Genomic DNA, 57,671 nt, shown 5'->3' with positions numbered 1-57,671 from the left:
TCGAGCACCGGATCGGGACCCTCGACTCCCAAGCTCTCCGGCGCCAAATCCGCCGTTGCGATGTTGCCGTCATAGGCGCTGAGAACATTGCCCTTTGCCCGTGCAAACTCCTTGGCGAACAGCCCTATGGGAATGCGTGCAAAGTGCCGCTGGACGAGATCGAGCGGCAGACCGGTGATTGCGGCGACACGCTGGCTCGCCAGGCGTCCACCCTGCTCCAGCCCACCTGCCAGCGCGGCCAGATAATCGCCGAGCGCATAGCGTTCGACTTCCGCCAGCCGCTCCTGCAGGGCCGGACCGGAAACGCCTTCGCTGTGCAGGCGCACTGCCGCCAGCGACGGCAGTTCCAGCGCCCAGTGGAGCGGCTGGAACTCGTCCGGACGCACCAGCGTGAATTCGAGCGCCGGCGAGATCAGCACGACGCCACTCGGGCTGATGCCGATGTCTTCCTGAAGCTTCCTGGCGAGCAATGCTGCTCGAAAGCCGCCATAGCTTTCACCAGCCAGGAAGACAGGCGATGCCGTACGGCTGGTCTGCGCCAGATAGAGCCGGATAAACGCGCCTATCGACGCGGCGTCCTGGCTGACGCCCCAGAAGCTGTGTGCTTCCGTGCCGGGCGCTTCACGGCTGTAACCGGTTCCGACAGGGTCCACAAAGACCAGGTCGGTCATGTCGAGCCAAGTGTTGGGGTTGTCGAACAGCCTCTGCGGCGGCGGCAGGAAACTTCCATCGGCCGCTGTCGCCAGAACCCGCGGACCGAGCGCGCCCAAATGAAGATAGGCGGAAGCTGCTCCCGGACCGCCATTGAAAACGAAGGTGATCGGGCGACGCGGATCCGGTCCCGTTTCTTTCCCGGCGTGCAGAGCATAGGCGACATAGAAAATCTCGGCGGTGATATCGCCTTTGCCGGACGGTAATGACAGCGTGCCGGCCCTGGCCTCGTAATCGAGCGTGCGTCCGGCAATGACGATCGAATGATCGGAAGTCTGCGGCGGTGGCAGGAGCGAGAGAACCCCGCCGGTGGGCGGCGGCCGCTGGGCCGTCTCCGCGTGACCGACCCCAGTTCCGGCAACCAACAGCAGAAGAGCGAGGGCGATTTCTTGCAGCTTGATAGGCATGACGTCTCCGGAGCAATCGGCAGAAACTAGCACACCGTCGGCCGAACCAAAGTCACAGCACCGTGCGCCAGTACGTCTGACAAGAAGGGGTCGGTTTGGGAAATCCGATGCCCAGGCGGAAGATAGGGCGCGAGGGTCACGGCGGCAGCCTCAACCTCTTGCAGCGGATGCGCGCGGCGGAATGACCTACCAAACGACTTCGTGAATTTTCTGCCGGTTGACTCGATTGGCCCACTTCCTAGGTTGGCATTCGGGGCTCCCGTGCAATCCGAAGTCGGTATGACATCATTCCACACCCGAAAGCTTGCCCTTCTCCTTCTATCGGCAGGCGCCGCCATCCTGTCTTCCTGCGTCATGCCCGACGACACCTCGAGCACCGCGAGGGAAGACGCCACGGCGGCGGCAGCCCGCAAGGAGATGGTCGGCCTTAGCGAGGCGGACGTTCGAATGTGCGCCGGCTTTCCGACCGCCACTGCCGATGTCGGCAAATCCGGCCAGATCTGGACCTATCAGCGCGTCGTTCAACGCGGCAATCTCAACATTGTGGTTCCGACCGTGGCCATTGGCCCGGTCCCGGCGCTCGGAGGTTCCGTCAACGTCGCCCCCGGCGGCTATTGCAACACGCAAATTCGAATGGTTGACGGCCGTGTTGCGGAGGTTGCCTACGCCGGCGACAACAACCTGCCGAACAACCGCGATGCGCTCTGTGTCAGCACGGTCGACGCCTGTGTCGCCTATGCCCGTCAATATCGTCCAGGCAAGGCGATGGGCCGTACCAGATAGCGGGATGAGTGGCATTGCCGCCGACCTAAACGTCTGGGGTTTCTGGTTTGCCGGCTAATGACTATCCCCGATCTCGATCGAGCATCACCGATTTGAACAGATATTCCCCGCTCTCAACCGCCGACCCCATCGCGAATAGCGGAGAAATAGCTGTCGGTTCCGACCTGCCCGCCCTTGAGGGCAATTTCCAGCCCGTCGATCGCCTTTACGCGCGAATGCGCCACACAAAGCGGCGAGCCCGGCGATGCCGGCAGCGGCATTCGCACCGTCAGCGCGTCGACGCCCATCTGGCCAAGTGCATGGCTCGACGTGTCGCCGCCGGCGATGACCACGCGCGGCAGGTTCTCTTGAAGCGTCAGTTCGCGGAGAAGCTCGCCAAGGCCGCGGCCGAGCTTATGGCGGGCGCCCTCCCTGAGATCGATTTCAGCACCGCGCTCGGCCGCAGGTCCGAGCGCGGTGTAGAGGATGACGCTCCGCCCGGCCCGTAGGCTGGAGCGGCCGGTTGCGACCGCGCGCGCAATAGCGTCGTTCGAAGCCTCAGAAACCAGTTCGACCGGGTCGAGCTCGATCCCGTCGAAGCCTTCGGCCAGGGCATACCGGATCTGTCGTTCCGTCGTCGGCGAGCAGCTCCCCGAGACCACGGCGATCCTGTCGGCAGCGCCCGGCGGCGAAAAGGCGGGTTTGGCATCCACGATTCGGTTCGATGTCCATTCGACCAGCAAGGCATATTCGATGCCCGAAGAGCCGACGACGAAATAACCGCCCGGCTTGTGAGCGCGCCAAATCTCCTTGCCGGCAAGCGCCTGGGTTTCCAGGCTGTCGACATCGACAAGCACGATACCTGTGCCATCCTCCACAAGCCGGTCGAATGCTTCCGACCGCGACGCAGACTGCAGCGTCGCCAGGTCGATCAGGCCCGAGCTAAGGTCTGTCTGGCGCGACAGATGGATCAGCAGGTCGGATTCGTCCATCGGCGTGATCGGATGGCGGCTCATCACGGGATGGCGGTCGATACGGAAATATTTTTCGCGATAGGCCGCGAACAGATGACCGAAGGCGGTGTAGCGCTTCAGCTGCGGCGCGCCGACCACCAGCGGCACGCCGTCTTGCCGGAAAACCGAGCGGCCGATCTCGATCGCCCGGCCGATGCTGCCGATCGCCGGGCTGGAATCGAAGGTCGAGCAGACCTTGTAGTGGCAGATCTCGGCGTTGACGGTCTTCAGCCAGGCGAAGGCATCTCGCAGATGCGTGTCCATCCACTGCGGCGTCTCGCTGCGGCTGGTGCCGGCCAGTCCAAGGGCGCGGCAATGCGCAAATTGCGAAAGCAACGCCGCGTCCGGCTGGCGCATGAACAGGACGGTCGGCACGCCGCCGAGCTCGAGCGCTTCCATAACGTCGGTCGAGCCGGTCAGGTCGTCGCCATAGTAACTCAGAAGCAGGTTTTGCATGGCGTCAGGCCGCCTCGCCGCCGCCGAACTTCTCGATCGACCGCGCCAGCTCGACATGGCTCAAGGCATAATCCGCCAACGGAATATCCTGGACCGCCGCCTGCCAGGCCTGCTGCACGGCGCGCACGCCGGCGCCCGGCCCGTCCGGGTGGCTGACGATGCCACCGCCGCACAGATAGAGAAGATCGACCGTCCGGCCGGTTCGCTGGAAGGTTTCAGGCGCCTGCCCGCCCCACTGGCCGGAACCGGCGACCGGCAATGCGCAATCGGCCGGCGAAAAGATCGGCGTGGTCACCGCCTTGAAGGATTCGACGAAGGACCAGTCGGGTTCCCAGTATTTCGAGGCGATGCCGTTGATCTGGAACTGGTCGACGCCAAGCAGGCGCCAGAACTGCTGCCAGACCTTGAAATCCATGCCGAGACCGGGATGACGGGTGAGAATGTCCCAGCCATTGCGGTGGGCATGGAGCACAAGGCTGGAGCGTTTTCGAAGGTAAGCCATGCCGCCGAAACCGATCGAATTGATGTTGACCACGGCGCAATTGCCGCCGGCCTTTGCCACCAGGTCGTGGTTTCGCATCATCTCGTCGGGATCGGCATGTGAGATGCCGAAGGCATACATGACCTTCTTGCCGGTCTTCTGCTCGTGGTCGAGGATCAGCGGCATGATTGCCCTCACCCGCTCCGACAGCGGTGAATAGGCCGGGCTCATCAGCTTCTCGTCGTCCTTGATGAAATCGACGCCGGCGGCAATCAGCTCTTGCACCATTGCGGCCGTCTCGGGCGGGCGGAGCCCCAGCGCCGGCTTGACGATGGTCCCGATGATCGGACGATCCGCGACACCGGTCAGCCTGCGGCTGCCCGTGACGCCGAATTGCGGGCCCGGATGCGCGCCCCGGTACTCCTCGGGTAGCCTCATGTCGACGATCCGGATACCGGACAGGCCCTTGATCGAAAATGTGCCGCCGATGGCGATGGTCATCAACGCCGACAGATCGGTGCCGATGGCGTCTAGCGGAAACGCGATGTCGACGTCGGCGCGCTTGACCGGGCCATTGCGCGCTTCGGGACCGGTTTCGGGAAGAGACGGCCGATCCGCATCGGGCAGATGCCGTATCGCCAGGACTCGCGCCGCGACCCTGGCCTTGAGCTCTTCGGTCTCGCCGGCCAGCGCGACGAAGGTTCCAGTCGACTGGTCGCTTGCGATCTTGGCCGCCAGCGCCTCGATATTGCCGGGCGTTTCGATGCGATAGGTGAGAACAATCATATTCGCGCGGCCTGCCGGGGTGGTTCGAAAAAGGTTCCTTGGCCCTTGAAATCTGGTATAATGAGTACATAAGCTTTGCAAGCCCTCTCCGGCTGGGCAGAGCCGGGCGAGCCGGCAGCAGGCGTTCCGGAATTCGCGCCGGAAATGCTAGATAGGGGCCGGTCAAAGGAGTGATTCGCGACGATGAACCGTTCGGAGCCGATCGTCCGGCGCAAGCTTTCCGACGAAGTATTCTTGAGACTGAAGCGCCTGATCACCAGCGGCGAATTGCTGCCGGGTGACGACATGCCATCGGAGCGCGAATTGATGGAGCGCTTCGAGGTCGGCAGGCCGGCGATCCGCGAGGCAATGCAGGCATTGAGCAATATGGGCCTCGTCGCGATCTCGCATGGCGAGCGGGCGAAAGTGCTGCAGCTGACCGCCAAGTCGATCATCAAACAGGTTGACGGCGCCGCCAAGATCATCCTGTCGTCGTCGAAGGACACGCTGGAGCACCTCAAGAACGCGCGTATCTTCTTCGAGCGCGGCATGGTCAGGGAAGCCGCGGAGAGGGCAACCGCCGAGGACGTGCAGCGGTTGCGCGCAACGGTTGCAGAGCAGCGCAGCCATCGTGGCGACTCGGAAGCCTTCATATCCGCCGACATGAAATTCCACACCCAGATCTCGGCAATATCCGGCAACCCGATCTATGTCGCCGTCAGCGAGGCAATGCTTGGCTGGCTAAAGGAATACCACACCGAAATGCTGATCTGGACCGGCAAGGAAAAGTTCACGCTGACCGAGCACGAAGAGATCATCGGACGCATCGAAGCCAAGGATGCGGATGGCGCCGAGAAGGCGATGATCAAGCACCTCGAACGCTCGCGTGCGCTTTACGTGATGAACTCCGGCAGCTGAAAATCAAGAGCAAGGTCCGGACCGGCGTAGCGGCCGGCACCTTGCTCTCGGCCTACTGACTGACCACAGATCAGCCTGAGCCCGGACCGACGCAGTTTTCTGTTGCCCTCTGAATCCGATGTATTTGCCGCGTGTTTTCATTCAACGATTTCAGCATTTGCATCTTCGCAGCCATGGATTTCCGCGGCCCTGCCTTCATCAGCAAGCCCGCATAGGCCCTCCTGGAGCCCGCGCGCTTGTTCTGGAATTGGCAATTCTTGCAAAGACTATGCTAGGCTTGCCATCCACGAGAACGACACTGGAGTACCGCAATGGCTGTCAGGAGCCTCCACGTTGTGATCTGGCTGCCGTCGAATTTCTATTCGGCCGTCGTCTCGACGCTCGTGGAAATGTTTCAGCTTGTGAATGACGTCTGCCGTTCGCAGGTTCTCTCCTGTGAGTTTGTTTCAAGGGGCGCGCCGTCGACGTCAAGCACCGGAATTTCCTTCCCGACAAAGGCTCAACCATCCCGAAAAATGGATGTCCTGATCCTCATTGCCATGCCGGGTGTAGAGATTCCGGAGCTCCTGCGCTCGCTCGACGAGGAGAGCGAACATTCAAAACCGCTGATCGCGCTCGCGCAGCAGCAGGACGCAATCATCGCAGCACATTGCGGCGCATGTTATCTGCTCGCCAATTCGGGATTATTGGACGGTAAACGCGCGACGATATCCTGGTGGCTGAGAGCCGAGGCAAGCCGCCGGTTTCCGCAAGTGCGATGGGACGCTTCCCGCCTCCTCATTCGCCAGGACCGCCTCTACACATGCGGAGGCGGGTTTTCCGGACTCGAACTCGCCAGGGCTTTGCTGATCGATCTGGGCTTCTCGAAGGAAGAGCGGATCATTCGAAAACTTCTGGTTCTCCCGCCGCCGCGCACATTCCAGAGTCCCTACGAATTTTCCCTCGATGGAATTTCGAACGGAGCCAGCCCATTCGAGGACAAGTTGCGTGAGCTCTCGAAAGACAAGATGTCGGAAATCGATCTGAAATTTCTGGCAACCGAATTGGGCATGTCTTCGCGAACCCTGTCTCGCAGGTTTTTCGACGAACTCCAGACAACGCCGGGAAAATGGATCCAGGAAAGGCGGCTGGAGTTAGCAAGGTCCATGCTTGAGGAAACGAAACTGAGCGTTTCAGAAATTTGCTATCGGGTGGGTTATCAGGACGTCGCCTCGTTCAGCCGTCTTTTTTCCAAGACAACTGGAATGGCACCGGGCGAGTTTCGAAAGCAAATCCGGTGACAACTCGGCAGCGGAGTGCTGCGGCTACACGCAACCACTACGGAAGGCTACCCATGAGCCTCGGCAAATGACTTCAGCCGATCCTGACGATTGCGTAGGGTGTCATCACAAGATGGTCTCGGCCCGACGTATCGCGCGGAATCTGGCGTGACAGTCGTCCATTCCAAATCATGAGAGGACCCTGATCGGAGCCGAGCCCGGAAACATCGACCGGAACGTCGACCGGGGTAAGGTTCGCCAGCCAGATGATGATCTTGCCTGTCTCGGAGCGGCCGGCAAGTGCCAGCACCCGCCTCTCATCGGTCGTTGTCGCCGCCACATGCGCATGGCCGGCCAGATCGCAAAGTCCTTTCACCGCGTGGAAAATCGGCCGGGGTGTACCTTCTTCGACAGGTTCGCCCGACGAGGCCAGCACGCCGAATGGTCCGGTGAAGCTGCAGAGCGTCAGCATTTCGAGTCCAGCCGGCGCAACACGTGCGGCATAGCCGATCGTCCATGCGGCTCCGAACAGCCCGGTATGGCGAGGGTCGCGGTCGGCCATGGCAATGCGCTGACTGTCGGGATTGGCCTTGGTCGCACCGCCATAGGGGTTCTGGCGCATGGCAATGGTCGACGGCCCGATCCGATAGGGTTTTGGCCCGAAGATCGCCCTCGCCGAGCCTGTGATGGAAGGCAGCGCCTCCAACGATTGCATGACGCTGAGATCGTCGGCGGCGTGCACGATCGGGCAGGTGCAATGCGTGACGAAATCGAGCGGATCGGTCGGCACACGCTTGCGATTGAGTTCGGTGAAATAGCTGAACATGCCGCCGCCGAGGCGGCTGTCGGGAAAGGCGCGCCGCGTCGCGGCATAGACGTCCTCGAGCGGCGGGCAGTGCGGCCACGCGCTGCCCGGTGGCGTCGACTGCCGGTCGACCGAGGGCGAGACGGCAATGGCCGAAAGCTTGAGCCCGGCCTGCCGCACCCTGTCGGCGACGCCTGAAAGCTCGGCGTCGAGATCGCCGTCGCCGGCAATGACGCATTCGAGCGTTGTCCGGACCGGATAGGCGGCGGCGAGCCGGGCGTAGGATCGCAAGGCATCGAGCTCGTGGCCGCGCGTCAGGTCATAGTGGAACATCAATTGCTGCGGGCCAAGCTCGGACAGCACCGACAGCTTGCCCAGCGCCGCCTCGACCTCATCCGGGTAGATGATCATGCCGATATCCGGCAGCACCGGTCCGGCTTGGCCGAGCGTGATACGAATCGGTTCGGCGCTTGCCGCGACAGCCGCCACTTTCCCGCCACCCTCCATCCGCAAGCTGATGGTCTGGCTGAAGGTCTCGCCGGCAGGCAGCATGTATGGCCATGGCAGCGCGAGCGGCCGGACATAGGTCTTGTAGGAGGCATCCGACCAGTTGCGCTGGTCCTCCATCTCGAAAATGTCGCCTTCCATCAGGCATTCAGCGGTGACACCCGGCCGGACCTCATGGGTGATCGCCCGCAGATCCTTGAAAGGCTGCCAGGGATCGATCAGCTCTGGAAGCCTGGTCGCGACCACGCTGCCATCGGTATGCTCGACCGTGACCGGGCTGCCGGCCAAGCCGGCAATCGGATGCAGGATGCAGAAGCCACAGCGATTGGTTTCGAAATCGCTGTCGGGAAGAGCGCTCACGTCGAAGACCAGCTGGCCATCGGCGGAGCCCTTGATGGTCGCACGAAAGCCGAGCCGGCTGCCGTCCGGTGCTTGGCAACTTGCCGTATAGCTGACGGAAAAAGCCTCGGCATTTTGTTTGATGGCAAGATCGGCCAGTCTCGGCTCGTAGGTGCCCCAGTCGCGATCCCTGACGATGTAGGCGATAGGGCGCAGAACTTCGGTGCCGCCATGCCGAATGGTGCGCAGATTGCCGTTGACGAAGTCCGCCGTCAGCGCGCCGGCTTGCAGCCTGACCGGTTCGGCTTCAACGGCACGTGTGCCGTAGAGGAGGAAGGCGTCGGCTGTCATTTCAGCAAGGCGTCGAGTTGCACCGGCTCCCGGCTTGCGGCGCCTGCGTACGCTGCCTCGACCAGCGCTAATGTCTTGAGGTTGTCCGCGCCCGAGGTCGCGGGCTCGGTTCCGTTGGTCAGGCAATCGACCCAATGTTTTTGAATGGCGACGACGCTTTCCTGGATGTTGTGCCACGGCCGCGATGCCCAGGCCAGCAGCGGCGGCGAGACGTCGCTACCGACCGTCCCGCTCCTGCCGGTGACGGTGAGGCGGTAGCCCTGCGCCAGCCGGATCGTGCCGTCCTTGCCATCGATCTCGATCAGCGTCTCGGGGAACGGCTCTGTCGCGAGCTTGCTGGCGTAGCTACAGTCGACCACGGAAGTGGCGCCGCCCGTGTGGTCCATCAGCATCGTCGCAACGTCCTCGCCGGTTATGCCGGGATTGACGCGCGCCGTTCGCGCGGTGACCGTCGAGACGTCGCCCAGCAGAAAGCGGGCGACGTCGAGGATATGGATGCCGAGATCCTCGATAATGAAGCGCCTTCCGGTCGCCAGATAGGGCTGGCCGGAAAACACGTCATAAGCCGATCGGAACGAGATCCGTCCGAAGAAGGGGGTGCCGATTTCGCCACTGTCGAGCACCGCACGCACCGCCCGGATCGGCGACTGCCAGCGAAAATTTTCATGCACCATCAACGGCACGCCGGCGTCGGCGCAGGCTTTCACCATGGCCTTGGCGTCGGCAAGCGACGGCGCGAACGGCTTTTGGCAGATTACCGGAACGCCATACTGCGCCGCCATCTCCACCAGCGTTCTGTGGCTTGGTACGGTGGTAGCGATGTCGACGAAATCCAACCTTTCGCCGGCAAACAGCGCAGCAGCGTCGGTATAGCGCCGCGCGATGCCGAACTGGTCGCCGACCACCCTTAACCGGTCCGGATCGCGGTCGCAGATGGCGGCAATCGAAGCGCTCTCTATGTCGCGCCAGGCATGCATCTGGTTGACGGCAAAGAAGCCGCAGCCGATCAGCGCGCCACGCAGCTCCGCCATGTCAGCCGGCCTTTGCCATCTGCATCAGCGTGACACGGCTCTGCAGCCGGCGCTGGGCTTGGTCGACGACAACGGCTACGATGATGACGAGGCCCTTGATTACCATTTGCCAGAACGAGCTCACCCCCATCATCACCAGCCCGTCCGAAAGGATGCCGATTACGAAGGCGCCGACAATGGTGCCGCCGATGGCGCCGCGTCCGCCCGACATCGAGGTGCCACCGAGCACTGCCGCGGCAATGGCGTTGAGTTCGAAGCTCTCTCCGGTCGCCGGATGCGAGGCCATCAGTTCGGACGAGATGATCAGCCCGACGATCGCCGCGCAGAACCCGGAAAACATGTAGACGAACATCTTCACCATGTTGACGCGGACGCCCGAAATCCGCGCCGCCCGCTCATTGCCGCCAACGGCGAAGATATGGCGGCCGAGCGGAGTGTATCTGGCGAGATAGGCCGCCCCCAGTGCGACGACGACCAATATCCATATCGAAACCGGCAAGCCAAGCAGCCGGCCGGCGCCGAGGAAGCCGAACCCCGTGGTGCCGAGCTCCGGCTTGCCGACGAGATTGGGGAAGGTGCGCCCGTCGGACGACAGCAGTGCCAGGCCGCGTGCGACATAGAGCACGCCGAGCGTGGCTATGAATGGCGCAACGTTAAGCCTGGTGATCAGCAAGCCGTTGACGGCGCCGATCAATATGCCGACGGCAAGCGTGATCAGCGCGATCTCGAAGACGTTGAAATAGATGGTGTAGCCGACCTGCAGGTCGACGCCGTTCAGCACGAGATAGCCGGCCACCATGCCGCACAGGCCGACGATCGAGCCGACCGACAGGTCGATGCCGCCGGTGATGATGACGAAGGTCATGCCCATTGCGAGGAATGCGTTCAACGCCACGTGCTTCGACATCAGGATAAGATTGGCGGCCGATAGGAAATTAGGGGCAGCTATCGAGAAGAATAACAGCACGGCGATCAGCGCGATGAACGTCCTCGCCTTCATCAGCGTCAGCAGGACCGAGCCGCTCGAAATGGAGTTGACCACCGCCTTGGCTGGAATGTCAGTCATGCGCCTTGCTCTCCGTGCGGGACCGGGCCGTGGCCGAGGGCCGAGGCAGCGACGAGCGCGGCCTCAGTCGCCTCCGCGCGATCGAAGATACCGGTCAATTTTCCATTGCTCATCACCGCGATACGGTCGGACAACGCCATCACTTCGTCGAGATCGGAGGTGGCAAACAGGATCCCCAGACCGTCGCGCGACAGCTTGCGCATGGTGCGGAAAACGTCGGCCTTGGCGCCGACGTCGATGCCGCGACTCGGCTCGTCCATCAGCAGCACCTTCGGTCCGGTGAGCAGCGCCTTGCCGATCACCACCTTCTGCTGGTTGCCGCCCGACAGCGACGAGACTTCCTGCGTCGGATCGGCGACCTTGATGGCCAGTTCGCGTATCGTCTGGGTCACCGCCTGTCGTTCGGCGGCACCACGAATGTGGAACAGGCGCACGAACCGCGACAGGCTGGCCAGAGTCAGATTGCTGGCGACGGAGAGGATCGACACCAGCCCTTCGCGTTGGCGGTCTTCGGGGATCAGCGCCAGCCCGCGCCGGATGCGCCGTGTCGTGTCGCGCTCGTGCACCTTTTTGCCGGCAATGAATATCGCGCCGGTCGAATGGCCGTGGCGGCCCATGATGCAATCGAACAGCTCGCTGCGTCCGGCGCCCATCAGGCCGTAGATGCCGAGGATCTCGCCAGCGCGCAGCGACAGCGAGACGTGGTCGACCGCAAGCCCGCCGGTGACGCGCGGTAGGCAAATGTCCTCGGCGCGGAATATCTCGTCGCCCGGCACATGGCCGTCGGCCTTGGCGAAGTCCTTGGCGTCCGAGCCGATCATCTGCCGCACGACCCACTGGGTGTCGACGTCTTTCATCTTCGCCTGGCCGGTGATGCGCCCGTCGCGCAGCACCGTGATGGTGTCGCCGATGCGGATCAATTCCTCGAGCCGATGCGAGATGTAGACGATTGCCACGCCGCCCGCCTTGAGGTCGGCAATCACCTTGAACAGGATCTCGACTTCCGCCGCGCTGAGCGCCGAGGTCGGCTCGTCCATGATCAGGATGCGCGCATCGAGCGAAACCGCCTTGGCGATCTCGACCAGCTGCTGCTGGCCGATGCGCAGATCCTCGACCAGCATGTCCGGCCGGATGCCGGCTTCCAGCCGTTCCAGGAACTCCGCCGCGCGGCGCTCCTGCTCTTTGCGGTCGATCTTGCGGAAGCGGTTGGTGATCTCGCGGGTGGCGAAAATGTTTTCGGCGACGGTCAGGTTGCCGAACAGGTTCAACTCCTGGAACACCATGCCGATTCCGCGATTTACCGCGTCCCCGGATGACGAGAAGGAGACCTCCTCGCCGTCCAGCAGAATGCGCCCGAGCGTCGGCCGCTCGACGCCGGCGATGATCTTCATCAGCGTCGATTTGCCGGCCCCGTTTTCGCCGACCAGCACGTTGACCGCACCCTTGCGCACCTCAAAATTCGCACGTTTGACCGCGACGGTGCCCGAATAGACTTTCGAGACATCCTCCAGCTTCAGGATGACGTCTTGATCGCCGGTCATGGCTTCGGCCCGATCTCTGCCTCCGCCGGCGTCACCAGCGGCAGGTCCTGGCCGCTGCCTGGCGTATAGGCGCCGAGGATCTTGACGCTTCGGCCCTCGAGTGCCTCGCGCGGCAGCTTGGAAAGCACGGTCTTGTCGGCGTAGGCGTTGAAGGCCTTGCCGAACTGGGCGAAGTCGATCTGGTTGGTGAAATCGTTGAATTGAATGAAGTCAAGGCTGTCGCGCAGCGCTGTACCGCGAGTGGCGGGTCCGATCTGCACTCGCGCATCCGCCTTGCCGTCGCCGTCGGCATCGACGTCCATTGTCGACGCGCGTGACTGTGTATTGGCTGCAACGACCTTGCCCTCGAGCCGGACGGCGAAGGTCCACGGCGAGTTCGCCTGCTTTTTCGGATTGCCGTACTTGGCGCCGGCAGCGGCGGGATCGGTCTTCGCCAAAGCATGAACCTCGGCAAACGGGCCGGCCTTCTGCTGCAGATAGGGTATCGCTTTCGTCGCCCAAATGTCCTCGACCATCTTGTCGGGATTGAAGGCCGAGCCAGTGCCGCCGTTTTCCGCTGACGGCGTCGGCAGGATCTTGCAGGCGGTCAGGCTGACTATAGCTGCAAGGAACGACACGACAAGGATTGGCCGGGTCAGCGTGTTGAACATGTCGGCTCGTTCGGCATGGCGGTCAGGAGCACCCAGAAATGGAAGCAAGGGCGAAATGGAAGCAAGGGACGAACCGGAGCTCGTCCCTTGCGCTTGATGTTACGCCGGCTCAGTTGGTGAGCGCGAATGTCTCCAGCTTGGCGGCATTGTCGCCATTGACCAGGACGCAATCCATCAATTGCTTTTCCTCGGCCGGAGACTTCTTGTTCTTGATGAAGTCGTTGGCCTGCTCGACCGCCATCTGTGCCTGCGCGAAGGCCGGCTGCAGGACCGTCGCCTTGATGCCGCCGGAAGTTATCGAGTCGCGCACGTCGTTCGACCCGTCGAAGCCGACGACGATGACGTCCTTGCGACCGGCAGCGGCAAGTGCCGCATAGGCGCCCATCGCCATCGTGTCGTTGCCGGAGATCACGCCCTTAATATCGGGATTGGCCTGGAGGATCGATTCCATCTTTGAATAGGCCTCGGTCTGGCTCCAGTTGGCCGATTGCTGCGCCACCATCTTCAGGTCCGGATAGTCGTCGATGACGTCGTGGTAACCCTTGGAGCGGATGCCGGCATTGGTGTCGGATTCTTTGCCGACGAGCTCGACGAAATTACCCTTCTCGCCCATCAGCTTGACGAATTCCTGCGCGCCGAGCTGGGCGCCCTGATAATTGTTGGAGACGATCTGCGCGACGGCAACGCCGGTGGCATTGATCTCGCGATCGATCAGGAAGGAAGGAACGCCTGCGTCCTTGGCCTTCTGCACCGCAGCGACTGTGGCGTCGGCGCCGGCATTGTCGAGGATGATCGCCTTGGCGCCGCGGCCGATCGCCGTATCGATCAATTCGGACTGCTTGTTGGCGTCGTCGTCATGGACGAGCACCAACGCCTCGTAGCCGAGTTCCTTGGCCTTGGCCTCCGCGCCGACAGCTTCCGCCTTGAAGAACGGATTGTCATGCGAGGGCGTGATGATGGCGATCAAATCCGCCGCATAGGCGGGTGCGGCGGTGCCAAGCGCCAGCATGCCGGCGAAAGCCGCAAGCGTCATTCTGCGTGTCAGTTTCATGTATTCCTCCCGTTGAAAATCCGCGCCTTGTCCCAAGGCTATATGCATTCGATTTCGCCAGCCGGCCGTAGGTGGCGGGTCGCGTCAGATTCACAAGCCTTTGCCGGCTTCACTTCGACGGATCGCTTCCCACTACCCTCCACTCATCTGGCCCCTGAGCCTGCTGCGAAGCTTGACGGTCCGATCCATCGAACAGCTAAGGCAACTGGTATAATGAGTCAATGACAATTTCAGGTGACATGTTCCGAAAACGCGTCGCTGCCCTCAAGTGATGCGCTGAATGCTCGCGGCAATCTCCTCCGGCTCGAACACCCGTTTCCAGTCGTCGCGCATCAGAACCGGCTTGCCGAACTCTATCGCCTTGTTGCAGGCGTCGGAGAACACGCCTTTGGTCTCGCCGAAGATGACGGCGCCAAGCACGTTCATATGACCAAGCAGGAAGTCGAGCGCCGCCTGCTTGTCGACCCCGCGCGCCACCACCTCATCGACCGCCTCTTTCATGACGACGAGCAGCGAAGCGCATACCGTTTCCGAAAGGCCGGGCTCGAGCAGGGCCATCTGATCGACAGTGACGCGATGGGAGCGCATGACCGGCGCCCAGATGATCTTTGCGATCGCCTCACCCTTGGCGAAATCCTCCTCCGGTCCCTGCATCAAGGCGCTGACCATATGCTGCTTGGCCTTGACGCCGCCGAAATAGTCCTTCTTGGCCGCCATGTCGGTCTCGTCGTTGAAGATCGGCGGATGGCAGGGGTGGGTGACGAAATACGTCAGATCCGGCCGCTTCGGCAAATGCCCGGCGAAAGGTGCCGCGGCGTCGAGCACGACGACCATCGTGCCTGACGCAAGCTTGCTCTCGATACTCGCCGCGACCTTGCCGATGTGCGTGTCCGGCACCGCCAGGATCACCACATCGGCGCCATCAAGCGCCTCATCGGCGCTGACGGCATCGATGCCGAGGCCCGACTTCAGCCGCTCGCGGCCGGCGTCGCTGACCTCGACATGGCGTATCGTATACGAAGATCCGCGAAAATTGGTTGCCAGACGGTAACCCATTTTGCCGCCTGCACCAAACAGCGCAATCGTTGTCATATGTCGTTACTCCTGAATTCCAACGACGGCCCTACCGATCGTCATCTCATTGACTTGTATGCACATTGCCGCCGGCTGGCGGGTAAAAACGCGGGGAGCCGTCGCTCAAATGACGATGCCTGGACGTGTCTCGGGCGCCCGGATGTCCAGCGCAGCTACGCGGAGCATGCTACCTCAGGTACACATTATACCAGCATACCAAATTCGCAAGCGGCCGCGGCACTGCTCTGACCATTTGTTTGCCCGTCGTTTACCTCTGTTCAACGGCAAAGAGCGATCATCGCGCTGACCCGCCGATCGGCGGGATGATTCGCAGCCAACAAAGGCCCATGCTCGAAACGTCACTCTACAGCCCGGTCAAGGCCTTCCTCGAAGGCCTGGGATTTATGGTCAAGGGCGAGATCGGCGGCTGCGACCTGCTGGCGCTGAGTGCCGACTCTCCACCGATCGTCGTCATCTGCGAGCTGAAGCTGAAGTTCAATCTCGAGCTCATCCTCCAGGGCGTCGACCGTATGGCGACGAGCGACGAGGTCTGGCTCGCGGCATGCATGTCGGCCCGTGGCAAGGGCCGCGAGAGCGATGTGAGATACCGCAATCTCTGCCGTCGGCTCGGCTTTGGCCTGCTTGGCGTGCGACCGAACGGCGAGGTTCAGGTGCTGCTCAGCCCGACGGCATTGGCCCCGCGTCGGGATCCCCGGCGCCGCTCGAAACTAATCGACGAACATCGGCGTCGGCAGGGCGATCCTGTCGCCGGCGGCGGCTCACGTGCGCCGATCATGACCGCTTATCGCCAGCAGGCACTGGCATGCGCCGCAGCACTCGCCGACGGCCCAAAACGGCCGCGTGACTTGAAGCCCAACCTGCCGAACGCACCCAAGATTCTGCTGCACAACGTGTATCGCTGGTTCGCGCGCACCGATCGCGGGATCTACGAACTGACCGCTCAGGGCCGTGAAGCCTTGCAGCGCTGGCCGCAGCCCGATCGCAGCCACGCCGCTGCCTGAGACAGGCAACGCCGGATTTCGCGCCCTGCTCTCCGCGACAATCACGGCTTTCGGCCAGACAGCACTCAGTACAAGACAGCACCTCAGTCACGGAACCATATTTCGACACGATGGTTTTGTCGTCACCGAATTGATCGTCCGCTGAGCAAACGGAAGGAACGGCCATGCGCCTATCGACGACAATTGCCACACTTTCGGCACTGGCCCTTGCCTCGCCGGTCTATGCGCAATCCGTGGGACCAGAGCTTGCCCCTGTGCCGCCGACGGCGCCGCAAACCTTGCCAGAGCAAGCCACGCCCCAAGGGACCACTCCCGACCAGGCTACACCGGAGGATGCGTTCTCCGCCCAGAATTTCACCGCAGTGACAATCGTGGCGATGGAGGATCTGCCTCCTGACATCAAGGCACAGGCGGAGGCCGTCGTCACCCAGACCAGCGCCGAGGATTTGCGCATCCTGCAAAGTTCGATCGACGCATCGCCGCAGGCGGCATCGGCACTGGCGGCGAATGGGCTTAATTCCACGCAGGTCGTGGCGGCCAATATCGACGGCGACGGCACGCTGACGCTGATCATCCAGACGACGACGTGAGCGGCTGAAAGCGGACAAGCCGGCTCCGGCACGGAACCAAAGCCCGCCTGATCGCGGAGGACTGTCATGGTCGAGGCTGCAGTTCGCAACTTCACCATCAATTTCGGGCCACAACATCCCTCCGCTCACGGCGTCCTGCGGCTGGTGCTCGAACTCGACGGCGAGATCGTGGAACGCGCCGATCCCCATATCGGCCTGCTGCATCGCGGCACCGAAAAGCTCATCGAGTACAAGAACTACCTGCAGGCCTTGCCCTATTTCGACCGGCTCGACTACGTCGCGCCGATGAACCAGGAGCATGCATTCTGTCTCGCCGCCGAGAAGCTCCTCGAAATATCGGTTCCGAAACGCGGACAGCTCATTCGCGTGCTTTTCTGCGAAATAGGCCGGCTGCTATCGCACCTCCTCAACGTCACCACGCAAGCCATGGACATCGGCGCGCTGACGCCGCCGCTCTGGGGTTTCGCCGAGCGCGAGAAGCTGATGGTCTTTTATGAGCGCGCGTCCGGCGCCCGCATGCACGCGAATTATTTCAGGGTCGGCGGCGTGCATCAGGATCTGCCGCCGGAACTCCTCGACGACATCTGGAGGTTCTGCGATCCCTTCCTCAAGGTCTGCGACAATCTCGAAGAGCTGTTGACCGAGAACCGCATCTTCAAGCAGCGCAATGTCGATGTCGGCGTGATCGGCCTCGATGATGCCTGGGCCTGGGGCTTTTCCGGCGTGATGGTGCGCGGATCGGGGGCATCCTGGGATCTGCGCAAGGCGCAGCCATACGAATGCTATTCGGAGATGGATTTCGATATTCCGGTCGGCAAGCATGGCGACTGCTACGACCGCTATCTTGTACGCATGGAGGAAATGCGCCAGTCGGTCCGGATCATGCGGCAATGCCTGGAAAAGTTGCGCTCACCCGAAGGCCAGGGACCGGTCGCGATCCCGAACCACAAGATCACGCCGCCGCCGCGTGCCACGATGAAGCGCTCGATGGAAGCGACGATCCACCATTTCAAACTCTACACCGAAGGCATTCGCGTGCCGAGCGGTGAAGTCTACGCCGCCGTCGAGGCGCCGAAGGGCGAGTTCGGCGTCTACCTCGTTTCGGACGGAGGCAATGTTCCCTACCGATGCAAGATCCGCGCACCTTCGTTCGCCCACCTGCAGGCGATGGATTTCCTGTCCCGAGGCCATATGATCGCCGATGTCGCCGCGATCATCGGCTCGCTCGACATCGTGTTCGGAGAAATCGATCGTTAGCCACGTCAAAGGGTCGCGGGTCCATCCTAGCCAGATCGCACCTGCCTCGACTGCGCTCGGACGCCGGTCGGACGACGGCTCTCACTTGCGGCGGGCCAACTCAAATTCTCGCATCAAAACGGACGCATGGCCGCGACAAGGCGCAGCCAAGCGTCGAGGACTTTCACAATCTGCGCGGCCCGACGTGGCACGTGCCCTTCCAAGTTCGGAAGCGCTCTCCACGGCGCGGAAAGAACGCGTGTTCCGCCGTTCCTCGTACCGCGTCAATGCGCGATCAATCCCTTCAACCAGGCAACAAATCTGTTGCCGCGGACTATCCCGCGCACCCTGGCAGCGGCCCATCGCGCTTGCATCGTAGCACCGACATGGCAATGGCAAACGATTTGGTGCAACTGCCGATCGCTCAGTTCGAAGAAGCGCTTTGCCTCACCGTAGGTATCGTCCTTCAGCCCCATGGCACGCAGAACCGGATCCTCGAAGGCGACGGTGAGCGGCGTTCCAGCACCACGCGATCTGTCGCGCGCTTCCCTGTTCATATATTCGGTGCCTGGAAGCGCCCCAAGGCATCGCGTCGGGTTTTGTTCGAGAAGTTCCGCCCAACGTTCAATCCGTTGGTTTCGAGTCATCGCCGGATACGCCGCGAAGGACTCAACTTCCGCGACGGCTTGCAGTTGGTCGAGTGTTTGATGTTTCATGGTCGGCTCCTGTCGACAGGTGAATTTGCCCACGCCTTTATGAGCAATTATCGCGCCGTGGAGCGCTGACAAGGCCGGACCGCCGCAACATGAAGCATATGAATCACCTGCCCGGTGAAACGGCGCTCTAGTTCGAACGCGCCGGCACCGCTCGGTGGGTTCGATGTCGACCCGTTAACCCGACCACCCCGTTCCGGACAGGAACTTTTGCGGAAGCTTGCCGTTTGGCTTTGCGTCCGCTTCGGCGGCTGCAATATCAGTCTTGAAAGCAATTCCGTTGGACACGAAGCCTCAAAGCGTCGAACAAGACGTCGAGCCTGTAAATGAAACTCGGGAGCAACCGGCCCGGGTGCGAGAATCTCGTGGGCGATCGGCAGAGCCCCGGCAGGAACAGCCCGACGGGAATGCCTCGCAACGAAAGGCCGGTCTGCTCGGCTTTCCCAGGCGCCATCCCTATGCGGCCGCAGCGATAGCACTTGCGCTGTTGCTCGTCGCGGCAGGCATCGCGATCTGGTGGCTGAACGCTCGCCAGTACGAATCGACCGACGACGCCTTCATAGACGCGCGCACGGTGACGATCGGCGCGCAAATAGCCGGCCGCGTTACCGAGCTGGCGGTTACCGACAATCAGCATGTACAGGCCGGCGATGTCCTCCTGCGTATCGATGACAGCGACTATCAGGCAAACCTGAAGCAGGCCGATGCCGGCGTCGCTGCGGCCGAGGCCGCAATCGTCAATGTCACCGCCCAGGTCGAGGCTCAAAACGCAAAGGTGAACGCTGCCCAGAGGCAGGTTGCCCAGGCCAAGGCGGCGCTGGATTTCGCCAAGGCCGAGGATCAACGCAACCGCGAACTCCTGGCCAGGGGCACGGCAACGCAGCAGCAGGCGCAGCAGGCGGCATCGACGTTGCGTCAGGACCAGGCCGCGCTGGACAGCGCCGAGGCCAATGTCGCCTCGGCAAAAAGCCAGGTTTCGGTCTTGCAGGCACAGGCCAGGAGCGCCGAGGCGCAGCTCGAGCAGGCCAAGGCCAGCCAGGAGCAAGCTCGCACGACGCTGTCGCGCACGACTATCACAGCACCCGCAGCCGGGCGCGCAACGAGCATTTCCGCCGCGAACGGCACCTACGCCCAACCCGGCCAGGTATTGATGATGTTCGTTCCCGACGAGGTCTGGGTGAAGGCCAACTTCAAGGAGACGCAGCTCGATCTGATGCGGCAGGGACAGCCGGTCGACATCGACATCGACGCCTACCCGGACAAGTCCTTCCATGGCCGCGTCGACAGCATCCAGGCCGGCAGCGGCACCGCCTTCAGCCTCCTGCCGGCTGAAAATGCCACCGGCAATTACGTCAAGGTGGTGCAGCGCGTGCCGGTCAAGATCGTCTTCGACAAGCCGCCGGATGTGCTTCTCGGTCCCGGCCTGTCGGTGGTGCCGACGGTCAAGGTGCGATGAACGGCGAAACCGCCAGAAATCAGGGCGAAAGCCGATCCGCCGCCGGGACGCACAATCCCTGGCTTATCGCCGTCGTCGTCTCCATCGCCACTTTCATGCTGGTGCTGGACACCTCGATCGCCAATGTCGCCCTGCGCAATATCGCCGGCAGCCTGGCGGCCGGAATGGACGAAAGCACCTGGGTGATTACCACCTATCTCGTTGCCAACTCGGTGATCATCCCGGTCAGCGGCTGGCTGGCAAACGTCATCGGCCGCAAGCGCTACTACATGCTCTGCGTTGCGACCTTCACCGTCGCGTCGCTGCTGTGCGGACTGGCGCCCAACCTGGAACTGCTCATCCTGTTCAGGGTCCTTCAGGGACTCGGCGGCGGCGGCATGGCGCCAAGCGAGCAATCGATCCTTGCCGATACGTTCCCGCCAGAAAAGCGCTCGCAGGCCTTCGCGCTTTACGGCATTGCGGTCATCGTCGCACCGACGGTCGGGCCGACGATCGGCGGCTGGCTGACGGACCATTTCTCCTGGCACTGGATCTTCTTCATCAACGTGCCGTTCGGCATCCTGTCGCTGGCGCTGGTGCAGTGGCTCTTGGTCGAACCGGACGTACTCGAACGCGAACGCAAGGAACGGCTGAAAGGCGGCCTGAAGATCGATGGGGTCGGTTTCGTCCTGGTGGCGATAGCCTTGGGGTGCCTGGAGATCTTTCTCGACCGGGGCCAGCGCTACGATTGGTTCGCCTCGAATTTCATCACCACTTTCGCAGTGATTTCCGCGATCGCGTTCCTGCTGCTTATCCCATGGGAAATCAGTCGCAGCGATCCGGTCGTCGACATGCACCTATTGTTCACGCGCCAGTTCGGCACGGCGTTCCTGGTCATGATGGCAGTCGGTGCTATCCTGTTCAGCACCACCCAGATCGTGCCGCAGCTGCAGCAGACGACATTTGCCTACACCGCGACGCTCTCGGGCCTTTCGATGATGCCGGGCGGCATCGCCATGCTGATCTTGATGCCGGTGTCCGGATTTGTAGGCAGCATCGTGCAGCCCAAATATCTGATCATGATGGGCATGTCGGTGGTCGCAGTGGCCCTTTGGCACATGACCTCGCTTACTCCGGACGCCAGCTTCCGCTTCTTTGCCTTTGCCCGTGTTTTCCTGATGGTCGGGCTGCCGTTCCTGTTCATTCCCATTTCAACCGCGGCCTATGTCGGCCTGCCCCCGCAGAAGACCAACCAGGCGTCGGCGCTGATCAACGTTGCACGCAATATCGGCGGCAGCATCGGCGTCTCGCTGTCCAACACCGTCATTTCGCAAAGCTCCCAGATCCATCAATCGAATCTGGTCGGCCACACCGCGCAATCGTCGCCCGCCTATCAGCAGGCGCTTCGGCAGGCGACTGAGCATTTCGTCGCCCAGGGTTCGCCGATGGTCGAGGCGAAGCAGCATGCGATCGGCTGGCTTGGTCAGTTGATCGCCCGCCAGGCCACGCTGCTCGCCTATGTCGATGTCTTCCGCTACTGCGCGGTGGCAACCGCCCCTGCTGGTTCCGCTGGCGCTGCTGCTGCGGTCAAGCAAGTCGGGTGGCAGCCAGCCGAATCCCGAAATGGGCTGACCGGCAAGTGCGACGGTGTGGTTTTCCAAAAACGGGCAAGCCGGGAACCAGCCGACCTGTTGCGTTGTTCTGCGCCAAGAGGAGATGATTACGATGGCCACTATCCCCACACCCGAGCCGACACCGACGCCGGTGCCACCGCCTCCTATTCCCGATCCCAAGCCCGTGCGTGAGCCGGACCCCGACAGGCTCCCCGACGAGGACCCCGTTCCCAACCCGGATGAAAACGACATTCCACCGAAGCGGACGGCTTTTTAGCCGGCAATTGCCGTGATCGTTCTGCAGTGTGTACTGCGATTGCCTGCGCCAGTGGCGCCGCCTGTCAGATTTCGAGCATGGCGTAGGGGCGGCCGGTCGGCTTGGCGACATGCATGGCAACGTTATAGACCGACGCCCCGCCCGGCGTGCGGCCCTCGTAAGCGCCGCGATGCGCATGACCATGCACAACTGCGCTGACCTGGAACCGGTCTATCGTCTCGGCCAGACGTGACGAACCGAGAAACGGGAAGATCTCCAGCGGCTCGCCTTCGACCGTCTCGACGACAGGCGCGTAGTGCAGGACGACAAGCGTGCGTTTGGCGCGGACCTGCCGCATAGCGTTTTCAAGCCGCATCGCTTCGTTCACGCTTTCCGCCACCATCGACTTGATGGCCGGTTCGCCGAAGGAGCCGAGCATGCGCGATCCAAAACCGCCAACGAAACCCTTGACCCCCACGAACCCGACCTCATGAATCTCCGTCGCCTCGCCGTCGAGGAGGTGAACGCCCGCCTGGCGCAGAATATCGGTAACCTGCTCGACGGCGCCTGACTCATAGTCGTGGTTGCCAAGTACGGCGACGACCGGGATCGTGCAGGCACGCAGTTCCTCGGCAAGGATTTCGGCCTCCCTAGGCTTGCCGAGATTGGTAAGGTCGCCCGTCAGCACGAGAACCTGGGCTTCACGCGACATCTCGCCGAAAAGGTCGCGGTACGAGGCCTGGTCCTCCTTGCCGACATGCAGATCGCCGATTGCGGCGACCTTGAGAGTGCCGCCATTTTCCGCCTTTGCCGAAGCAGATTCGAGCCCGTCAGCCATCGCTATATTCTCCTTCACCGCCGACGTCGGCAAAGCCCCATTGCTTGACGTCGATCTCATAGTCGGTTCGTGAAAGCATGCGCCCGCGGCAGATCCGCATCCGGGAAGGCGGCAATTCGCGCTGCTTGGCCAGCCGGTCAAGCAGTTCGTCGAGCAGCCACGCGGGCACCCGGTCGCGCTCCGTCGGATAGATCCATCGGAAGTTCAAGAGATGCATCAGCAGAACTTCCCAATGGACTTCCATGTAGGAAAGCAGCCTTTGCCAGTCGATCTGGTCGTGCGCTTTGAGGATGGTATGCGCGACGTCGGCCCCATCGTGGCGGCCGCGATCCTGGATGAAGCATTTGGACCAGATAAGCTCGGTTGGGCCGATGATCCGCACCTGGCTGCCCAGCAATTCGGCCTGGCGAGCATGCTCCAGCCACTGGTCGTCGACAGGCATTGTGCCGTTCATCGAGGTGAAGATGACGTCGAAAAAATGCGTGCCCTTGAACACTTTGCCCAGCCACCGGTCGTCCTCGACCACGACGGCGTAGCCGATCTGCTTGAAATGGGCGAGGATGCGCGCGCAGTCGCCGGCCTTGCAGAAAATGTCCAGATCCTTGGTCGGGCGGGTGATCCCGGTATAGGCGCTTACGGCATAGGTGCCGGCGACGAGAAAGGGGATGCCGGTCGCGACAAGCTCGCGGATCGCTTCGATATAAAAGACCTCCGCTTCGGCATTGCGAGGCGTCGGGGCGGCTTTTGGATCGACCGACGGAACTGATGCCGGGATGGCGCTTTTCGGTGGGGGATCGATGATCATAAGCAATGGCTCCTGGCTCGGCAGACCAGCAGCCGCCTGTATCTAATAGCCAAGCATGCCCGATGGTTCCCGCCTGCTGCATCAGGCCGACACGCCGCCGTGGCCGGCCTTCGAAGCGGCTATGGGCGAGGTTGCGGCGGCGGCCATAAAAAGAAAAAATATGTGAGCGGCTACTTTTGGAGTCAAAATCGCAGCGCGGTCGGCCTCAAACGCGTCGAGATCGGCTCAAACGCGTCGAGGCGGAGTGGACCCCGCCATCCTCCGGTCCAGCAAGGATTGGCTTCAACATGGTTCCGGAGCTGTCGGAGGCGCTGCGCACCCGGCTTAACAGCCACTTGAGCGCCCGTAGCCAAACCGACTCTGTTTTTCGGAACGCTGCAGGCGGCGTGGCGAAAAGCCCATTCTCCATTTTGTAATTCCTCACTGTCTCAGTCCAATCAGCGTTCTTCAACGAGCAAAACTGGTGGTGGTTCCGCCTCGCCGTCGGGGAATGCGGGCTGGCCAGGCGAAGCCACCATTATGGGTTCAAGCAGGCTAGTCTCGCGCGGCAAGATCAGCGCCTCGCGAGATCGCATCCTCGGCGACCAAGTCGCGTAATTGCTAGCCGGCGGGATTCAGCTCGTATCCTGATGTGCCGGCTCTGGACACGGTCCGCGAAGGCTGAAATTGTGACCGGTATTTCCAGTTGCAAATTTGGTTGGGCTCGGCGGGATGGCGCTGGTTTCTGAAGATATTGCCAGCCATCCGGCATTGCGTCGGCACGTCCAGGCTCAGTCGCGGGCGCTGCTCCAGACCTATGAAGCGAACCCGCGGCTGGCTTCGGTGTTCGCCACGCAACAACGCTGGCTGATGGCCCATATCGGCCTTGCCTTGTATTTCGATCGAGAGCCGGACGACCATCGCAAGGGACTTACGTCCGCACGGTTCATGGACGGAATCCGCCGGCATTCGGTGGCCAGCCGCAACACCGCCGATGCCTTCCTGAAGGAGATGCTGCATTACGGTTTCATCCGGCATCTGCCGATTAAATACGGGCGCATCCGCCCCTTTGAGCCGGTCGCGGGCACTCTGGAGACGGTTGCCGGCTGGGTCATGGCTCATCTGAAAACGCTGGACAGCCTGGACGGTGGATCTCGACTGGCTGCATTCGTCGCACAACCGGACGTGCTCGCCAAACTGCAGCCGCTGGTGGCCGACGGCCTGCTTTCGTCGCATGCCGTGCGCGAGCCAAGACAGACTTTTTCCTTGTTCACCTGGCTCGATAATGGCGGCATCGTGATGGATTGGCTGATGTCCGGCGTCGATCCCGATCATGCCGACCTGGACCGAATTCCGACCGGTGTCGTCTCAATCGGAGATTTCGCGAACTGGCTCAAGCTTTCCCGGACCCACCTTTCACGCAAATTGCGCGATGCGGAGGAACTCGGCAGCATCGGCTGGCTGGGCCAGCGCGGTCATTCGGTCATGTGGGTGTCGAGCGAGTTCTATCAGGAATACATGACCGCCCAGGCGGTCAAGCTCGCCATCATCGATTCAGCCTTCGACAATTGTGTTGTAACTCCCGACGCCAGCTGAACCGCAAGCCGAACGCCGTCGTGGCGGCCTTGGCGCCGCCGCGACGGAGGTCTGGCATTTCAATCGATGTCGAACGACACGCCCTGCGCAAGCGGCAGCGCCTTGGAATAGTTCACCGTATTGGTAGCGCGCCGCATATAGGCCTTCCAGGCATCGGAACCGCTCTCGCGGCCGCCGCCGGTTTCCTTCTCGCCACCGAAGGCGCCGCCGATCTCGGCCCCTGACGTGCCTATATTGACGTTGGCGATGCCGCAGTCCGATCCGTCGACGCTAAGAAAGCGCTCGGATTCCTGCAGGTCGCGGGTAAAGATCGACGATGACAGCCCCGCTCCCACCGCATTGTGTTCTTCTAGCACGGCGTCGAAGTCCGAATATTTCATCACGTAGAGGATGGGCGCGAAGGTCTCCTCCGTCACTGGCGAAACCTGCCGCGGCATTTCGACCAGCGCCGGACGCACATAGTAGGCCTCGGGATGGCCGTTCTCGACCCGCATTCCGCCGGTTATCTTACCGCCATGCGAAGCCGCCTCCTCCAGCGCCTTCTGCATATTCTTGTAGGCAGCCTTATCGATCAGCGGGCCGACCAGAGCGCTTGTCTCCAGCGGATTGCCGACCGAGACGCTTCCATAGGCCTTCTTCAGGCGCGGAACGAGCTGGTCGTAGACGCTCTCATGCACGAACAGGCGCCTGAGCGTCGTGCAGCGCTGGCCGGCCGTGCCCATGGCGCCGAAGGCGATTGCGCGGAGCGCCATGTCGAGATCGGCCGTCGGGCAGACGATGCCGGCATTGTTGCCGCCGAGCTCCAGCACGGCACGGGCAAAGCGCTTCGCCAGCCGTGGTCCGACGTCCCTGCCCATGCGCGTCGAGCCGGTCGCCGAGACCAGCGGCACCTTGGGATGATCGACCAGGATCTCGCCGACGGCGCGATCGCCGATCAGAACCGGCGCCAGCCCCTTCGGCGCATCGCCGAAACGCTCTGCTGCACGCTTGAAGATCGCTTCGCAGGCGAGCGCCGTCAGCGGTGTCTTCTCGGACGGCTTCCACACCACCGCGTCGCCGCAGACCAGCGCAAGTGCTGCGTTCCACGACCATACCGCGACCGGAAAGTTGAAGGCCGAGATGACCCCGACGACGCCGAGCGGATGCCAGGTTTCCATCATACGATGGCCGGGACGCTCGGTGGCGATGGTCAGGCCGTACAGTTGCCGGGAAAGACCGACGGCGAAATCGCAGATGTCGATCATCTCCTGCACTTCGCCAAGACCCTCGGATGGGATCTTGCCGACTTCGATCGATACCAACCGGCCAAGCTCGGCCTTGTGTGTGCGCAATTCCTCGCCGAGCAGCCGTACCAGTTCTCCACGCTTGGGAGCTGGCACCTGCCGCCACGCCAGGAAAGCTTTGTAGGCATTGTCGATGGTCGTCGCCGCATCGGCCGGCGAGATGGTCTTCAGCGCGGCGATCTGCTCGCCGGTCACCGGGCTGCGGACGATGAGGTCGCCGCCCGTGAGCGCGCCTTCGGCAACGCCCAGTTTCGCCAGAAGCCCGGCCGTTTCCTTCGCAATCGTCATTTTCATCCCTTTCAGATCCCGTCGCTCATATGGCGTCGGTCCAAGCCTGGCGCCATACCCGCCCCCTGCCGGTTGGCACACCAGGCGCTGTCATGGCGTGGCATTACTCGTTTCAGGGAAAAATCGCCACCCCGGCATGGTCTAAGCAAAGGTCAGACCGTTGAACCAGGCGAAGGCGTCGGATCAATGCGCCGTTTGCTTGGCGCCTTCTTTCATCAGCCGGTCGATATGCATGCGGATATGCGCGGCCTCGGCGGCGGTATTGGCAAGCGCGATGGCGCGGTCGAAAGCGACGCGCGCCTCCTCGCCGCGGTCAAGCTGCATCAGCAGTCCGCCCTTGAGGCCGAAGAAATGGAAATAGCCGGAAAGCCGCCCCTCCAGCGGCTCGATCATGGCGAGTGCGGCTTCCGGTCCACGCACCTTGGAGACCGCGACGGCGCGGTTGAGCGTCACCACCGGCGACGGCTGCATCTGCTCGAGCAGGCCGTAGAGCAGGTCGATCTCGTTCCAGTCCGTATCCTCGGGCTTTTCCGCCCGCGCATGCAGTGCGGCGATCGCCGCTTGCACCTGGTACGGACCGGGCTTGCGATGGCGCAACGCCTTATCGACCAGCGCCAGGCCTTCATCGATCATCTTGCGGCTCCACAGGCTGCGGTCCTGGTCTTCGAGCAGCACGATCTCGCCGTTCTCGTCGAAGCGGGCAGGCGCGCGTGCATGTTGCAGCAGCAACAGCGCCGTCAGCCCCATGATCTCCGGCTCGGTCTGGAACAGCCTGAGCAGCAGCCGGGCCAGCCGGATCGCCTCTTCGCAAAGCGGCGCACGCGCCGATGCCTCGCCGCTGTTGCTGGAATAGCCTTCGTTGAAGATCAGGTAGACCATGGCAGCGACGGCGGCGAGCCGTTCGGAGCGCTCGACCGCTCCCGGCGTCTCGAACGGCACCCCGGCGTCGGCGATACGCGCCTTGGCGCGCGTGATACGCTGCTCCATCGCGCTCTCACCGACGAGGAAGGCGCGGGCGATCTGCTTGACCGTCAGGCCGGAGACGATGCGCAACGCCACGGCGATCTGCTGTGTGGCCGGCAGGTCTGGATGGCAGCAGATGAACAGCAGCCGCAAAATATCGTCACGGTAATGCGCCCCGTCCAGCCGCTCGGCGACGTCGCTCTCGGCATCTTCCAGGTCGGAGATCTGGTCCTCCTCCGGCAGCGGCGCCTGCTTGGCGCGCTTGCGCACCGCATCGATGCCGCTGTTGCGGCCGACGAAGATCAGCCAGGCTGCCGGATCGCGCGGCGGGCCGTTTTTCGGCCAGTTGTTCAGTGCCCTCAGGCAGGCGTCCTGGAATGCTTCCTCCGCCGCGTCGAGGTCGCGGAAGTAGCGCAGCAATGCCCCCATCACCTGCGGGCGAGCGGTGCTGATTGCCGTGCTGATCCAGGCGAGTTCGGTCATGCGGAAACCTTGGCGGGATTGAAGAGCGAGACCGGCCGGATTTCATAGGAGCCGCCGCTCGGGTTGACCTCGGAAAGCTCACGCGCGAAGTCGACCGCCTCATCGAGGTCGGCGCATTCGAGCGTGTAGAAGCCGAGGAACTGTTCCTTGGTTTCGGCAAACGGGCCGTCGATGACGATCGATTCGCCCTTGACCTTCCTCAGCGTCGTCGCCGCGGTCGTCGGCAAGAGCCGCGCCACCGGGCCAAGGCGGCCCGCCTGGGCATATTTTTCCTGCACACCCAGAAGTTTTTCCATGACGGCATCGTCCTGCTCCTTGCTCCAGGAGCAGACGACGTCTTCAGAGGCATAGCAGAGGATCGCGTAGAGCATGGTTCGTCCTTTTCTCAAAGGACGAAACACTAGGACCGATGCCGACATGGCGTCGACAAAAAAATACGCCGCGGTCCGACGTCAGCTTTCTCTCGCCTTCAGCCATCTCAAGACCAGGGCCTCCTCGTCGTCTAGCCCGGCGACCGAGCGCTTGCCTTTGTTGGCATCCGCCATTTCGTCGAGCAGCCGTCCTTCGGACCAGGCGCGGAAGACCTCCGGATGAATATAGCATTGGCGACAGACCGCGCGTGTGTTGCCAAGCCGCTCGGCAACCTTGTCGATGACATTGTTCATCACCCGCTTTTGCTGCGCCTGGCTTTCGGGACGTTCGGTTTGGGCAAACAGCGACGCGGCATGAATGGTGCCACCCCAGGTTCTGAAGTGCTTGGAACTGAACTCCGCTCCGGCGTGTTCCCTGATATAGCGGTTGACGTCGTCTGAGCGCACCGGACGCCTGTTTCCCTCCTCGTCGAGATACTGGAACAACTTCTGCCCCGGCAGGTCCTGCGCTCCACGCACGACCTTGGCAATCCGGCGATCGACAAGCTTCAATCTCCATTCCTTGCCGGATTTGCCGATGAAGGCGAAGCGCAGGCTCGAGCCCTTGATGTCGACATGGCGGTCGCGCAGCGTGGTCAACCCAAAACTCTTATTGTCGCGCGCGTAGGCGGCATTGCCGACACGGATCATCGTGTTGTCGAGCAGCCAGACGATAGCCGAAACGACGCGTTCCAGCGGCAGGCCGTGACGGCGCAAATCGACGTCGATCTGCCGCCGCAGTTCGGGCAGGCTCTCGGCGAAGGCGACCAGGCTCGAATATTTGACGCCGTCACGCTCCTCCGCCCAGTGCGGGTGATAGCGGTATTGTTTGCGTCCACGCTGGTCCCTACCGGTCGCCTGGATATGACCATCGGAATCCGGCGAGATCCAGACGTCCGTCCAGGCCGGGGGGATGGCGAGCGCCTTGATGCGTGCCAGCGCCTCCCCGTCGACAATCCGCCCGTCGGGTCCTTTGTACGAGAACCCCTTGCCCGAACGCAGCCGGCGAATACCGGGTTCAGTGTCGGTGACATAATTGAGCGAGGCCCGAACGGCCGAGGCTTGCGCGCCATTCTCCAGCGCCCCGTTCCGCGGCACCCCGTTCTTTGGTGCAGCTTTCCTCATAGCCGATCGGCCAGACGACGACTCGGATTTGTCGAGCATGTCCTCTCCACGGAATTTCCGTAGATAAGCCGCTTGCCGGCTGCGGGTTCCACCGCCTCTTGATCTCTTGGTTCCAGAACAGCCTATCGACGTCGCCGTGCAACGAAGACATGCGTCATCACGCCTTTTCGAGCACGACCGGTATGACGTCGACCGCCTGTTCGCCGACCTGCCCGCCCGTGGTTTTCAACACGCCGACGATCGGCGCCACATCGGAGTAGTCGCGGCCGTAGCCGACCGTGATATGGTCGTTGCTTGCCCGCATGCCATTGGTCGGATCGAATTCCTGCCAGCCGGCATCGCGTCCGCACCACACCTTGACCCAGGCATGCATGGCGTCGGCGCCTTCGAGCCGCGGCTTTCCGCGCGGCGGGATGGTGCGCAGGAACCCGCTGACATAGCCGGCAGGAATGCCGAGGCCGCGCAGGCCGGCGATCATGATGTGGGAAAAATCCTGGCAGACGCCGCGCTTCAGGCCGAAGGCGTCGCTGGCCCGCGTCTGCACGGTGGTCGCCTCGCCGTCATAGGTGAAATCGCGGTGAATGCGGTTGCACAGAGCCATGGCCGTGCCGACTGTCGAACTGCCGGCACTGTCTTTCGCATAGGCAGTGATTGCCGGGTCGATGCCGGCATGATCGCTGGTGGCCAGAAAGTGATGCGGCGACGCCGGCGCCAGCGAGTGCACGGCGCCGAGTTCTTCCCTCAGCCGGCGTATGTCCGGCGATACGTCGAGCCCGGGCTCCGGCCGCGACACTGAAACACGCGCGCTCATCCTGATGTCGAGCGCATCATGCGCGTCACGAAAGGCGATCGAGGTGACACTGTTGCCGAAAAAGTCGGAAAAGTCGGAGCGTTCGCTGGGCGCCGGCACAAAAGACAGTGAAGCGGCGACGACGCGCTGCACGCCAGGGATGGTCGGCGGCAGCACGCGCACCTGATGGCGGCCGCCACCGGCCGCCGCATCATAGTCGTAACGCAGGTGAAGCCTGATGTCGTAGAGCATGCTGTCTCTACCCGAAATAGGCTTTGGCGAGGCTGTTGTAGAGCCCGCCGATTTCATTGGCGAGATCGCCGAGGGCCTCGGCCGTCATGTCCGAGGGCTCCTTGATGGCGATCGACGTGTTGAGCTGCAGAATTTCCTTGGCCGCCGGCGACATATGGCCTTCAGCCCCGACGGAGGGCAGCAGCGCGATTTCGGCCTTCAGCCGTTCGAGCTGGAAAAGGATCGAGCGCGGGTTGAGCGGATCGAGCGCCAGAAGGTCGACCACCGTGCGCCGCCCCGCCTGCACCGGATATTGCCGACGGTGCGTCATGACGCTGTCGCCGATCTCCAGCATCATGTCGAGTGCGCCTTCAGGCGCCTGGGCTCTGGTCAGCCGGGCGAGCGTGCGGGCGATCTGGATGCCGCGTTCGAGCCTGCGGCCGATTTCGAGGAAACGCCAGCCGGCAAAGCGGTACATGTTCTCGTGCAGCAGGCCGGAAAACCCGGCCAGCTTGCGCAGGATCACCGTCATTGCCCTTGTCGCGTCATCGCCCGGCGCCACAGTGGCGGCAAATTGATGGATGGTCTTCGACAGATCCTTCAATGCCAGCCAGCCATCCGGCGAGAAACGGTCTCGGATCTGTCCGGCACTGTAGACGGCGCTGTCCAGGGTGCTGATGAGCCCCAATGGGATTGCCGTCTCGACGTCGATGCCGAACGGCGCGAGATGGTCCCTGATATCGGCGAGCAGCGGCATCTCGGGATCGGATGTCTCGGCCAGCCGCACATGGTAGGCGCGCAGGATGCGCACCGTGTCTTCCGACCGCTCGATATAGCGCCCAAGCCATGTCAGGTTTTCCGCCGCGCGGCTGGGCAGGCTGCCTGGCAAGGTTCGGGTAAAGCTGTCGTGCTCCTGCGGCAGCAGCGTCTCGCGCTCCACCGGCCTGTCGCTGACCACCCAGACATCCGCCGCCTGGCCGCCACGCTGCATGGCGATGGCCGTCGGGTCGAGCGAAAAGCCGACACGGGCAAAACCGCCCGGCATCACGGTCCAGCCTTCGGGCGTCCGCGCCAGATAGACGCGCAGGCTTGCCGGCCGCGGCTCCAGCCAGCCGCCGACATAGACCGGGGTGGTCGACAGCGTCACCGCTTCCTGGCCGACGAAGTCGCCGCCGTCCCGTTCGATCCGGGCGACGAGTTCGGCCCGCTCCTCGACCGACAGCGCTGACCCGAGCTTGGTCGAGCCGTCATCCTCGAAGGCGAGCCGCGTCGACAGCGCCGGACCGATCACCATGCTATCGATATTGGCGAGCACATGCTCGCGCTCCGCCTCCTGCCCGCACCACCACGTCGCCACGGTCGGCAGCAGCAGTTCCTCGTTGCGCAGGGCGCGCGAAATCTTCGGCAGGAAGGCGAGCAGCGCGCGTGTCTCCATCAGGCCGGAGCCCAGCGCGTTGACGGCCGAAACCGCCCCCTGCCGGACCGCTTCGACCAGCCCCGGCGTGCCGATCTGCGAGTCCGGCCGCAGTTCGAGCGGATCGGCGAAGGCGGCGTCGAGCCGCCGCCACAAGACGCTCACCGGCATCAGCCCCGAAACCGTGCGCACCATCAGCCTGCCGCCCGAGACGGTCAGGTCCTCGCCCTCGAGCAGCATGATGCCGAGATAGCGGGCGATATAGGCATGTTCGTAATAGGTTTCGTTCAGCGGTCCCGGCGTCAGGATGGCGACACGGCCACCGGCTTGCTTGGCCATGCCGATCAGCGCATCGCGAAAACGGCGGAAGAAGCCGGCCAGGCGGTGCACATGCATTTCGCCGTAGATGTCGGACAGCGCCCTGGTGGTGGCGACGCGGTTTTCCAGTGCGAAGCCGGCGCCAGATGGGGCCTGTGTGCGGTCGCCAAGCACCCACCAGCGGCCGTCCGGGCCACGACCGAGCTCGAAGGCGCAGAAATGCAGGAAATGGCCGCTGGCCGGCCTGGTGCCGACGACCGGCCGCAAATATTCCGGGCTGGCCGCGATCAATCCGGCCGGCAGAATGCCTTTCTCGACCAGCCGGTTCGGCCCGTAAATGTCGGCGATGGTCTCCTCGAACAGATCGGCGCGCTGGACCAGGCCGGCGCTGATCTCAGCCCATTCCTGCTCCTCGATCAGCAGCGGCACATGTGCCAGCGGCCATTCCCGCTCGTTGGCGCCGGCCTTGTCATAGACTCGGTAGTAGACGCCGGCGTCGCGGAGGTATTGGTCGGCGCGGGCGAAGCGCTGGGCAAGCTTTTCCGGCCCCAGGTCCTCCAGCGCCTCGATGAAGTGCCGCCAGGCCGGCCGCGGATTGCCCGACGCATCGACCATCTCGTCGACGACGCCGTCGATCGGCTGGTAGTGCTCCAGCAGACTGTGGGTCTGCGGCTTGCTGCGCAGCCTTTTGTGATTCCCCTTCGCCATGGCTGATCAGAGTCTTTGCGGTCGCCGAAGGTCAAGGGTCATCGGGAAATCTTCAGAGCCTTCTTCGTTGCGCAGCACATAGCTGGACGGCGTATGGCCACGCGGCTCGAAGCGGGCGAGCCGCCGCGCCTCCGCTTCGTTGCCGTTGACGGGGAACGTGTCGTAGCTGCGCCCGCCGGGATGCGCGACGTGGTAGACGCAGCCGCCGACCGCGCGGCCCGACCAGCGGTCATAGATGTCGAAGACCAGCGGCGTGTTGACCGGCAGCGCCGGATGCAGGCCCGACGCCGGCTGCCAGGCCTTGAAGCGCACGCCGGCCACCGCGATCTCGCGGTTGTCGGTCACCTTCATCGGCACCAGGCGGCCGTTGCAGACGACCGCGTGACGCTCCGGGTTGAGCCCCTCGGTCTTCACCTGCAGCCGCTCGACGGAGGAATCGACAAAGCGCACGGTGCCGCCGATCGCGCCTTGCTCGCCCATCACATGCCACGGCTCCAGCGCCTGCCTGAGCTCCAGCTTGATACCGGCATGCTGGACCTCGCCGCAGAACGGGAAGCGGAATTCGAGCTGGGCGTCGAACCATTCCGGACGGAATGCAAAGCCGTTCAGCTTGAGGTCGTCCAGCACATCGAGAAAGTCAGCCCAGACATAATGCGGCAGCATGAAACGGTCGTGCAGCGAGGTGCCCCAGCGCACGAAGCGGCCGTCGAGCGGGTTCTTCCAGGCCCGAGCGATGATGGCGCGCACCAGCAATTGCTGCGCCAGGCTCATGCGCGCGTTGGGCGGCATCTCGAAGCCGCGGAATTCGACCAGCCCGAGCCGGCCGGTCGGCCCGTCCGGCGAAAATAGCTTGTCGATGCAGATTTCCGAGCGATGGGTATTGCCGGTCACGTCGGTCAGAAGGTTGCGGAACAGCCGGTCGACCAGCCACGGCAGCGGTGCCGCGCCCTTGTCCGGATGCGGCACCTGCGCCATCGCGATTTCGAGTTCGTAGAGCGAATCGTGGCGTGCCTCGTCGAAGCGCGGCGCCTGGCTGGTCGGGCCGATGAACAGGCCGGAGAACAGATAGGACAGCGACGGATGCCGCTGCCACTGCAGCACCAGGCTTTTCAACAGGTCGGGGCGGCGCAGGAACGGACTGTCATTGGGCGTTGCGCCGCCGACGACAACGTGGTTGCCGCCGCCGGTGCCGGTATGGCGGCCATCGATCATGAACTTGTCGGCGCCAAGCCGCGTCTGCCGCGCCTCCTCGTAGATCGCCGTGGTCGTCGCCACGCAATCCTGCCAATTCGCGGCGGGGTGGATATTGACTTCGATGACGCCGGGATCGGGTGCCACACGGATGACGTTGAGGCGCGGATCGTGCGGCGGGCCGTAACCCTCGATATGCACAGGCAGGCCAATAGCCTTTGCCGCGTTCTCCGCCGCCGCGACCAGTTCGAGATAGTCCTCCAGCGCCTCGACAGGCGGCATGAACACACAAAGCCGTCCGTCGCGCGGCTCGGCCGAAAGTGCCGTGCGCACGGCGCCGCCGATCTCGGTGATCTCCTGTTCGACGCGGTCCTGCTGGCCGGTAACGGCCGTGAAGGAAACGGCCTGCTGGCGTCGCGCCATTTCGTCGGCGCCTTCAAGTTCGGCCGACGCAGGCGAAGAAGCAGAATCGGGCAAGATCGCCTCACGCGCCGGCAATGGTCCGCGCGGCAGCGATGGGTCGACCGGCACGATGTAGGGGAACTGCGCCGGCGGCACGTAAGGCAGCGTGCCGAGCGGCAGGCGGTAACCTACCGGTGAATCTCCCGGCACCAGGAACAGCCTGCCGCGCCGCGTCTTCCACTTCTCCGAGCGCCAGCGCGGTCCTGACGCCTGGCTGTTCCAGCGCTGGACAGGCAGCACATAGCCCGACGGCTTGGTCAGCCCGCGTTCGAACACCCGCGCCATGCGGCTGCGCTCCTCCGGGTCCTCCAGCTTCGAATTGGAAGGATCGACGTTGTCAGGCAGCTTGCCTTCCTTGAGCAGCCATTCGGCGGGGTCCTCATAGGCTTCGCTGACCATCGTCTTGTCGATGCCGAGTTCGTCGGCAATCGCGGTCAGCAGGCTCTCGGCCTGCATCGGTCCGACATCCGCCTCGCTCTTTTCATGCGCGATCAGCGACGGGTCGCTCCACACCGGCTCGCCGTCGGTGCGCCAGTAGAGCGAGAAGGTCCAGCGCGGCAGGCTTTCGCCGGGATACCATTTGCCCTGTCCGTAATGCAGGAAGCCGCCCGGCGCGAAGCGCTCGCGCAGCCGGCGGATCAGCGCATCGGCCTTTTCGCGTTTGGTTGGCCCGACGGCGGCGGTGTTCCACTCTGCAGCCTCGAAATCGTCGATCGAGACGAAGGTCGGCTCGCCGCCCATGGTCAGCCGCACGTCGCCGGCATCAAGCGCGGCGTCAACCTGGTTGCCCAGCGCATCGAGCGCCTGCCAGCTTTCGTCGGAAAACGGCTTGGTAATGCGCGGATGCTCGGCGATGCGGTCGACCCGCATGTCGAAGCCGAACTCGACATTGGCGAAGCTCGCCATGCCGGAGATCGGCGCGGCATTGCGGAAATGCGGCGTTGCCGCGAGAGGCACATGGCTTTCGCCGGTGAGCAGGCCGGAGGTCGGGTCGAAGCCGATCCAGCCGGCGCCCGGCAGATACACCTCGCACCAGGCATGGAGATCGGTGAAGTCGACTGCGGTGCCGGGCGGTCCGTCAAGCGCGACGAGGTCGGGCTTCAGCTGGATCAGGTAGCCGGAAACGAAGCGCGCAGCGATGCCGAGGTTCCTCAGTATCTGCACCAGGAGCCAGCTGGAATCCCGGCACGACCCCTTGCCGGCGGCCAGCGTTTCCTCGGGCGAGAAGACGCCGGTTTCCATGCGCACGATATAGGCGATCTCGCGCTGCAGCCTCGCATTGAGGTCGACGACAAAATTGACGGTGTTGGTCGGGCTGCGGTCGAGGGTTTTGAGGAATGCCTCCAACAGCGGCCCCGCCGGTTCCGGCGTCCGGTAGATGGTCAGATCGTCCCTGATCTCTTCGGGGTATTCGAACGGAAACGTCTCGGCCGAGGGCTCGACGAAGAAATCGAACGGATTGTAGACCGTCATGTCGGCAACGAGATCGACCTCGATCTTCAGTTCCGTCACCGGCTCGGGGAAGACGAAGCGGGCAAGGAAATTGCCGTAGGGATCCTGCTGCAAATTGACGAAGTGATTTGCCGGCCCGACCTTCAGCGAATGGCTGAGCACTTTCGTGCGGGAATGCGGCGCAGGCTGCAACCTTATGACTTGCGGGCCCAAGACGACCGGCCTGTCGTATTTGTAGTGGGTCAGGTGATAGACGGCTGCCAGAATTGCCATGGTGCCCCTGAGGTCGGCGTTTCAAAAGGAGTTCGCTGAACCCTGACACGAATGCTGAGCATTCTCCAAGCAGAGATGTTGCGCTGCACCTAAATTAAGAAGCTTTCATAGCTTCACGAAACGGAGCGCCGACCTTGGGATTCCGCGTGGCGGCATGACGTTGCAACGGTGCTGGGCCGAGGTGCGGCGGGTCCAGCACCGGGCGCTTCCCGCCGATATCGATGATCGGCAGCACACGCGATGCTTCGTCGAAAACAGCGGAAAAGAAAAACCCGCCTCGGCGGGCGGGTCGTTGGAGCCAATTAGCACCATATCCAAATTAGTAGCATAGCTGCCGGCACAAAGCAAGAACAAAATGTGGCACCGCCGACGAAAGCTGCCGATCGCCCGCCTTGCGGGGGAGATGCCAGGCAATGGCCCCCTGGAAGCGGAGGACCCCTGCCGATGCTAAAAGAACGCCTGCAACCCGGTCTGCGCCCGTCCGAGGATCAGCGCATGCACGTCATGCGTGCCCTCATAGGTGTTGACCGTCTCCAGGTTCTGCGCGTGGCGCATGACGTGGTAGCCGATCTGGATGCCGTTGCCGCCATGCATGTCGCGGGCTTGGCGGGCGATGTCGAGCGCCTTGCCGCAATTGTTGCGCTTGACCAGCGAGATCATCTCCGGCGCCATCTTGCCTTCGTCCATAAGCCGCCCGACGCGCAGGCTGCCCTGCAGGCCGAGCGCGATCTCGGTCTGCATGTCGGCGAGCTTCTTCTGGAAAAGCTGCGTGCCGGCCAGCGGCTTGCCGAACTGCTTGCGGTCGAGGCCATACTGGCGAGCACGGTGCCAGCAATCCTCCGCCGCGCCCATCGCACCCCAGGAGATGCCGTAGCGCGCCCGGTTGAGGCAGCCGAACGGTCCTTTGAGACCCGAGACATTGGGCAGCAGCGCGTCCTCGCCGACCTCGACGCCTTCCATCACCACTTCGCCGGTGATCGACGCGCGAAGCGACAGCTTGCCGCCGATCTTCGGCGCCGACAGCCCGTTCATGCCCTTTTCCAGGACAAAGCCGCGAATCTGGTTGTCATGCGCGCCCCCACTTTCGTCGGACAACTTTGCCCAAACGACGAAAATGTCGGCGATCGGCGCGTTGGAAATCCACATTTTCGAGCCGGAGATCCTGTAGCCGTTCGCGGTCTTCTCGGCCCGCGTCTTCATGCCGCCCGGGTCGGAACCGGCATCAGGTTCGGTCAAGCCAAAGCAGCCGATCCATTCGCCCGACGCCAGCTTCGGCAGGTATTTCCTGCGTTGTTCTTCCGAGCCATAGGCATGGATCGGATACATCACCAGCGACGACTGCACGCTCATCATCGACCGATAGCCGGAATCGATCCGCTCCACTTCCCGCGCGACCAGCCCGTAGGTGACGTAGTTGGCGCCGAGCCCGCCATATTCCTCGGGGATGGTGATGCCGAGCAGACCCGCCTCGCCCATTTCGCGAAAGATCCCGGCGTCGGTCTTTTCCTCGAGGTAGGCTTCCTCGATCTTCGGAGCGAGCTTGTCGGCGGCAAACGCCGCGGCGCCATCGCGCACCATGCGCTCGTCCTCCGAAAGCTGGTCCTCGATCAGGAAAGGATCATCCCAGACGAATGCGTTCTTGTCGGCGGCCATGGCTCTCGGTCTCCCAAACTCGTGCATGTCGCCCAAAGCTTGCCCGCGGGCCTGACCCGAGGGTGTTCGGCAGCCTGGAGATAACGACATGCATCGAAACAGAAATCTTGAAACGCGCGGCTTATCGGCTCCCGTCCTGAAAAAATCAAACGAAATAGCTTCGCCGATCCATGAGCATTGGTGATGGATCATCAATGTCGAGCGCCGCCGTCTGACCTGCCACAGCCCGGCTCGCGAATTATTTCCGCTTCAACGCATCGGCCAACGCGGCGCCGAACGCGCCCTGCTGCGCCGGCCGCTCCGACTGGCGTTGGGGCGCCGGCGCGCGCGGCACCGGCCTGCTGCCATTGTCGCGTGGCTTCGGTGCGCCACCGTCGCCATCCTTGCGCATCGACAGGCCGATGCGCTTGCGCTTGATATCGACGTCGACGACACGCACCTTGACCACGTCGCCGGCCTTGACCACCTCATGCGCGTCCTTGATGAACCGATCAGCCAGTTGCGAGACGTGCACCAATCCGTCCTGGTGCACGCCGATATCGACGAAGGCACCGAAGGCCGCGACATTGGTGACGGTGCCTTCAAGCTGCATGCCGGGCTTCAGATCCTTGATGTCGTCGATGCCATCGGCAAAGGTCGCGGTCTTGAAGCCGGGGCGCGGATCGCGGCCGGGCTTTTCCAGCTCCGCCAGGATGTCGCGCACCGTCGGCAGGCCGAAGCGCTCATCGACGAAGACGCGCGGATCGAGCGCCTTGAGTGCGGCGCTGTCGCCCATCAGAGAGCGAACGTCGCGCCCGCAGGCCGCAACGATCTTCTTGGCCACGCCATAGGCTTCCGGATGCACGGCGGAGGCATCGAGCGGCTCGCTGCCGTCGGGAATGCGCAGGAAGCCGGCGCATTGCTCGAACGCGCGGGGTCCAAGGCGGGAGACCTTCAACAGCTCGCGGCGGTTTGCGAACGGGCCGGTCGCGTCCCGGTGCGCAACGATCGCCTCGGCCAGCGATGCGCCGAGACCCGAAACCCGCGCCAGAAGCGGCGCTGACGCCGTGTTGAGGTCGACGCCGACGGCGTTGACCGCATCCTCGACCACCGCTTCCAGCGAGCGGCCGAGGCGGTACTGATCGACGTCGTGCTGATACTGGCCGACGCCGATCGACTTCGGCTCGATCTTGACCAGTTCGGCGAGCGGATCCTGCAGGCGCCGGGCGATCGACACCGCCCCGCGCAGCGACACGTCGAGGCCGGGAAATTCCGCCGCCGCCGTTGCCGAGGCGGAATAGACCGAGGCACCGGCTTCGCTGACGATCACCTTGAGCGGCTTCGGCCCGGACCCGGCAGGCATGTCAGCCAGCATGTCGGCCACCAGCCTTTCAGTCTCGCGGCTGCCGGTGCCGTTGCCGATCGAGATCAGCTCGACTTTATGCAGCCGGATGAGCTTGGCCAGTTCGGCCTGCGTGCCGCGGACATCATTCTTCGGCGGGAACGGATAGACCGTCGTCGTCGCCAGCAGCTTGCCGGTGCCGTCCACCACCGCCACCTTGACGCCGGTGCGAATGCCCGGATCGAGGCCCATCGTCGGCCGTGAGCCGGCAGGGGCGGCAAGCAGCAAATCCTTGAGATTGCGGGCGAAGACATGGATCGCTTCTTCCTCGGCCCGTTCACGCAAGTCCCGCATCAGATCGAGCGTCAGGTGCAGCGACAGCTTTATGCGCCAGGTCCAGCTGGCTACTTCCATCAGCCAGCGGTCTCCCGGCAACTGGCGGCCGATGGCATAAGCATCGGCAATCATCCGCTCGACCGGCTTCACCGGCGAGGCATCGTCGGCATCGACCTCGATGTCGAGCGACAGAACCTCCTCGTTGCGGCCGCGCAGCATGGCCAGCGCGCGATGGCTCGGCACGTTGGCCCAGCGCTCTACATGGTCGAAATAGTCCGAAAATTTGGCGCCGGCCTCCTGCTTGCCGTCGACGACGCGCGACCGCAGGAATGCGCGTTCCTTCATATAAGTCCGCAATCTGCCGACCAGGTCGGCATTCTCGGCGAACTGCTCGGACAGGATGTCGCGCGCACCCTCGAGCGCTGCCTTGGCGTCTGCCACGCCTTCGCTGATGTAGGCCAGCGCCAGCTCGGCGGGCGTGGCCGCACGGTCGGCGAGAATAGCTTCCGCCAGCGGGCCCAGCCCACGCTCGCGCGCGATCTCGGCCTTGGTCCGGCGCTTCGGCTTGTAAGGCAGGTAGATATCTTCGAGTTCCGCCTTGGTCACGGCAGCAGCGATTTTCGCTTCAAGCCCCTCGGTTAGCTTGCCCTGCTCGCGGATCGAACCAAGGATGGTGTCGCGGCGCGCGTCGAGTTCGCGCAGATAGGCGAGCCGCTCGGCAAGATCGCGCAGCTGCGTGTCGTCGAGGCCGCCGGTGACCTCCTTGCGGTAGCGCGCCACGAAGGGCACTGTCGCGCCGTCGTCCAGCAAACCGATCGCCGCCGCAGCCTGTTCGGGCCGCGCGCCGATTTCGGCGGCTATGATGATTGCGATGCGCTTGATGTCGGATGCCATGTCCTACCTGTCGTTGGTCGAAAAGAGCAGCGACCATAGGCGGAGACGCCCGCTGCGCCAACCGCAGCGTTTTCAACCCGCTGAAAGGTCCACAGGAAAGCTGCATGAGCGGTACAGATCGGATCAGACCATCCGGCTCAGCGCCTCGAAGAAAGAAATCAAATCCAGATCGAGCGGATCGTCGACCGGTACCGGCTGCGACGACATCTTTGCGATGACAATTTCAGCCATCGGATTGACGTAAAGCCACTGGCCGTGAATGCCGATGCCGCAGAAGGCGCCGCTTGCCGCGCCCGTCTGGTACCATTTGTTGCGATAGCGGCCACGCGGAAACAGGGACGCCATCGTGCCGCGCCGCCATGCCTCGGCGTCACCGCCGGTTTCGGTCGTGTCGCGCATCCAGGCTTCCGGCACGACGCGGCGGCCATTGGCCACGCCACCTTGCCGCATCATCTCGCCGACGCGCGCAAGGTCGCGCGGTGTCACCGAAATGCCGCCGGCGGTACGCGCCGTGCCTTCCATGTCGACTGTCACCGAGGCGTCGCCGACGGCGCCGAGCGGCTCCCATAATTTCTCGCGCATCAGATCGGCGAAACGCTGGCCAGACGCGCGTTCGAGCAGGATGCCGAGCAGGTCGGAATTGGGCGAAAGGTAGCGGAACGTCCGGCCATGCGGCTCGGTCAGGCTCTGCAGCGTCGTGAGGAAAGTGGCCAGGCCCTCGGTGCCCCCGCCTGGATTCCACAGCATTGCACGGCGATAGCGGGCGAAGGCGCTGTCCGGATCGAGATAGGCCTCTTCGAAATCGAGGCTGACACTCATGTCGAGCACGTGCCGCACACGTGCATCGCCATAGGCCGAGCCGGGGGCTTCGGGCAGGTAGCGGCTTACCGGAGCCTGCGGATCGAAAATCCCCTCGCCTTCCAATATGCCGGCAACAATGGCGGTCAGCGACTTGCTGATCGAAAAGACGATGTGGCGTGAACCGAACTCCATATGCGGTGCGAACCAGTCGCCGACGAATTTGCCGGCTTTCATGATCGTCAGCGCGTCGGTATCGGAGCGCGCGAGAAACGCCGCGACAGTCTCCGCGCCGCCTGCAAGGGCGACCTTTTCGCCAAGTAGCCCGCCGAAATCCTGCGCCGGCGCCTCGCTGCTGCCCGGCCTTGCCGTCACGGCAGCGCTCGGCACCAGCTCGCCGACATTCTGGAACGACCACCGGCTGAACGGGCTTTCCCGCCAATTGCCGAGCAGCACTTGGTTTCGGGCAAAGCCATACCTGGTCTCAAACGCGGTCTTGCCGGTCATAGCGTTCCTTCAGGATCTTTTGGCCGAGTTTCAGGCGAGCGCTGCGGCGATGGCGTGCACCGCTTGCAGCGTCGCCACAGAATAGGCGACGTTGGTGAAATCCGGATAGCTCGAAAGCTTGACCACGACCATTTTCGTATCCCAGTCGATGTGGATCAGCTGTCCGAACACGCCACGGCACATCAGCGCCCGCGAGCGCGGATCCTCGATCCAGAACTGGTTGCGATAGCTGCCTTCCGGCAGGCTGGGACTGAAATCCGGCCCATGCCTGCCATTGCGCGTCGCCTCGATCCAGTCGGCCGGCACGATGCCGCCACCATTGCCGAGGATCAGCTGGCCGAAGCGGCCATAATCGCGCAGCGTGGCGTTGAAGCCGCCATCGGCAACCGCATAGCCGGCGCTGTCTACGGTGAAGCAGGCACTTTCATCCGCGCCGAGCTTTTGCCAGAGCTCTTCCGAAACCAGCTGCGCCAGCCGTTTGCCGCTCACCCGTTCCATGATGAAGGCAAGCACGTCGGTCTCGATCGAGCGGTATTCGAAGGCAGCGCCGTGCGGCCGGCTCTTTTCCTTGAGCCCCAGGATCAGTTCGAACATATGCGATGGCCAGCGCAATTCCGGATCGCAGTCCGGCGGCACCGGCTTCCAGCCGGTGGCGACATCGACCTGGCCGATGTCGGAATAGGGGTCGGTGTATTCCTCGGAAAAGCGCACCCCGCTCGTCATGTCGAGCACATGCTGCACGCTGGCGCCCTCCCAGCCGGTCGCTTCCAGCTCCGGCAGATAGGTGGTCACCGGCAAACCCGGATCGATCAGTCCGCGTCCGACCAGTATGCCGAACACCGATGCGGTGACCGACTTCGCCATCGACTGGGACAGATGCAGCGTGCGCTCGGTCATGCCGTTGAAGTAGCGCTCATAGGCGACCTTGCCGCGCTTCAGCACCAGGAAGCCGTCGGTGTAAGTCTCGTCAAGCAGTCCAGCCAGCGTCGTCGGCTGCCCCATGCTGTCGCCCACCGGCAGCACGTCGAGATCGACCTCGGCTCGCTCCAGCCTGTGGCGATGGCCATTGCCGCGCCAGACCTCGACGGTCGGCAGGATTTCGCGAATATGCTGGAACGCCCAGCGGTTCCATGGCGGCCGGTCCCATTCGAGCTTCGGCGGCACCATCCGCGGCGGCGAACCCTGCATGATCGGCGGCGCCGGTTCGCTGTTGCGATAAGAAATCATAGGCAGTCCGATCGCCGGGAAAAGGCCCGGCGGCAATTGCCGCCGGGTTTCGTCCGGATGTGGATTACTTCTGCAGTTCGGTCCAGATCTTGCTGTAGATGGCCTGCACTTCCTCTGAACACAATTTTTGCAGCTCGCCATGCGCCTTGACGTCTTCCGGGATGATGACTTCCGGCGCATCCTTCATATCGGCTGGCATGTACTTGTCGGAACCGGCAATGCCGTTGGCGTAGCGGTGGAAGGCGGACAGGCCGGCGGCGTTTTCCGGATCCATGATGAAGTTCTGGAACAGCTTGGCGTTCTCGACATTCTTTGCGTCCTTCAGGACCATGACATTGTCGCTCCAGAGGCCAAAACCTTCCTTGGGATAGAAATAGTGGATCTTGGGATTCGCCAGCCGCTGGCGCAGGGCTGAGCCGTTCCAGTCGCTGGTTGCCTTGAAATCGCCGGCGCCCATTTTCTCGATGGTATTGTATTCCATCGCGATCCAGTTCGGCTTGGCAGCAACCAGCGTGTCACGCACCTTCTTCAGCGTTTCCTTGTCGCTGGCGCATTGCGCGCCGCCGACATATTTGGTCGCCGCGAACATGACGTCGTTCATTTCCGGCACGACGTTGACCTTGCCCTTCAATTCGTCTGGTGTGTTGAAGATGATGCCCCAACTGTCCGACGGCCCCTTGTAGACATCGGTGTTCACCACGATGCCCACCGTGCCCCAGGCCCACGGCACGGAATATTTGCGGCCGGGATCGAAATCGGGATTGGCCCATTCTGGCGCCACGTTCTTGAAGTTCTCCATCTTGCCGGGATCGGTCTCCTGCACGAGGCCTTCCTTGATCCAGATCGGCACGAAGGTTTGCGAAGGCACCGCGATGTCGAAGCCGGTGCCGCCCTGGCGAACTTTGGCCAGCGCCGTATCGTTCGAATCGTAATCGGTAATGGTCACCTTGACGTTGTATTTCTGCTCGAACTTTTTGATCACATCGGGGCTGGTGTAGTTGCCCCAATTGTAGATGTTGAGCTCACCGTCGGCGCGAGCAAGGCTCGTCGAGGCGAGCAGCGCCAGCCCGATGGCGGTCGCCGTGGTCTTCCAGTTCATGGTCTTAGCTCCCATTTTCATGTCTAGTCCCGTTTCCTGCTGATGAAGAAAAACAACGTCACGATGGCGACCGACAAGAGCAGGAACACGGTCGATATCGCGTTGATCTCCGGCGTTATCCCTCGACGTATCTGGCCAAGCATGTAGGTCGGCAGCGTGTCCTGGCCGCCCGATTTCACGAACTCGGTGATGACAACATCGTCGAGCGAGATGACGAAGGCCAACATCAGTCCCGCCAGAATGCCGGGCCACAGCAGCGGCAACGTGATGCGCCTGAACGTCTGCCACGGCGTCGCGTAGAGATCGGCGGCGGCGCGCTCCAGCGTCAGGTCCATGTTCTCCAGCCGCGCCCGGATCGGCAGATAGGCAAAGGGAATGCAAAACGCCGTATGCGCGGCGATCAGATAGCCGAGCCCCGAATAGCCGGTGAATATCTTTATGCGCGAAAAAAAGATCAGCAACGCCACGCCAGTGACGATCTCGGGCACCATCAAAGGCTGGTTGATGGCGGCATATTTGAAGGTCAGGCCGGGATAGGGTGGCGTGCGCGTGGTAGCGAGCGCCGCCATGGTGGCGAAGACGGTGGCCAGGATCGCCGCCGTGGCGCCGATCTCAAAGGAGCGCAAGGTGGCGTCTATGACTTGCGTGTTCTGCCACGCCGACTGGAACCATTTGAGCGAAAAGCCGCCCCATTCCGACGTCGAGGTCGCGGCGTTGAAGGCATAGACGACGAGCACGACGATCGGCAGATAAAGCACGACGAAGCAGGTGGCGGCGATCGCGGTGAAGCCGGACTGATGCTTGATGGAGAAGCTGCTAGCCATGACGCATCTCCGATTGTCCGGCATTGCGCACATAGGCAAGCAGCGCCACCATGACGATGACCATCACAGCGATCGACAGCGCCGAGCCGAGCGGCCAGTTGCGGCCTTGCCCGAACTGCAATTCAATCAGGTTGGAAAGCATCATGTTCTTGCCGCCGCCCAATAGGCTCGGCGTGACATAGGCGCCCAGCGCCGGGATGAAGACGAGGATCGAGCCAGCGACGACGCCGGGCTTGACCAGCGGGAAAATGATGCGCCTGAGCACCTGGAAGCGCGTCGCATAAAGATCGTAGCCGGCTTCGACCAGCCGGAAATCGAGCTTCTCCATGCTGGCATAGATCGGCAGCACCATCAGCGGCAGATAGACATAGGCCATGCCGATAAGGATCGCCGTGTCGGTGAAGAGTATCTGGATCGGCGCGGAGATAATGCCGAGCTTGAGCAGCACCGTGTTGATCAAACCCTCGTTGCGGATGATCTGCAGCACGGCGAAGGTACGGATCAGCAGGTTGGTCCAGAACGGAATGGTGATCAGGAAAAGCCAGAGATCGCGCGTCTTCTCGCTGCGCGTTGCCATGAAATAGGCGGTAGGAAAACCAAGCACCAACGTGGCGAGTGTGGTCACGATGGCAAGCTTGATAGAGCGCCAAAAGATGGTGACATGGGCAGCGGCGAGCGACAGCGTGTCGTCGAAGATGTCGCGTTCCATGAACACCGAGATCCACGCCTCCGGCGAGAATTGCCACTTCACGTCGCCATAAGGACCGGGTGTCAGGAACGAATAGACCAGCACGATCAGCAATGGGCCGGTCGCTGCCAGGAAGATGATCAACAGGGCCGGCGCCGACAGCAGCCAGCGGTCGCGGATATCGCGCCGTTCGGCCGCCTTGGCGACTTCTTCCGCGCTCGCCATCAATCCCTCAGCACTTGCGCGGCGTCGTTGCCGATCGAGACACCGACCTTGTCGCCTCGCTCGAAACCGCAGCCTGCGCTGCGCGTGTTCTGCTGGCGCACGGTGAAGGCTTCGCCGCTGTCCAGTTGGACATGAATATGCGTATCGGTACCGAAATAGACGATGTTTTCGACGGTTCCGGAAAGATCGCCCTTGCCGCCGGTCAGCTTTGCGTGTTCCGGCCTGACCACCAGGGTGGCATTCGCCTTCGGCTGGAAGCCCTCGGCCACCGTCGCGTCGATCGTCGCGCCGGATTTGAGTGTCGCGCGCGCCTTGCCGTTGCCGATGCCGGTGATGGCCGCGGTCAGGAAATTGGTTTCGCCGATGAAGTCGGCGACGAAGCGCTCGGCTGGCTTGTCATAGATGTCCCAGGGCGTGCCGACTTGCAGGATCTTGCCGGCTGACATCACCGCGATGCGGTCCGACATGGTCAGCGCTTCTTCCTGGTCGTGGGTGACGAAGATGAAGGTGATGCCGGTCTGGTGCTGCAGCCGTTTCAGTTCGATCTGCATTTCCTTGCGCAGCTTGTAGTCGAGCGCCGACAATGGCTCGTCGAGCAACAGCACTTTTGGCTGCGGCGCCAGCGCGCGCGCCAGTGCCACGCGCTGCTGCTGGCCGCCGGAGATCTGGCTGGTGCGGCGGGCGCTCAGCGCCTCCATCTTGACCAGCTTCAGCATCTCGGCGACGCGCGCCTTGATTTCGGCCTTCGGCTTGCCCAGCATCTCAAGGCCGAAGCCGATATTCTCGGCCACCGTCATGTGCGGGAACAGCGCATAGGACTGGAAGACGGTGTTGACCGGCCGCTTGAACGGCGGCAGCGGCGCGATGTCCTGGCCGTGCAGCAGGATTTCGCCTTCGCTGGGGAAGTCGAAGCCAGCGATCAGCCGCAGCAGCGTCGTCTTTCCGCAGCCCGACGGCCCCAGCAGCGTGAAGAACTCGTTCTCGCGGATCGACACCGAAACCGTGTCGAGGGCGGCGACTTGTGCGTCCCCGATACCGAACACCTTGCGGACGCCGCGGACCTCGATTGCACTCTTACCCGGTTGATCCGGCACGCATTACCCCATTTTCATGTCCGCTCTTGATGGCGGATCCAGTTCCCATTCGATTGTCAGCATATGCCGGTCGGCTTGGCAACCATGCATCTGGGCCTCGGTTCAAAACGCAAGCTCCGTGCCCCAGTCAGCGCCATCATCAAACCTGATAAGTGATCTTGCCGCCGCAGATGGTGCTGACCGGATGCACCTTGTGCAAGGAAGCCGGTTCAGTTGCCTCGATATCGGCCGACAGCACCACCAGATCGGCCAGATAGCCTGGTTTCAGCCGGCCCTTACGGTGCTCCATGAATTCGGCATAGGCGCCTTCGACCGTGTAGCCGGCAAGCGCCTCGATCAGCGAGAAGCTCTGGTCGGGGTCGCCTTCTGCCCACGGTTTGCGCAGCATCGCCGCCTGAATGCCCAGGATCGGGTCGACCCGCGACACCGGCCAGTCGGAAGCGAAAACGACATGCGCGCCCGCCTGCTTCAGCGTCCGCCAGGCATAGCTGAGCGGCCATCTTTCGCGGCCGATACGCGAAAGCGTCGGTTCCAGCGGGAAGTCCATGGCGCCGGGCGGGTGCGGCGGCTGCATCGAGGCGATGACGCCGAGTTCGGCGAAGCGTGGCACGTCGGCGCCGGTGATAACCTCGATGTGCTCGACGCGGTGCCGGCTGTCGCGCCTGCCGTTCTTCCGCCGCGCCGCCTCGTAACCGTCGAGGACCGCGCGCACCGCGCCGTCGCCTATCGAATGCACGGCGATCTGCAGGCCGCGTCGGTCGGCCTCCGGCGCCACCTCGGCGAAATGCTCCGGCGTGAACAGCGTCTCACCGCGCCAGCCCGGCCGGTCGGCATAGTCATCGACCATGACCGCGGTCCAGCCTTCCAGCACGCCGTCATAAAACATCTTGACCATGCCGGACGACAGCCATTCCGATCGGTAGGCGGAGGCCATCCTCGACGCTTTTTCCAGCCTGTCGAGCGTCATGAAGTTCTTGAAATGAAAAGGTATCTTGGTGCGGCAGAGCAGCCGCCCTTCCTGCTCCAAACCGGCAAGTAGCTCGAGCTGGTAGAGGTTGCCGTCCATGTTGTGGATCGAGGTGATGCCGTGGCGGGCGCACCATTCCAGCCCGCGATGCATCAGGTCGCGATCGGCCGCGACTTCTGCGGCGGAAGGATAAGGGTCGGGCTCGCCGCCTGTCGCAAGGCCGAGCCGCACGCGGTTTTGCCCGGAAAGCTCGAGGATCGGCCCGAACGCCTCGCCCTCGCGCAATTCGCCGGCCGCAAGGCCGTCGGCGCCCATGACGATCTCGTTGCCGGGCCCGAGTTGCCTGCCGTGCAGGATGCCGGCCAGCTCCAGCGCCTTGGTATTGGCCCACATCGTGTGGTGATCGGAAGCCGACATCGCGAACGGCCGATCGGGGATGATGCGGTCGAGATGGTGGCGGGTGACCGGCTCTTTCGTGGAAAGGATGGTGTAGTCGACGCCGGCCCCAAGCAGCAGTTTGGCGTACGGTCGTGCCGCCGCGTAGGCACGGATCGCTTCGCTCAGCGCATCGAAGCCATGCACGCCCTGAAGGTGCAGATTGTCGAGTTCGGCCGCGCCGCCGAAAAGATGCATATGCGCTTCGATGAAGCCCGGCACCACCGACCCGCCTTGCGCATCCATGACCTTCGTGGCCGGCCCTTTCAGCGCCTCGACCGTCCGGCGATCGCCGACCGCCAGGATGTTGCCGTCCTTTATCGCCACCGCCTCGGCCGTCGGATTGCCTTCGTCCATGGTCAGCACACGGGCATTGGTGACGATCAGGTCGGCATTTGAACTCATGATTACCCGCGGTTCGGTTGCGCTGCCGACAGGCTAGACGACCGGCTGCCGGGCCAGCAAGCCATGGCCGGTTGGCCCAGCGCCTTGTGGAGGGCCATGCAGGACGGTTAGGGTCGCCGCGTCTCACCACGGAACAAGTTCATGAAGACTGTTTTTTCGCCTCTCCATGCCGGCCATTCCGGCAATGTCGAATTGATCGCCGGCGCCATCGTGCCCGCATTTGAAAAGCCTTCGCGCGCCGAGTTCATCAGGGCGCGGGTGGAGAGCGAAAAACTCGGTCCGATCCTGCCGCCGGAAATCCACGACCTCGCCGCCGCCAGGAAGGTGCATGACAGCGACTACATCGATTTCCTGCCGACCGTCTGGCCGCTCTGGGAAGCATCGGGCCGCAGCGGTTCGGCCATTCCCTTCACCTGGCCGACGCGCGGCCTGCGCGGCGACGTGCGACCGAAAGGCATCGATGCGCTGCTCGGCTTCTACTCCTTCGATGGCGGCGCGACGTTCGTCAAAGGTACATGGGACGCGATCAAGTCGTCCTATGACGTCGCGCTGACAGCCGCCGCGTTGGTCAAGGCCGGTGACCGTTCGGCCTTCGCGCTCTGCCGACCGCCGGGGCACCATGCCGGCGCAGCCTTCATGGGCGGCTATTGCTTCATCAACAACGCCGCCGTCGCCGCGCAATGGTTTTGCGACCATGGCGCCGGGCGCGTGTCGATCCTCGACGTCGATTATCACCACGGCAACGGCACCCAGGAGATCTTCTACCGCCGCGGCGACGTGCAGGTGCTGAACCTGCATGGCGATCCGATGACCGAATATCCCTTCTTCCTCGGCCATGCCGACGAGCGCGGCGAGGGCGACGGCGAAGGCTTCAACGACAATTATCCGATGCCCTTCGGCACCGGCTGGGAGGTGTGGAACGCCTCACTTGAGGACGCCTGCACGAGGCTTTTGGCTTATGCTCCTGACGTCGTCGTGGTTTCGCTCGGCGTCGACACCTTCGAGAAGGACCCGATCAGCCAGTTCAAGCTGAAAACGGGCGACTATCCCAGGATCGGCCGCCGCATCGCCAGGCTCGGCCTGCCGACGCTGTTCGTCATGGAAGGCGGCTACGCCGTCGAGGAGATCGGCATCAACGCCGTCGGCGTGCTGACCGGTTTCGAGGACCGCTAGAGGCGCTGCCGGTGCCCGCAACTCATATGGCGCACTCGGCGCGGCGAGCGCCACGGCGGGCCGGCGCTATCGTGTTGTTGGACCATGATGTTTTTCCAGAATGCGTTCGCCCTTTGCGAAATGATGTTCTATTTTTTGAATCCATGGCTTTGAGGGGCCGAATTCATCGGAAGAACAAACGCATTTGAGCCCCGGGAAAGCATTTATGAGGGACGACACACCGGAAAACGAAAGCGCCTCGGCGCTGGCGCCATTCCGGCACGGCATCTTCCGGGCGGTGTGGTCCGCCAGCCTGGTTTCCAATTTCGGCGGCCTCATCCAGGGCGTCGGCGCCGCCTGGATGATGACGACGATCGCCACCTCGTCCTACCAGGTGGCATTGGTCCAGGCCTCGACCACCTTGCCGATCATGCTGTTTGCGCTGCTGGCCGGCGCTATCGCCGACAGCTTCAACCGGCGCAAAATCATGCTGATCGCGCAGATCTTCATGCTGGTCGTCTCGGCTCTTCTGACCGTCTTCACCTATCTCGACCTGATGACGCCGTGGACGCTGCTCGCCTTCACCTTCCTGATCGACAGCGGCACCGCGCTCAACAGTCCGTCCTGGCAGGCTTCGGTCGGCGACATGGTGCCTCGCACCAAGGTGCCGGCGGCAATCGCGCTCAACTCGATGGGCTTCAACCTGACGCGCAGCGTCGGCCCGGCGATCGGTGGTATCATCGTTGCCGCGGCAGGTGCCGCCGCGGCCTTCGCCGTCAACACGCTGAGCTATGTCGGCCTCATGGTCGTGCTGGCCCGCTGGAAGCCGGAACTGCCGGCATCGACCTTGCCGCGCGAGACGCTGGGCGCCGCAATGGGCGCCGGCCTGCGCTACGTCGCCATGTCGCCTAATATCGGTAAGGTGCTGGTCAGGAGCTCCGCTTTCGGCTTCAGCGCCGGCGCGGTCCTGGCATTGCTGCCGCTGGTCGCGCGTGACGTCGTCAAGGGTGATGCCCTGATCTACGGCATCATGCTCGGTGCCTTCGGCATCGGCGCCGTCGGCGGCGCGCTGATCAGCGTCAGGCTACGGCAGCTGCTGTCCAGCGAAACCATGGTGCGCACGGCATTCGCCGGTTTCGCCGTCTGCGCCTTCAACGCCGCCGTCAGCGATCATGCCTGGCAGACGTCGCTCGGCCTGCTGGTCGGCGGCGCCTGCTGGGTGACGGCGCTGTCGCACTTCAACGTCACCGTACAGATGTCGACGCCACGCTGGGTGGTCGGCCGCGTGCTTTCGGTCTACCAGACCGCGACCTTCGGCGGCATCGCGCTCGGCAGCTGGGTCTGGGGCGTCGTCGCCGACGCGCATGGCGCCGAAGTCGCCCTGATGGCGGCCAGCGTCGCCATGCTGGCGGGCGGTGCCATCGGCCTGCTCCTGCCGCTGCCGCAGCAGGCTGTGCTCAACCTCGATCCGCTCAACCGCTTCCAGGAGCCGCATCTGGCGCTTGATCTCAAGCCGCGCAGCGGTCCAATCGCCATCATGATCGAATATGTCATCCGTAACGAGGACGTGCCGGAATTCCTCGCCACCATGGCCGAGCGCGGCCGCATCCGCCGCCGTGACGGCGCCCGCAACTGGACATTGGCGCGCGATCTCGAAAATCCGTCGATATGGATCGAGCACTACCACACGCCGACCTGGGTCGAATATATCCGCCACAACAGGCGCGCCACCTACGCGGACGCCGTCATCGGCGAGCGTATAAGGGCGCTGCACAGCGGCAACGAGCCACCGCGCGTCCGCCGCATGATCGAGCGCCCGACGACGGCTGGCACGGCGCTGGTCATGCCGAAGGGGCCGATCGAGCATTAGTGGCTGGCGGTGCGTCCAGTTGGACGAGCAAAATGAAATTGCGGCGCCTGGCCCAATCCGCGAATGCACGAACAGGATGGCCATTGTCGAGAGACGGTTATATCAGTTGATGTGACTATGACGAGTAAGGGGAGACGATGCGTTACATACGTCCGCTTTCAATTGAAGACGCCGCCGGCCTGTTGGCCAGTTCGGCCGGCACGGCCGCCATCCTCGCCGGAGGCAGCGACCTCCTGGTGAGAATGAAGGGCGGCTTTATCGAACCCGACCTGATCGTCGACATCAAGGCGATCGACGGGCTTGGCGAGATCAGGGAAACAGCCGAGGGCTTCAGCATCGGCGCGGCGGTCCCCTGCGCCGTGCTGGGCGAGAACACGGCCCTGCAGAAGGCATGGCCTGGCGTCGTCGAAGCAGCCAAGCTGATCGGCTCCAAGCAGGTGCAGGGACGCTGCACCATCGTCGGCAATCTCTGCAACGCCTCGCCGGCCGCCGACAGCGTGCCGGCACTGGTGGCCGCTGGCGCCAAGGCGGTGGTCGTCGGCCCGGGAACCAGGCGCACGATTGCCGTGGAAGCGGTGCCGACTGGGCCGGGCAAGACGTCGCTGGCCAAGGGCGAGATCATCGAGGCAATCCTGCTCGACAAACGTCTGCCGCGTTCGGGCGATGCCTATCTGCGTTTCATTCCGCGCACCGAGATGGACATCGCGGTGGTCAGCGCCGGCGTGAACCTGACGCTCGATGAGGCGGGTGTCGTCAAATCGGCCCGCGTGGCGCTGGGCGCCGTGGCGCCGACGGTGGTTCTGGTCGAGGAGGCCGCCGAGGTTCTCATCGGCTCCAAGCTGGACGAAGCCACGCTGGAGAGGCTCGCCAAGGTCTGCTCGGGCGCCTGCCGTCCGATCGACGACAAGCGAGGCACTATCGAATTCAGACGGAAAGTTGCGGGTGTGCTGGCCAAGCGGGCCGCCACGACCGCCTATACACGTGCAGGAGGCAAGTGATGGCCGGTGTAGCAGTATCAACGACAATCAACGGCGACAATGTCGAGTTCCTTTGCCAGCCGGACGAGACGCTGCTTGATGTCCTGCGCGATCGCCTGGGGCTGACGGGCGCCAAGGAAGGCTGCGGCACCGGCGACTGCGGGGCCTGCAGCATCATCCTCGACGACCGGCTGGTATGCTCATGTCTGGTGCTCGGCGCTGAGGCCGAGGGCCGGCACCTCGAGACCATCGAGGGCATGGCGCATGGCGACAGGCTGCATCCGCTGCAGCAGAAATTCCTGGAGCACGCCGCACTTCAATGCGGCGTCTGCACGCCGGGCTTCCTCATGGCGGCCAAGGACCTTTTGGCCAAGAACCCCGATCCGACCGAGGAGGAGATCCGCTTCGGCCTCGCCGGGAACCTCTGCCGCTGCACCGGCTATGACAAGATCGTGCGTGCCGTCCAGGACGCCGCCATCGTAATGAAACAAGCGTGATGAAGGGAGCATGACGATGAATTTCGATCCGCGTTACTCCGGACGCAATTTCACCTCTGTCGGCACGCGTCCCATTCGTCCCGATGGCGTCGACAAGGTGACGGGCCGCGCACGCTATGGCGCCGACTTCAACATGGCCGGGCAACTGGTCGGGCGCGTTCTCAGAAGCCCTCATGCGCATGCCATGATCAGGAAGATCGACACGTCGAAGGCGCAGATGCTTCCCGGCGTCAAGGCGGTGATCACCGCGGCCGACCTGCCCGACCTGACCGACGGCGATGCCGCCATGTACGACATCCTCGACAACTGCATGGCGCGCAAGAAAGCGCTCTATGACGGCCATGCCGTGGCCGCGGTCGCTGCGGTCGATGCCCGCACGGCGAGGCAGGCACTGAAGCTGATCGAGGTCGACTACGAGGTGCTGCCGCATGTCACCGACGTCGACGAGGCGATGAAGCACTCCGCACCCCTGATCAACGACGCCATCTTCACCGAGGGCCTCGAGGAAAAGCCCGTCAAGCCTTCAAACGTCACCAAGCGCACCCAGTATGGCCATGGCGACATCCATGAAGGCTTCGGCCAGGCCGATTTCGTCGTCGAACGCTCCTTCAAGACCGAGCAGACGCACCAGGGTTATATCGAGCCGCATGCCTGCGTGGCCAATGTCAGCTCCGACGGCACCGCCGACCTCTGGGTCTGCACGCAGGGCCATTTTGTCTACCGCCAGCACTGTGCCCAGCTGCTTGGCATGGAAGCCTCGAAGCTGCGCGTCACCTCGTCGGAGATCGGCGGCGGTTTCGGCGGCAAGACCCATGTCTGGGCCGAGCCGGTGGCCCTGGCGCTGTCACGCAAGGCCGGGCGGCCGGTCAAGCTGGTCATGACGCGCGACGAGGTGTTCCGCGCCTCCGGCCCGACCAGCGCCACCTCGATCGATGTTCGGATCGGCGCCCGCAAGGACGGCACGATCACCGCGGCCGAGGCGACGCTGCGCTATTCCTGCGGCCCCTATGCCGGCATGTGGGCCGAGATCGGCGCCATGACCGCCTTTGCCTGCTACAAGCTCGAGAACGTCAAGACGGTCGGTTACGAAGTGCTGGTCAACCGGCCCAAGACCGCGGCCTATCGCGCGCCGTCGGCGCCGATGGCAGCGTTTGCGGTGGAAAGCGCGGTCGACGAGCTGGCCAAGGAGATCGGCATGGACCCGGTCGAGTTTCGGATCAGGAACGCGGCGCAGGAAGGCACCAGATCGTCCTACGGCCCGGTATATGGGCCGATCGGCATCGGCCCGACGCTGGAGGCGGCGAAGAACCATCCGCACATGAAGGCGCCGCTCGGCAAGAACCAGGGCCGCGGCATGGCCTGCGGCTTCTGGTTCAACTTCGGTGGCCAGACCTGCACCGACCTCAACATCGGCATGGATGGCTCGGTCTCGCTTGCCGTCGGCACGGTCGATGTGGGTGGTTCCCGCGCGTCGCTGTCGCTGGTGGCGGCGGAGGAGCTCGGTATCCCCTATGAGCAGATCAAGACGGTGGTCGCTGATACCTCCAGCCTCGGCTACAACGATATGACGGACGGCAGCCGCGGCACCTTCTCGTCTTCGATGGCGACGATCTCCGCCGCTCGCAACGCCATCAAGATCCTGCGAGAACGCGCCGCGCAGATGTGGGACATACCCGTCGACGACGTGGTCTGGGAAGAGGGTCATGCGATTGCCAAGGGCGCGACGCACGGCAACCTCTCGCCGCTGTCGATGAAGGAGATCGCGGCCGCTTCCGGAAAGACGGGCGGACCCATCGCAGGCCATAGCGAGCTCGTCGCCGACGGCGCCGGCGTCTCCTTCGCCACCCATATCTGCGATATCGAGGTGGATCCCGAGACAGGCTCGACCAGGGTGCTGCGCTACACCGTCGTTCAGGACGCCGGCAAGGCGGTGCATCCGACCTATGTCGAGGGACAGTACCAGGGCGGTGCCGCGCAAGGCATCGGCTGGGCGCTCAACGAGGAGTATATCTACGGCAAGGACGGGCGGCTGCAGAACCCTGGCTTCCTGGATTACCGCATCCCGGTCTGCTCGGACCTGCCGATGATCGACACGCAGATCCTCGAGATCCCCAATCCTAACCATCCTTACGGGGTGCGCGGCGTCGGCGAGACCTCGATCGTGCCGCCGCTGGCGGCGATCGCCAATGCGGTGTCGAACGCCGCGGGCGTGCGGATGACGCATATCCCGATGTCGCCGCCGCGCATCCTGGCGGCGCTCGAGGCTGAACGGGGAGGCTGATGGTCGAAGTAACGCTCTGGGGGTCGCTCGGCGCGATCGCCGGAGGCAAGAGCAAGGTCGAAATCGAGGCCAAGGATATTCGGGAGCTGTTCAGGAAACTGGCCGAACAGTATCCCGGCCTCGAGCCATACATCGATCGCGGCATCGCCGTCGCCATCGACGGGACGATCTATCGCGACACCTGGTCGAAGGAACTGCCGGAAGGGGCGGAGATTTTTTTGTTGCCGCGGTTGGCTGGGGGGTAGGTGAGGTCGTCGGCATTGCCTAGCATCAAGGTCTCAAACGTCGTTGATGGGGCCGACAACGGACCGGCAGCTTCGAGCCCGCGGATATCGAAAGCGGACATTCACGTCGAGTGGGCATGATCATGATCTGACCCCGAACAGACTGGGAGCGAGGTGCCAAAAGCTTCAACGCCGAAGAGCGATGGAGGTCAAATCAGACGATCCTCATTATGACATCGATATTGCCCCGTGTCGCTTTGGAGTAAGGACAAATCTCGTGCGCTTCATCCACCAGAATTTGTACCATATCGCGCTCCAGACTCGGCACGGCAATATCCAGTTGGACGCTAAGAAAGTGGCCGTTTTCTTCGTAGTTCAGATTCACCTCGGCCTCGATGCTCATCCCTGCAGGCAGCGCGATTTTTCGTTCGTGGGCCGCAGATGCGATTGCGCTTGCGAAGCTGGCCGACCAGCCGGCCGCGAGCAACTGCTCCGGATTGGTGCCGATGCGCGCCGATCCAGGCGTCGATAGCCAGATGTCCAGAAGGCCGTCGGAACTGCGCGAGGCGCCATTTTCGCGGCTGCCCGTGGTTGCGGTCCTGGCCGTATAGACAACCCTTGCGATGTGGCTCATTGGCATTCTTTTGCTGGTAGCGGTAACCGCCGCTTGGGCGGTTGCCGCGAACTCCATCAGGCGTCGGCTTCGACAACTGCATCGGCAAAGGCCTGCGGCGCTTCCTGGGGCAGGTTGTGCCCGATGCCGCCGGTGACGACCCGATGCGCGTATCTGGCCGGGAACATCGTGGCGTACACGCTGGCGTCCGGATGCGGCGCGCCATTGGCGTCACCTTCGAGGGTGATCGTCGGCACGCCGATGACCGGTGCCTGCGCGAGTCGCTCCTCGAACCCGTCGTATTGCTGCTCGCCGGCGGCGAGTCCGAGCCGCCAGCGATAATTGTGGATCACAATGGCCACGTGATCGGGATTGTCGAAGGCTGCGGCGCTGCGCTCGAATGTGGCATCGTCGAAATTCCACTGCGGCGACGCGAGTTGCCAGATCAGCCTGGCGAAATCCCGTGTGTATTTCTCGTAGCCGGCGCGGCCGCGATCGGTGGCGAAGTAATATTGATACCACCATTGCAGCTCGGCCTTGGGTGGCAGCGGCAGCTTGCCGGCTTGCTGGTTGCCGATGAGGTAGCCGCTCACCGAGACCATCGCCTTGCAGCGTTCAGGCCATAGTGCGGCAATGATGTTCGCGGTGCGGGCGCCCCAGTCGCAGCCGCCAATCGTCGCCTTTTCGATGCCCAGCGCGTCCATCAGGGCGACAATGTCCGCGGCAATCGCAGACTGCTGACCGTTGCGCATCGTGTCATCCGACAGGAATCGGGTCGTGCCGTATCCGCGCAGGTAGGGCACAATCACGCGGTACCCCTTTGCGGCAAGCAGGGGAGCGACATCGGCATAGGTGTGGATGTCATACGGCCAGCCATGTAGCAGGATGACGGGCGGGCCGTCGGTCGGTCCAAGTTCCGCATA

46 protein-coding genes and 1 pseudogene (2 of these 47 only partly in view) are annotated in these 57,671 nt (G+C 63.2%); 16 read left to right on the top strand and 31 right to left on the bottom strand.

Translation table 11 applies throughout. The features are described from left to right. Nucleotides 1-1,118 carry the 5' portion of a S10 family peptidase gene (locus NKI63_RS05725; RefSeq protein WP_352702883.1) on the bottom strand. Its footprint begins 400 nt before the window's first position, so only the first 1,118 of its 1,518 coding nucleotides appear in the window; it begins with the start codon at nucleotides 1,116-1,118; its stop codon lies off the left edge, out of view. A 279-nt stretch (nucleotides 1,119-1,397) separates the two neighbouring features. Here NKI63_RS05725 and NKI63_RS05720 point away from each other — a divergent pair, with 279 nt between their 5' ends. Then, on the top strand, nucleotides 1,398-1,901 hold the full coding sequence (locus NKI63_RS05720; RefSeq protein WP_352506272.1) for a hypothetical protein: 504 nt from the start codon (nucleotides 1,398-1,400) through the stop codon (nucleotides 1,899-1,901). 113 nt (nucleotides 1,902-2,014) lie between these two features. Here the strand turns inward: NKI63_RS05720 and NKI63_RS05715 are convergent, their stop codons facing one another. Then, nucleotides 2,015-3,349: a four-carbon acid sugar kinase family protein gene (locus NKI63_RS05715; protein ID WP_352820695.1), complete on the bottom strand. Its 1,335-nt coding sequence runs from the start codon at nucleotides 3,347-3,349 to the stop codon at nucleotides 2,015-2,017. 4 nt (nucleotides 3,350-3,353) lie between these two features. Continuing rightward, complete coding sequence (gene oiaX, locus NKI63_RS05710; RefSeq protein WP_352506274.1) at nucleotides 3,354-4,616, bottom strand: 3-oxo-isoapionate-4-phosphate decarboxylase OiaX; 1,263 nt, start codon at nucleotides 4,614-4,616, stop codon at nucleotides 3,354-3,356. Nucleotides 4,617-4,799: 183 nt separating this feature from the next. Here oiaX and NKI63_RS05705 point away from each other — a divergent pair, with 183 nt between their 5' ends. Together NKI63_RS05705 and NKI63_RS05700 are read left to right on the top strand one after the other, a co-directional pair. Beyond that, a complete protein-coding gene (locus tag NKI63_RS05705; protein WP_254817024.1) occupies nucleotides 4,800-5,513 on the top strand; it encodes a transcriptional regulator NanR in 714 nt (237 codons plus the stop codon). A gap of 311 nt (nucleotides 5,514-5,824) precedes the next feature. After that, complete coding sequence (locus NKI63_RS05700; RefSeq protein WP_352820693.1) at nucleotides 5,825-6,793, top strand: GlxA family transcriptional regulator; 969 nt, start codon at nucleotides 5,825-5,827, stop codon at nucleotides 6,791-6,793. 73 nt (nucleotides 6,794-6,866) lie between these two features. Here NKI63_RS05700 and apnL read toward each other — a convergent pair whose 3' ends face one another. The 7 genes from apnL to NKI63_RS05665 all read right to left on the bottom strand — a co-directional run bounded on the left by apnL (nucleotide 6,867) and on the right by NKI63_RS05665 (nucleotide 15,205). Further along, nucleotides 6,867-8,774 carry a D-apionate lactonase gene (gene apnL / locus NKI63_RS05695; RefSeq protein ID WP_352820691.1) on the bottom strand — a complete coding sequence of 636 codons (1,908 nt, stop codon included), beginning with the start codon at nucleotides 8,772-8,774 and terminating at the stop codon, nucleotides 6,867-6,869. Then, nucleotides 8,771-9,805, bottom strand: coding sequence for a Gfo/Idh/MocA family protein (locus tag NKI63_RS05690; RefSeq protein WP_352820689.1), 1,035 nt, complete (start codon nucleotides 9,803-9,805; stop codon nucleotides 8,771-8,773). Before NKI63_RS05690 ends, apnL begins: the two co-directional genes overlap by 4 nt. Nucleotide 9,806: 1 nt before the next feature. Next, nucleotides 9,807-10,871, bottom strand: coding sequence for an ABC transporter permease (locus NKI63_RS05685; RefSeq protein ID WP_352506278.1), 1,065 nt, complete (start codon nucleotides 10,869-10,871; stop codon nucleotides 9,807-9,809). Beyond that, on the bottom strand, nucleotides 10,868-12,412 hold the full coding sequence (locus NKI63_RS05680; protein WP_352506279.1) for a sugar ABC transporter ATP-binding protein: 1,545 nt from the start codon (nucleotides 12,410-12,412) through the stop codon (nucleotides 10,868-10,870). Before NKI63_RS05680 ends, NKI63_RS05685 begins: the two co-directional genes overlap by 4 nt. Beyond that, nucleotides 12,409-13,062, bottom strand: a complete 654-nt coding sequence (locus tag NKI63_RS05675; RefSeq protein ID WP_352506280.1) for a DUF2291 family protein — start codon at nucleotides 13,060-13,062, stop codon at nucleotides 12,409-12,411. The genes NKI63_RS05680 and NKI63_RS05675 overlap by 4 nt, the downstream gene beginning before the upstream one ends. Before the next feature lie 109 nt (nucleotides 13,063-13,171). Continuing rightward, nucleotides 13,172-14,113, bottom strand: coding sequence for a D-ribose ABC transporter substrate-binding protein (locus tag NKI63_RS05670; RefSeq protein WP_023675475.1), 942 nt, complete (start codon nucleotides 14,111-14,113; stop codon nucleotides 13,172-13,174). Between the two features lie 264 nt (nucleotides 14,114-14,377). After that, entirely contained in the window at nucleotides 14,378-15,205 is an 828-nt protein-coding gene (locus NKI63_RS05665) for a phosphogluconate dehydrogenase C-terminal domain-containing protein (protein ID WP_352506281.1), read from the bottom strand. Between the two features lie 329 nt (nucleotides 15,206-15,534). Here NKI63_RS05665 and NKI63_RS05660 point away from each other — a divergent pair, with 329 nt between their 5' ends. The 3 genes from NKI63_RS05660 to NKI63_RS05650 all read left to right on the top strand — a co-directional run bounded on the left by NKI63_RS05660 (nucleotide 15,535) and on the right by NKI63_RS05650 (nucleotide 18,056). Further along, nucleotides 15,535-16,209 carry a DUF2161 domain-containing phosphodiesterase gene (locus NKI63_RS05660; protein ID WP_352820686.1) on the top strand — a complete coding sequence of 225 codons (675 nt, stop codon included), beginning with the start codon at nucleotides 15,535-15,537 and terminating at the stop codon, nucleotides 16,207-16,209. A gap of 164 nt (nucleotides 16,210-16,373) precedes the next feature. Further along, nucleotides 16,374-16,799, top strand: coding sequence for a hypothetical protein (locus NKI63_RS05655; protein ID WP_352506283.1), 426 nt, complete (start codon nucleotides 16,374-16,376; stop codon nucleotides 16,797-16,799). A gap of 66 nt (nucleotides 16,800-16,865) precedes the next feature. Next, complete coding sequence (locus tag NKI63_RS05650; RefSeq protein WP_352506284.1) at nucleotides 16,866-18,056, top strand: NADH-quinone oxidoreductase subunit D; 1,191 nt, start codon at nucleotides 16,866-16,868, stop codon at nucleotides 18,054-18,056. Between the two features lie 263 nt (nucleotides 18,057-18,319). Here the strand turns inward: NKI63_RS05650 and NKI63_RS05645 are convergent, their stop codons facing one another. Next, nucleotides 18,320-18,751, bottom strand: a complete 432-nt coding sequence (locus NKI63_RS05645; protein WP_254817079.1) for a hypothetical protein — start codon at nucleotides 18,749-18,751, stop codon at nucleotides 18,320-18,322. 349 nt (nucleotides 18,752-19,100) lie between these two features. Between NKI63_RS05645 and NKI63_RS05640 the strand changes: the two genes are divergently transcribed. From NKI63_RS05640 to NKI63_RS05630, 3 genes and pseudogenes are all read left to right on the top strand, one after another. Next, on the top strand, nucleotides 19,101-20,204 hold the full coding sequence (locus tag NKI63_RS05640) for an HlyD family secretion protein (protein WP_352506285.1): 1,104 nt from the start codon (nucleotides 19,101-19,103) through the stop codon (nucleotides 20,202-20,204). After that, a pseudogene (locus NKI63_RS05635) lies at nucleotides 20,201-21,815 on the top strand (DHA2 family efflux MFS transporter permease subunit). The gene NKI63_RS05640 and the pseudogene NKI63_RS05635 overlap by 4 nt, the downstream one beginning before the upstream one ends. 93 nt (nucleotides 21,816-21,908) lie before the next feature. Beyond that, nucleotides 21,909-22,073: a hypothetical protein gene (locus NKI63_RS05630; RefSeq protein ID WP_352478323.1), complete on the top strand. Its 165-nt coding sequence runs from the start codon at nucleotides 21,909-21,911 to the stop codon at nucleotides 22,071-22,073. Nucleotides 22,074-22,137: 64 nt separating this feature from the next. On the opposite strand, the gene NKI63_RS05625 is transcribed toward NKI63_RS05630, so the two are convergent. Together NKI63_RS05625 and NKI63_RS05620 are read right to left on the bottom strand one after the other, a co-directional pair. Then, nucleotides 22,138-22,890, bottom strand: a complete 753-nt coding sequence (locus NKI63_RS05625; RefSeq protein ID WP_352478321.1) for a metallophosphoesterase family protein — start codon at nucleotides 22,888-22,890, stop codon at nucleotides 22,138-22,140. Beyond that, nucleotides 22,883-23,695: a nucleotidyltransferase family protein gene (locus tag NKI63_RS05620; RefSeq protein ID WP_254817010.1), complete on the bottom strand. Its 813-nt coding sequence runs from the start codon at nucleotides 23,693-23,695 to the stop codon at nucleotides 22,883-22,885. The genes NKI63_RS05625 and NKI63_RS05620 overlap by 8 nt, the downstream gene beginning before the upstream one ends. 711 nt (nucleotides 23,696-24,406) lie before the next feature. Here NKI63_RS05620 and NKI63_RS05615 point away from each other — a divergent pair. Further along, a complete protein-coding gene (locus tag NKI63_RS05615) occupies nucleotides 24,407-25,270 on the top strand; it encodes a hypothetical protein (protein ID WP_352689986.1) in 864 nt (287 codons plus the stop codon). Between the two features lie 59 nt (nucleotides 25,271-25,329). Here the strand turns inward: NKI63_RS05615 and amaB are convergent, their stop codons facing one another. The 16 genes from amaB to NKI63_RS05535 all read right to left on the bottom strand — a co-directional run bounded on the left by amaB (nucleotide 25,330) and on the right by NKI63_RS05535 (nucleotide 49,134). Then, a complete protein-coding gene (gene amaB, locus NKI63_RS05610; RefSeq protein ID WP_352689998.1) occupies nucleotides 25,330-26,841 on the bottom strand; it encodes an L-piperidine-6-carboxylate dehydrogenase in 1,512 nt (503 codons plus the stop codon). A 183-nt stretch (nucleotides 26,842-27,024) separates the two neighbouring features. After that, nucleotides 27,025-28,287, bottom strand: coding sequence for an RNA polymerase sigma factor (locus NKI63_RS05605; protein WP_254817008.1), 1,263 nt, complete (start codon nucleotides 28,285-28,287; stop codon nucleotides 27,025-27,027). Further along, nucleotides 28,284-28,658 carry a YciI family protein gene (locus NKI63_RS05600; protein WP_254817007.1) on the bottom strand — a complete coding sequence of 125 codons (375 nt, stop codon included), beginning with the start codon at nucleotides 28,656-28,658 and terminating at the stop codon, nucleotides 28,284-28,286. The genes NKI63_RS05605 and NKI63_RS05600 overlap by 4 nt, the downstream gene beginning before the upstream one ends. Nucleotides 28,659-28,739: 81 nt before the next feature. Then, complete coding sequence (locus tag NKI63_RS05595; RefSeq protein ID WP_352820682.1) at nucleotides 28,740-29,861, bottom strand: DNA topoisomerase IB; 1,122 nt, start codon at nucleotides 29,859-29,861, stop codon at nucleotides 28,740-28,742. Nucleotides 29,862-29,979: 118 nt separating this feature from the next. Next, complete coding sequence (locus NKI63_RS05590; protein ID WP_352689984.1) at nucleotides 29,980-30,864, bottom strand: transglutaminase family protein; 885 nt, start codon at nucleotides 30,862-30,864, stop codon at nucleotides 29,980-29,982. 7 nt (nucleotides 30,865-30,871) lie between these two features. Beyond that, nucleotides 30,872-33,283, bottom strand: coding sequence for a circularly permuted type 2 ATP-grasp protein (locus tag NKI63_RS05585; RefSeq protein ID WP_352689983.1), 2,412 nt, complete (start codon nucleotides 33,281-33,283; stop codon nucleotides 30,872-30,874). Nucleotides 33,284-33,289: 6 nt separating this feature from the next. Beyond that, on the bottom strand, nucleotides 33,290-36,661 hold the full coding sequence (locus tag NKI63_RS05580) for a transglutaminase family protein (protein WP_352689982.1): 3,372 nt from the start codon (nucleotides 36,659-36,661) through the stop codon (nucleotides 33,290-33,292). Between the two features lie 447 nt (nucleotides 36,662-37,108). After that, entirely contained in the window at nucleotides 37,109-38,314 is a 1,206-nt protein-coding gene (locus NKI63_RS05575) for an acyl-CoA dehydrogenase (protein WP_352689981.1), read from the bottom strand. 238 nt (nucleotides 38,315-38,552) lie between these two features. Then, on the bottom strand, nucleotides 38,553-40,865 hold the full coding sequence (locus tag NKI63_RS05570) for a Tex family protein (RefSeq protein ID WP_352506293.1): 2,313 nt from the start codon (nucleotides 40,863-40,865) through the stop codon (nucleotides 38,553-38,555). A 123-nt stretch (nucleotides 40,866-40,988) separates the two neighbouring features. Beyond that, nucleotides 40,989-42,170, bottom strand: coding sequence for a serine hydrolase domain-containing protein (locus NKI63_RS05565; RefSeq protein WP_352506294.1), 1,182 nt, complete (start codon nucleotides 42,168-42,170; stop codon nucleotides 40,989-40,991). Nucleotides 42,171-42,200: 30 nt separating this feature from the next. Then, nucleotides 42,201-43,397: a serine hydrolase domain-containing protein gene (locus tag NKI63_RS05560; RefSeq protein ID WP_352506295.1), complete on the bottom strand. Its 1,197-nt coding sequence runs from the start codon at nucleotides 43,395-43,397 to the stop codon at nucleotides 42,201-42,203. A 64-nt stretch (nucleotides 43,398-43,461) separates the two neighbouring features. Beyond that, a complete protein-coding gene (locus NKI63_RS05555; protein ID WP_254816998.1) occupies nucleotides 43,462-44,496 on the bottom strand; it encodes an ABC transporter substrate-binding protein in 1,035 nt (344 codons plus the stop codon). A 23-nt stretch (nucleotides 44,497-44,519) separates the two neighbouring features. Next, nucleotides 44,520-45,320 (bottom strand): ABC transporter permease, encoded by an 801-nt coding sequence (locus tag NKI63_RS05550; RefSeq protein WP_352506296.1) that lies wholly within the window; start codon nucleotides 45,318-45,320, stop codon nucleotides 44,520-44,522. After that, nucleotides 45,313-46,233: an ABC transporter permease gene (locus NKI63_RS05545; protein ID WP_352478299.1), complete on the bottom strand. Its 921-nt coding sequence runs from the start codon at nucleotides 46,231-46,233 to the stop codon at nucleotides 45,313-45,315. The genes NKI63_RS05550 and NKI63_RS05545 overlap by 8 nt, the downstream gene beginning before the upstream one ends. Then, a complete protein-coding gene (locus NKI63_RS05540; RefSeq protein WP_352506297.1) occupies nucleotides 46,233-47,327 on the bottom strand; it encodes an ABC transporter ATP-binding protein in 1,095 nt (364 codons plus the stop codon). Before NKI63_RS05540 ends, NKI63_RS05545 begins: the two co-directional genes overlap by 1 nt. Before the next feature lie 139 nt (nucleotides 47,328-47,466). Then, on the bottom strand, nucleotides 47,467-49,134 hold the full coding sequence (locus NKI63_RS05535; RefSeq protein ID WP_352506298.1) for an amidohydrolase: 1,668 nt from the start codon (nucleotides 49,132-49,134) through the stop codon (nucleotides 47,467-47,469). Nucleotides 49,135-49,275: 141 nt separating this feature from the next. On the opposite strand from NKI63_RS05535, the gene NKI63_RS05530 reads away from it, so the two are divergent. From NKI63_RS05530 to NKI63_RS05505, 6 genes are all read left to right on the top strand, one after another. After that, nucleotides 49,276-50,307 (top strand): histone deacetylase family protein, encoded by a 1,032-nt coding sequence (locus NKI63_RS05530; protein ID WP_352736972.1) that lies wholly within the window; start codon nucleotides 49,276-49,278, stop codon nucleotides 50,305-50,307. 205 nt (nucleotides 50,308-50,512) lie between these two features. Next, nucleotides 50,513-52,156, top strand: a complete 1,644-nt coding sequence (locus NKI63_RS05525) for an MFS transporter (protein ID WP_352820677.1) — start codon at nucleotides 50,513-50,515, stop codon at nucleotides 52,154-52,156. A 137-nt stretch (nucleotides 52,157-52,293) separates the two neighbouring features. Further along, complete coding sequence (locus NKI63_RS05520) at nucleotides 52,294-53,154, top strand: FAD binding domain-containing protein (RefSeq protein WP_352506301.1); 861 nt, start codon at nucleotides 52,294-52,296, stop codon at nucleotides 53,152-53,154. Continuing rightward, the gene (locus NKI63_RS05515; protein WP_352478287.1) at nucleotides 53,154-53,630 is read left to right on the top strand and encodes a (2Fe-2S)-binding protein; all 477 of its coding nucleotides are present in this window, start codon (nucleotides 53,154-53,156) and stop codon (nucleotides 53,628-53,630) included. Before NKI63_RS05520 ends, NKI63_RS05515 begins: the two co-directional genes overlap by 1 nt. A 16-nt stretch (nucleotides 53,631-53,646) precedes the next feature. Continuing rightward, nucleotides 53,647-55,911, top strand: a complete 2,265-nt coding sequence (locus NKI63_RS05510) for a xanthine dehydrogenase family protein molybdopterin-binding subunit (RefSeq protein ID WP_352737028.1) — start codon at nucleotides 53,647-53,649, stop codon at nucleotides 55,909-55,911. Next, nucleotides 55,911-56,156: a MoaD/ThiS family protein gene (locus NKI63_RS05505; protein ID WP_023675441.1), complete on the top strand. Its 246-nt coding sequence runs from the start codon at nucleotides 55,911-55,913 to the stop codon at nucleotides 56,154-56,156. The genes NKI63_RS05510 and NKI63_RS05505 overlap by 1 nt, the downstream gene beginning before the upstream one ends. 193 nt (nucleotides 56,157-56,349) lie before the next feature. On the opposite strand, the gene NKI63_RS05500 is transcribed toward NKI63_RS05505, so the two are convergent. Together NKI63_RS05500 and NKI63_RS05495 are read right to left on the bottom strand one after the other, a co-directional pair. Beyond that, on the bottom strand, nucleotides 56,350-56,769 hold the full coding sequence (locus NKI63_RS05500) for an Ohr family peroxiredoxin (protein WP_352506303.1): 420 nt from the start codon (nucleotides 56,767-56,769) through the stop codon (nucleotides 56,350-56,352). Nucleotides 56,770-56,825: 56 nt separating this feature from the next. Next, nucleotides 56,826-57,671: the 3' portion of an alpha/beta fold hydrolase gene (locus tag NKI63_RS05495; protein ID WP_352506398.1), read on the bottom strand. 174 nt of this gene lie beyond the right edge of the window; the window shows 846 of its 1,020 coding nt (coding positions 175-1,020); its start codon lies off the right edge, out of view; the stop codon is at nucleotides 56,826-56,828.

Source organism: Mesorhizobium sp. M0410 (assembly GCF_040321435.1).
GTDB lineage: Bacteria > Pseudomonadota > Alphaproteobacteria > Rhizobiales > Rhizobiaceae > Mesorhizobium.
The sequence above is the reverse complement of the archived record's forward strand: the minus strand, read 5'-3'. Positions and strand labels throughout refer to the sequence as shown.

Coding starts and splice junctions, on each gene's coding strand:
- NKI63_RS05580 (WP_352689982.1), bottom strand. CDS start 36,661: ATGGCAATTCTGGCAGCCGTCTATCACCTGACCCACTACAAATACGAC.
- NKI63_RS05600 (WP_254817007.1), bottom strand. CDS start 28,658: ATGCTCTACGCGATCCTCTGCTATGCCTCTGAAGACGTCGTCTGCTCC.
- NKI63_RS05615 (WP_352689986.1), top strand. CDS start 24,407: ATGGCGCTGGTTTCTGAAGATATTGCCAGCCATCCGGCATTGCGTCGG.
- NKI63_RS05690 (WP_352820689.1), bottom strand. CDS start 9,805: ATGGCGGAGCTGCGTGGCGCGCTGATCGGCTGCGGCTTCTTTGCCGTC.
- NKI63_RS05650 (WP_352506284.1), top strand. CDS start 16,866: ATGGTCGAGGCTGCAGTTCGCAACTTCACCATCAATTTCGGGCCACAA.
- NKI63_RS05700 (WP_352820693.1), top strand. CDS start 5,825: ATGGCTGTCAGGAGCCTCCACGTTGTGATCTGGCTGCCGTCGAATTTC.
- NKI63_RS05680 (WP_352506279.1), bottom strand. CDS start 12,412: ATGACCGGCGATCAAGACGTCATCCTGAAGCTGGAGGATGTCTCGAAA.
- NKI63_RS05545 (WP_352478299.1), bottom strand. CDS start 46,233: ATGGCGAGCGCGGAAGAAGTCGCCAAGGCGGCCGAACGGCGCGATATC.
- NKI63_RS05515 (WP_352478287.1), top strand. CDS start 53,154: ATGGCCGGTGTAGCAGTATCAACGACAATCAACGGCGACAATGTCGAG.
- NKI63_RS05590 (WP_352689984.1), bottom strand. CDS start 30,864: ATGCTCTACGACATCAGGCTTCACCTGCGTTACGACTATGATGCGGCG.
- NKI63_RS05570 (WP_352506293.1), bottom strand. CDS start 40,865: ATGGCATCCGACATCAAGCGCATCGCAATCATCATAGCCGCCGAAATC.
- NKI63_RS05525 (WP_352820677.1), top strand. CDS start 50,513: ATGAGGGACGACACACCGGAAAACGAAAGCGCCTCGGCGCTGGCGCCA.
- NKI63_RS05670 (WP_023675475.1), bottom strand. CDS start 14,113: ATGAAACTGACACGCAGAATGACGCTTGCGGCTTTCGCCGGCATGCTG.
- NKI63_RS05535 (WP_352506298.1), bottom strand. CDS start 49,134: ATGAGTTCAAATGCCGACCTGATCGTCACCAATGCCCGTGTGCTGACC.
- NKI63_RS05505 (WP_023675441.1), top strand. CDS start 55,911: ATGGTCGAAGTAACGCTCTGGGGGTCGCTCGGCGCGATCGCCGGAGGC.
- NKI63_RS05645 (WP_254817079.1), bottom strand. CDS start 18,751: ATGAAACATCAAACACTCGACCAACTGCAAGCCGTCGCGGAAGTTGAG.
- NKI63_RS05620 (WP_254817010.1), bottom strand. CDS start 23,695: ATGATCATCGATCCCCCACCGAAAAGCGCCATCCCGGCATCAGTTCCG.
- NKI63_RS05625 (WP_352478321.1), bottom strand. CDS start 22,890: ATGGCTGACGGGCTCGAATCTGCTTCGGCAAAGGCGGAAAATGGCGGC.
- oiaX (WP_352506274.1), bottom strand. CDS start 4,616: ATGATTGTTCTCACCTATCGCATCGAAACGCCCGGCAATATCGAGGCG.
- NKI63_RS05575 (WP_352689981.1), bottom strand. CDS start 38,314: ATGGCCGCCGACAAGAACGCATTCGTCTGGGATGATCCTTTCCTGATC.
- NKI63_RS05660 (WP_352820686.1), top strand. CDS start 15,535: ATGCTCGAAACGTCACTCTACAGCCCGGTCAAGGCCTTCCTCGAAGGC.
- NKI63_RS05510 (WP_352737028.1), top strand. CDS start 53,647: ATGAATTTCGATCCGCGTTACTCCGGACGCAATTTCACCTCTGTCGGC.
- NKI63_RS05500 (WP_352506303.1), bottom strand. CDS start 56,769: ATGAGCCACATCGCAAGGGTTGTCTATACGGCCAGGACCGCAACCACG.
- NKI63_RS05685 (WP_352506278.1), bottom strand. CDS start 10,871: ATGACTGACATTCCAGCCAAGGCGGTGGTCAACTCCATTTCGAGCGGC.
- amaB (WP_352689998.1), bottom strand. CDS start 26,841: ATGACGATTGCGAAGGAAACGGCCGGGCTTCTGGCGAAACTGGGCGTT.
- NKI63_RS05585 (WP_352689983.1), bottom strand. CDS start 33,283: ATGGCGAAGGGGAATCACAAAAGGCTGCGCAGCAAGCCGCAGACCCAC.
- NKI63_RS05720 (WP_352506272.1), top strand. CDS start 1,398: ATGACATCATTCCACACCCGAAAGCTTGCCCTTCTCCTTCTATCGGCA.
- NKI63_RS05530 (WP_352736972.1), top strand. CDS start 49,276: ATGAAGACTGTTTTTTCGCCTCTCCATGCCGGCCATTCCGGCAATGTC.
- apnL (WP_352820691.1), bottom strand. CDS start 8,774: ATGACAGCCGACGCCTTCCTCCTCTACGGCACACGTGCCGTTGAAGCC.
- NKI63_RS05675 (WP_352506280.1), bottom strand. CDS start 13,062: ATGTTCAACACGCTGACCCGGCCAATCCTTGTCGTGTCGTTCCTTGCA.
- NKI63_RS05560 (WP_352506295.1), bottom strand. CDS start 43,397: ATGATTTCTTATCGCAACAGCGAACCGGCGCCGCCGATCATGCAGGGT.
- NKI63_RS05655 (WP_352506283.1), top strand. CDS start 16,374: ATGCGCCTATCGACGACAATTGCCACACTTTCGGCACTGGCCCTTGCC.
- NKI63_RS05665 (WP_352506281.1), bottom strand. CDS start 15,205: ATGACAACGATTGCGCTGTTTGGTGCAGGCGGCAAAATGGGTTACCGT.
- NKI63_RS05605 (WP_254817008.1), bottom strand. CDS start 28,287: ATGACCGAACTCGCCTGGATCAGCACGGCAATCAGCACCGCTCGCCCG.
- NKI63_RS05555 (WP_254816998.1), bottom strand. CDS start 44,496: ATGAACTGGAAGACCACGGCGACCGCCATCGGGCTGGCGCTGCTCGCC.
- NKI63_RS05630 (WP_352478323.1), top strand. CDS start 21,909: ATGGCCACTATCCCCACACCCGAGCCGACACCGACGCCGGTGCCACCG.
- NKI63_RS05715 (WP_352820695.1), bottom strand. CDS start 3,349: ATGCAAAACCTGCTTCTGAGTTACTATGGCGACGACCTGACCGGCTCG.
- NKI63_RS05550 (WP_352506296.1), bottom strand. CDS start 45,320: ATGGCTAGCAGCTTCTCCATCAAGCATCAGTCCGGCTTCACCGCGATC.
- NKI63_RS05565 (WP_352506294.1), bottom strand. CDS start 42,170: ATGACCGGCAAGACCGCGTTTGAGACCAGGTATGGCTTTGCCCGAAAC.
- NKI63_RS05595 (WP_352820682.1), bottom strand. CDS start 29,861: ATGCTCGACAAATCCGAGTCGTCGTCTGGCCGATCGGCTATGAGGAAA.
- NKI63_RS05705 (WP_254817024.1), top strand. CDS start 4,800: ATGAACCGTTCGGAGCCGATCGTCCGGCGCAAGCTTTCCGACGAAGTA.
- NKI63_RS05520 (WP_352506301.1), top strand. CDS start 52,294: ATGCGTTACATACGTCCGCTTTCAATTGAAGACGCCGCCGGCCTGTTG.